General features: G+C 72.8%; 32 protein-coding genes and 2 pseudogenes. 21 read left to right on the top strand and 13 right to left on the bottom strand.

Annotated features, from left to right (window positions below; all coding sequences use genetic code 11):
• Both AC067A_RS35345 and AC067A_RS35350 read left to right on the top strand, forming a co-directional pair.
• The coding region (locus AC067A_RS35345; RefSeq protein WP_479247421.1) for an IS701 family transposase at positions 1-864 on the top strand (864 nt) is incomplete at its 5' end.
• 411 nt (positions 865-1275) lie between these two features.
• A complete protein-coding gene (locus AC067A_RS35350) occupies positions 1276-2691 on the top strand; it encodes a peptidase C39 family protein (RefSeq protein WP_479247422.1) in 1416 nt (471 codons plus the stop codon).
• 900 nt (positions 2692-3591) lie between these two features.
• On the opposite strand, the gene AC067A_RS35355 is transcribed toward AC067A_RS35350, so the two are convergent.
• Together AC067A_RS35355 and AC067A_RS35360 are read right to left on the bottom strand one after the other, a co-directional pair.
• On the bottom strand, positions 3592-3888 hold the full coding sequence (locus AC067A_RS35355; protein WP_479247424.1) for a hypothetical protein: 297 nt from the start codon (positions 3886-3888) through the stop codon (positions 3592-3594).
• Positions 3885-10367 carry an RHS repeat domain-containing protein gene (locus tag AC067A_RS35360; protein WP_479247425.1) on the bottom strand — a complete coding sequence of 2161 codons (6483 nt, stop codon included), beginning with the start codon at positions 10365-10367 and terminating at the stop codon, positions 3885-3887. The genes AC067A_RS35355 and AC067A_RS35360 overlap by 4 nt, the downstream gene beginning before the upstream one ends.
• 379 nt (positions 10368-10746) lie before the next feature.
• Here AC067A_RS35360 and AC067A_RS35365 point away from each other — a divergent pair, with 379 nt between their 5' ends.
• Positions 10747-11811: a phage baseplate protein gene (locus AC067A_RS35365; protein ID WP_479247427.1), complete on the top strand. Its 1065-nt coding sequence runs from the start codon at positions 10747-10749 to the stop codon at positions 11809-11811.
• An 860-nt stretch (positions 11812-12671) separates the two neighbouring features.
• Here AC067A_RS35365 and AC067A_RS35370 read toward each other — a convergent pair.
• Positions 12672-12842, bottom strand: coding sequence for a helix-turn-helix domain-containing protein (locus AC067A_RS35370; RefSeq protein WP_479247428.1), 171 nt, complete (start codon positions 12840-12842; stop codon positions 12672-12674).
• A gap of 263 nt (positions 12843-13105) precedes the next feature.
• On the opposite strand from AC067A_RS35370, the pseudogene AC067A_RS35375 reads away from it, so the two are divergent.
• The 5 genes and pseudogenes from AC067A_RS35375 to AC067A_RS35395 all read left to right on the top strand — a co-directional run.
• Positions 13106-13246, top strand: a pseudogene (locus AC067A_RS35375) (peptidase C39 family protein); the annotation flags it as partial.
• Positions 13247-13321: 75 nt separating this feature from the next.
• Positions 13322-13468: an SCO1431 family membrane protein gene (locus tag AC067A_RS35380; protein WP_479247430.1), complete on the top strand. Its 147-nt coding sequence runs from the start codon at positions 13322-13324 to the stop codon at positions 13466-13468.
• Positions 13469-13673: 205 nt separating this feature from the next.
• Positions 13674-14861: an acyl-CoA dehydrogenase family protein gene (locus AC067A_RS35385; protein WP_479247431.1), complete on the top strand. Its 1188-nt coding sequence runs from the start codon at positions 13674-13676 to the stop codon at positions 14859-14861.
• 782 nt (positions 14862-15643) lie between these two features.
• On the top strand, positions 15644-16780 hold the full coding sequence (locus tag AC067A_RS35390) for an Rv3169 family protein (RefSeq protein ID WP_479247432.1): 1137 nt from the start codon (positions 15644-15646) through the stop codon (positions 16778-16780).
• A 10-nt stretch (positions 16781-16790) separates the two neighbouring features.
• Positions 16791-17879 (top strand): phosphotransferase family protein, encoded by a 1089-nt coding sequence (locus AC067A_RS35395; protein WP_479247433.1) that lies wholly within the window; start codon positions 16791-16793, stop codon positions 17877-17879.
• A 9-nt stretch (positions 17880-17888) separates the two neighbouring features.
• Here the strand turns inward: AC067A_RS35395 and AC067A_RS35400 are convergent, their stop codons facing one another.
• Complete coding sequence (locus AC067A_RS35400) at positions 17889-18257, bottom strand: hypothetical protein (protein ID WP_033207906.1); 369 nt, start codon at positions 18255-18257, stop codon at positions 17889-17891.
• A 225-nt stretch (positions 18258-18482) separates the two neighbouring features.
• Between AC067A_RS35400 and AC067A_RS35405 the strand changes: the two genes are divergently transcribed.
• The 4 genes from AC067A_RS35405 (at position 18483) to fxsA (ending at position 22515) form a co-directional block, all read left to right on the top strand.
• Complete coding sequence (locus tag AC067A_RS35405) at positions 18483-18923, top strand: Lrp/AsnC family transcriptional regulator (protein WP_017242178.1); 441 nt, start codon at positions 18483-18485, stop codon at positions 18921-18923.
• Between the two features lie 67 nt (positions 18924-18990).
• A complete protein-coding gene (locus AC067A_RS35410) occupies positions 18991-20625 on the top strand; it encodes an amidohydrolase (RefSeq protein ID WP_479247435.1) in 1635 nt (544 codons plus the stop codon).
• A 436-nt stretch (positions 20626-21061) separates the two neighbouring features.
• Positions 21062-21838: a polyprenol monophosphomannose synthase gene (locus AC067A_RS35415; protein ID WP_479247436.1), complete on the top strand. Its 777-nt coding sequence runs from the start codon at positions 21062-21064 to the stop codon at positions 21836-21838.
• Between the two features lie 83 nt (positions 21839-21921).
• The gene (gene fxsA, locus AC067A_RS35420; protein ID WP_479247437.1) at positions 21922-22515 is read left to right on the top strand and encodes an FxsA family membrane protein; all 594 of its coding nucleotides are present in this window, start codon (positions 21922-21924) and stop codon (positions 22513-22515) included.
• Positions 22516-22766: 251 nt separating this feature from the next.
• Here the strand turns inward: fxsA and AC067A_RS35425 are convergent, their stop codons facing one another.
• The 4 genes and pseudogenes from AC067A_RS35425 to yczE all read right to left on the bottom strand — a co-directional run.
• Entirely contained in the window at positions 22767-23141 is a 375-nt protein-coding gene (locus AC067A_RS35425; RefSeq protein ID WP_015032218.1) for an RNA polymerase-binding protein RbpA, read from the bottom strand.
• Between the two features lie 255 nt (positions 23142-23396).
• A complete protein-coding gene (locus AC067A_RS35430) occupies positions 23397-24758 on the bottom strand; it encodes an MFS transporter (protein ID WP_479247438.1) in 1362 nt (453 codons plus the stop codon).
• 40 nt (positions 24759-24798) lie between these two features.
• Positions 24799-25563: a glycerophosphodiester phosphodiesterase family protein gene (locus AC067A_RS35435; protein ID WP_479247440.1), complete on the bottom strand. Its 765-nt coding sequence runs from the start codon at positions 25561-25563 to the stop codon at positions 24799-24801.
• Between the two features lie 230 nt (positions 25564-25793).
• Positions 25794-26447, bottom strand: a pseudogene (gene yczE, locus AC067A_RS35440) (membrane protein YczE); the annotation flags it as partial.
• Positions 26448-26511: 64 nt separating this feature from the next.
• Here yczE and AC067A_RS35445 point away from each other — a divergent pair.
• Positions 26512-28011, top strand: coding sequence for an SCO1417 family PLP biosynthesis transcription factor (locus tag AC067A_RS35445; RefSeq protein ID WP_479247442.1), 1500 nt, complete (start codon positions 26512-26514; stop codon positions 28009-28011).
• 113 nt (positions 28012-28124) lie between these two features.
• Here the strand turns inward: AC067A_RS35445 and AC067A_RS35450 are convergent, their stop codons facing one another.
• Together AC067A_RS35450 and AC067A_RS35455 are read right to left on the bottom strand one after the other, a co-directional pair.
• A complete protein-coding gene (locus AC067A_RS35450; RefSeq protein ID WP_479247443.1) occupies positions 28125-29774 on the bottom strand; it encodes a hypothetical protein in 1650 nt (549 codons plus the stop codon).
• A 37-nt stretch (positions 29775-29811) separates the two neighbouring features.
• Positions 29812-30006: a hypothetical protein gene (locus tag AC067A_RS35455; RefSeq protein WP_015032212.1), complete on the bottom strand. Its 195-nt coding sequence runs from the start codon at positions 30004-30006 to the stop codon at positions 29812-29814.
• Positions 30007-30349: 343 nt separating this feature from the next.
• On the opposite strand from AC067A_RS35455, the gene AC067A_RS35460 reads away from it, so the two are divergent.
• From AC067A_RS35460 to AC067A_RS35470, 3 genes are all read left to right on the top strand, one after another.
• The gene (locus AC067A_RS35460) at positions 30350-30742 is read left to right on the top strand and encodes an ankyrin repeat domain-containing protein (protein ID WP_479247444.1); all 393 of its coding nucleotides are present in this window, start codon (positions 30350-30352) and stop codon (positions 30740-30742) included.
• A 255-nt stretch (positions 30743-30997) separates the two neighbouring features.
• Positions 30998-32413 (top strand): HEAT repeat domain-containing protein, encoded by a 1416-nt coding sequence (locus AC067A_RS35465; protein WP_479247446.1) that lies wholly within the window; start codon positions 30998-31000, stop codon positions 32411-32413.
• A 195-nt stretch (positions 32414-32608) separates the two neighbouring features.
• Entirely contained in the window at positions 32609-36208 is a 3600-nt protein-coding gene (locus AC067A_RS35470; protein WP_479247448.1) for a hydantoinase B/oxoprolinase family protein, read from the top strand.
• A 49-nt stretch (positions 36209-36257) separates the two neighbouring features.
• On the opposite strand, the gene AC067A_RS35475 is transcribed toward AC067A_RS35470, so the two are convergent.
• From AC067A_RS35475 to AC067A_RS35485, 3 genes are read right to left on the bottom strand one after another with little or no spacing between them, the layout of a single operon-like run.
• A complete protein-coding gene (locus tag AC067A_RS35475) occupies positions 36258-37121 on the bottom strand; it encodes a 5-oxoprolinase subunit C family protein (RefSeq protein ID WP_479247450.1) in 864 nt (287 codons plus the stop codon).
• Positions 37118-37792, bottom strand: a complete 675-nt coding sequence (locus AC067A_RS35480; RefSeq protein ID WP_479247452.1) for a 5-oxoprolinase subunit B family protein — start codon at positions 37790-37792, stop codon at positions 37118-37120. The genes AC067A_RS35475 and AC067A_RS35480 overlap by 4 nt, the downstream gene beginning before the upstream one ends.
• On the bottom strand, positions 37789-38553 hold the full coding sequence (locus AC067A_RS35485) for a LamB/YcsF family protein (protein WP_479247453.1): 765 nt from the start codon (positions 38551-38553) through the stop codon (positions 37789-37791). Before AC067A_RS35485 ends, AC067A_RS35480 begins: the two co-directional genes overlap by 4 nt.
• A gap of 152 nt (positions 38554-38705) precedes the next feature.
• Here AC067A_RS35485 and AC067A_RS35490 point away from each other — a divergent pair, with 152 nt between their 5' ends.
• From AC067A_RS35490 to AC067A_RS35510, 5 genes are all read left to right on the top strand, one after another.
• The gene (locus tag AC067A_RS35490; protein ID WP_479247454.1) at positions 38706-39440 is read left to right on the top strand and encodes a GntR family transcriptional regulator; all 735 of its coding nucleotides are present in this window, start codon (positions 38706-38708) and stop codon (positions 39438-39440) included.
• 155 nt (positions 39441-39595) lie between these two features.
• A complete protein-coding gene (locus AC067A_RS35495; protein ID WP_479247455.1) occupies positions 39596-41140 on the top strand; it encodes a hypothetical protein in 1545 nt (514 codons plus the stop codon).
• On the top strand, positions 41137-41829 hold the full coding sequence (locus tag AC067A_RS35500) for a hypothetical protein (RefSeq protein ID WP_479247456.1): 693 nt from the start codon (positions 41137-41139) through the stop codon (positions 41827-41829). Before AC067A_RS35495 ends, AC067A_RS35500 begins: the two co-directional genes overlap by 4 nt.
• Positions 41826-42740, top strand: coding sequence for a hypothetical protein (locus AC067A_RS35505; protein WP_479247458.1), 915 nt, complete (start codon positions 41826-41828; stop codon positions 42738-42740). The genes AC067A_RS35500 and AC067A_RS35505 overlap by 4 nt, the downstream gene beginning before the upstream one ends.
• A gap of 60 nt (positions 42741-42800) precedes the next feature.
• Positions 42801-47480 (top strand): hypothetical protein, encoded by a 4680-nt coding sequence (locus AC067A_RS35510; protein WP_479247460.1) that lies wholly within the window; start codon positions 42801-42803, stop codon positions 47478-47480.
• The last annotated feature ends 177 nt before the right edge of the window (positions 47481-47657 follow it).

The raw sequence follows: 47657 nt of genomic DNA on the forward strand, positions 1-47657 counted from the left end.
AACAGCTCGGCATCCGTCAGCCTCGGCGGACGGCCTGTCCGCCGCGTTCCTGCCAGAGAGTCATCGATCTTCACGTACAGTGCAGTCGCGAGGGTTTCGAGATCTGTCGTCACAAACGGATCAACGAGACCCTCGTTTCATGCGCCCGAAGACTTCGGACTTACTCGTCTAGGCCTGCTGGACCGGCTGGCCGCACAGGCCCTGGTGGTGCCGGTGATTGTGGCGGACGCCGGATATGGCCGCAGCGTCTGCTTCCGGCTCGCGCTGGAACAGCGCGGCTGGTCCTACGTCATGGCAGTCGACCTCAAGGAGGTCGCCCGCCCGGCAGAGGCCGAGCCGTTCCAGCCGGCCTACGGCGGTCTGGGACCGCCCGCGCTGCCCCGCTACCGCGAGCCGGCCCGGGCCCTGACCACATTCGTCACTGCGGCCACCGCCTTCGAACAGGTCACCTGGCGGCAGGGCAGCAAGGGTCGGATGACCTCGCGTTTCGCCGTGATCGAAGTCCGGCCGTCGGGGAAGGAAGCCTGCCGCACCGTCCAGGAACAGGCCGGAGGCCGCAGCCGCTGGAACGGTGTCCTGCCGCTGCGGACCCTGCTCGTCGAACAGCCCGAAGACGCTGATGAGCCGACCGGCTACTGGATGACCAACCTGCCCCCCACCACCCCGGTCACCGATCTGGTGAGGTGGGCGAAGATGCGCTGGCGCATCGAACACGACTACCGCGAACTCAAGCACGGCCTGGGCCTGGACCACTTCGAAGGCCGCACCTGGCGCGGCTGGCACCACCACGTCACCCTCGTCACCGCCGCCCAGACCTTCCTCACCCTGCGACGGCTCGACCCAAAAGCACACACGCCGGCCTGACCCTCTACCAGGTCCTCGACACCCTCCAGGACCTCCTGCGGTGCTGGACCGGCACCTGCACCACCTGCCGCCGGCCCCTACCCCGCAACAGAACCAGACGAAGAACCTAACGAAGCACTACTAGGGGGTGTCTTGTCGATCGGCCCGGCATGATCGGCAAGACGCCCCCTGGGCGAGCGGACGACCCCCGCAGGTCAGAGAGGTGCCACCGTCAGTGGTCGAGACCAATATTGGTTCGCGCGACGCGGGTCGAAGTGCTGGCGACGCCCCGCCCGAGCCGGGATAGTGGGCCGCCCGGCAGCTCCGTGCACCGCGGACGCCCGGCCCCGCCCGCAGCTCCGTATGCCCCGAACGTCCGGCCCCGCCCGGCAGCTCCGTACGCTCACCGTTCTCGACTGGGGGTCACCGCTCATGACCAGTTCCACCCCGCGCAGAACCGTCCTCGCCGCGGCTCTCGCGGCCGCCGCGGGAACGGTCGCGGCCGCCGCGCCGGCCGCCGCCTCCGACGGGTCCACGGCCGTCGGCACGGACACGGCACCGGCCGGCACCGAGACCGCGCCGGCCGGCACGGACGGCAGGGGCCACGGCCCGGAGGCCGGGATCGTCGACAACCGCTTCTGGTCCTCCTACACGGACTGGCGGTGCGGCGCCGCCGCCGGCACGAGGGCGGTCGCCGGCCGCCGCCCCGGCCTGGTCCTCGTCACCCCGGCCGGGCGGGTGGAGCACACCGACCCGCACACGGGACGGACCGCCCCGTGGGAGTACGCGACCTGGACCTCCCCCGTCCACTTCTCGGCCGTGCCCGCCACCGAGGTCATCGCCTCCTGGAACGCCCACACGCCGCCCGGCACCTGGCTCCAGGTCGAGCTGTCGGGCGCGTACTCCGACGGGACGGCGACCCCGTGGTACGTACTGGGCCGCTGGGCATCGGGCGACGACGACATCCGGCGCACGTCGGTCGACGACCAGACGGACGGCAAGAGCACCGTGTGGACCGACACGTTCGCGATCGACGACACGACGAGCGGCCTCCGGCTGCTCTCGTACCGCCTCCGTCTGACGCTGTACCGCACGCCGGGCAGCGATCTCACCCCGACGGTGTGGCGGATCGGCGCGATGGCCTCGGACGTCCCCGACCGCTTCACCGTGCCGGCCTCCCCGCCCTGCCTCTCCCGCGAGCTGATCGTGCCGCGCTACTCGCAGAACACCCACGTCGGGCAGTACCCCGAGTACGACAACGGCGGCGAGGCGTGGTGCAGCCCGACGTCCTCCCAGATGATCGTCGAGTACTGGGGCCGCCGCCCCTCCGCCGAGGAACTGGCCTGGGTCGATCCGGCCTTCGCCGACCCCCAGGTCTGCCACGCGGCCCGCTTCACCTACGACCACCAGTACCAGGGCTGCGGCAACTGGCCCTTCAACGCCGCCTACGCCGCCACCTACCCCGACATGAACGCCGTCGTCACCCGCCTCCGCTCCCTCACCGAACTCGAATCCCTCATCCGCGCCGGCATCCCGGCCATAACGTCCCAGTCCTTCCGCAAGGAAGAACTCACCGGCGCCGGCTACGGCACCTCCGGCCACCTCATGACCGTCATCGGCTTCACCCCCGACGGCGACGTCATCGCCAACGACCCCGCATCCCCCAGCAACCCCGCCGTCCGCCGCGTCTACCCCCGCCGCGAATGGGAGAACATCTGGTTGAGGACAAAACGGTACGACGCAAACGGCAAGGTCAGGGGCGGCACGGGCGGTATCTGCTACATCTTCTGGCCGGTCAGGTCAGCACCAAGTCAGCACCGCGCACTGCAGGCGCTCGGCCTGGCGTGAGCATGTGCGGCCCCACGGCCGTCTCGACGACATGACGGCAGCGCTCCTGGCGGTTGCCGGCAGCCGTAGTACGCCGTTGGTGTCCTGGACGAGCGTGTCCCCCGCGAGATGTGTCGATGCCGAGCAGACGCCCACGTCGGACCACCGCCCGCGAAAACCCCTGCACGCCTGGTCCGGGCGGAGGTCAGTTCTGGTCGGGGGCTGTCTTCGGCGCGCAGAACAAGGCACCGACGGCGGCGGCGAGCACGATGACGGTGACCGGCGAGGAGAGAGGCGGACAGGCCGTCCATGAAGGCGGATTCGACTCCATCGGCGAGGGCCTTGCCCTGGGCGCCGCCGGGGCGGTCGGCGGCGAGGCCGGCGGCCGCGGAGTCGTATTGCGGCACCGTCGGCACCGCTGCCATCACCGGCTCCCTCGGACGGGCCAGCAGGGCGTCGCCTCGCGCGCCTCGGTCGCTTCCGGACTTTGGCGACGACGTGTCCCGCTGGGCGGAAGATCGCGCGTCCTCCACGATCCGGAACTCGCTCCGCCTGGCCCACCGGCGTGCATGGCCACCCGCGGCGCCACCGTCAGCGGGTGTCTCTACCCAGGTATCGAGGTACTGCCCCGTTCGTGCTGTACGGCACGGACCGCATGACCCCGAGGAGTACCCGTACCGACTGGGCCACCAGCGCCTCATGATGAGCCCCTCCTGCCCATGTCCGAGTGCTCGCCGTACTTGGCGCGGCACGATCGACGCCTACGGCTCCGGGATCATTCACGCATGCGCTGAATGACTGAGCCTCTTTCACCCTCCAGCACAGGATGAAAGAGGCTCACTGCCCACCATTACCTCGAAACGTGAGGTGGTCCGCCGATTTCTCGGCGGACCACCTCACGTGATGTCGGGAGCGAATCCCCTAGCGGTCTGCTTCGTCCCAGAAGGGGCGCCCCACTCTGACGCGGATCTGCCGGTCCCGATCCACGTGGCTCACCACGACGCCGTCGACGGTGTCCCCCACCTGCGGCAGCGGGGCGGGCTCACCGCTCGCGTCGCGGACGTTGAACGAGGCGATGTCCATGAACACGGTGATTCCGGGTACATCCGCTACGGCGAGGAGGATGCCGAAGGGGTGCTTCGACGCGACGGTTCCGTGGACGCGTGAGCCCACGGGGTAGGTGGTCTTGGCTCGGGACCAGGACGGGTTGTCGCTCACTTATGCCACTTTCTCGGGTACTTGTTGAGCTGGCTCACTACGGTATTGGGTATCTCCAGTTGAGTCAGAGGGCCACCTTCGTACGGTTGCTCGTATTTCTCGAACTTCGCCTTGTAGTCCGCGACGGGGATCCTGATCTCGATGACGCCTTGCTTGTAGTAAGGTGCGTATTTCTCCTCCGCGAGCTTCCGTTCCTTGGCGAAATAGGCCATGCCGTTCGGGAACTGTCCGGGCGTACCGGGGAAGTCTTCCTCGTGGTAGCCGTTTTCGTCCTGGTACTTGCCCAAACCTGTCCCGGGTGCCTTGAAGATCGAAACCGTCTCTTCGGAGTCGTCGTCCCGGTCCTTCTTGTTCTTCCTGGACTTGTCCTTCTTGCTCGATGGCGAGTCGCCGTCCGTGTACTCGCCGTCCTTGACCTTCGCGGCCACGGTCAGGGCCACCGTGACGCAGGCGAAGAAGGCGGACCCGTTGTCGCACTTCTCCCACTCGTCCGCCACCTCGAGCTTCTGGGCGAGCCACTCGAAGGCGTCGGGGATGGGGTCGAAGGGGGGCAGGTTCTCGTTCAGGTAGTTGTCTACGTTGGAGCCGTACTCGGTGAAGCCCTGCGAGGAGCAACCCGGCAACCCGCACCGGTAGTCGGCTGCTGCCGAGTTGTCATTGGTGGTGGTCGGGGCGGGCGAGAGGTCGCCCGGACCGCATTCGTCCCAGCCGTCGCTGCACTGCGTGCCGTCGGGGTTGAGGCGGATGAGGCCGCTGGGGTCGCTGTAGACGACCGGGTTGTTGCCCGAGTACGAATAGGCGTTGAGGTTCTGGGGCTCGTACGGCGTGGCCAGCGGGTCCGCGCTGATGAACCGGCCCAGTGCCGCGTCGTACATGCGGGCGCCCAGGATGGACAGCCCGGCGGTGTCGTCCTCGGGCTTGCCGAGGAAGCCGCGGTCACTGCCGGCGGGCAGCGCCGTGGCACCGCGCTGGGCACCGAAGGGCAGGTGGCGGCGGCGCGACGAAGTGCCCGTCGCCGTGTCGACAGTCAGCTGGGTCGACGCCTGGTCGTCGGACATGATCCAGCTCAGCTTGCTGATGCTTGAGTCCACCGCCGTGCGCGTGGCGACGACCGTGGTGCCGACGCTGTAGAACCGCGTGGCCTTCGGGGTGGCGCCGGCGCTCCGGTGCACCTCGTGGCCCGCGAGGTACAGGACGTTCTCGGCCGCGGACTTGCGGATCAGCAGCTGGCCGCTGGCGTCGTAGACATACCCGGTGTCACCGCCGGGCGTTCCGGTGACGCGGGTGACCTGGTGCAGGGCGTTCCACGCGAAGACCGTCGGCGTCGTCGCACCGGCGAGGGTACGGGTCGTCAGCTGACCGGCGTCGTCGTAGAAGTAGCTGTCCGTACCGGTCGGGGTCTTCACCGTGGACACCGCGTGCGGCCGTGTCGCGCCGGCGGTGTACGTCGACTGGTCGACGGAGTAGCCGGGGTAGACGTAGTCGCGAATGCTGCTGCCGGTCGCCGTCGTGCTGGTGACCTTCTGCAGGTTGCCGATGCCGTCGTAGGTGTAGTCGAGTTGGTAGGGATCCTTGCCGGTGGCCAGGTCGGGGGCGAAGGGGCCGGCGCAGCCGGTCGTCGCCGCCGAGGTCCAGGCCCGGGTCAGGCGGCTCAGCTCGTCGTAGGTGTAGCACTGGTGCTGGCCGGTGACACGGTCGGCCAGATCGATGGTCCGGCCGGCGTTGTCGCGGAGGTAGTCGTCGTTCTGGACGGTGCCCTTCGTGCTGGTGGTCGTGGAGATGTTCTTCAGCCAGCCGGTGCCGGCCGTGTCGTCGTAGGCGTAGCTGCGGCGGGCGGTTGTGCCGGTCGTGCCGTACGACCGCCCGGTCAGCCGGCCGAGACCGTCGAACTCGGTGGAGTCGACGTAGACCGTGTTGTTGAGGCTGCTGGTCAGCTTCTCCAGGTTGCCGAGGCTGTCGAACACCGTGGTGACGGTTTCCTGCGGCAGGGAGCCGACGGCCGGGTACGTCACGCTGGTCTGCTGACCGGCCGCGTTGAAGGTGCTGCCCGTCTTGTAGGTGCCCTCAAGTCCGCTGCCGTCGGTTGGGACCGTCGTCTGCGTCTCCGTGGCGTTGCCGTCGACGTCGTAGGAGTTGACGGCGGTGGTGTACGCGTAGCCTCCCGCGTACGAGATGGAAGAGGCGGGCTTCCCGATGCCGCCCGGCGCCGTGTCGTAGTTGTTGCGGACCAGCACGGACGAACCGTTCTGCACGGTCAGCGGTCGGTTCAGGGCGTCGTACGTGTACGACAGGACGGTGCCGTTGCCGTCCGTGGTCGTGTCGATGTTGCCGTTTGCGTCGTACGTGATGGTGCTGACTTCGCGGGGATCGGTGTCGAGATCCTTGCCGCCGGTGCGCTCGCCGAGCCAGTTGTAGGTGTAGGTGGTGACATTGCCCTTCGAGTCGGTGATCTTCGACAACTGGCCCTTGCGGGTGTAGTCGTAGGAGGTCGTGTACGTGGACGGGCCGAACTCGACGACCTTCGAGACCTGGCCGAACACGTCGTAGTAGGTGTTCCTGCGCTCGTCGGCGGGAGGCACCGTCGTGACGTAGTCGCCGCTGTAGGTGATGCGGGTCTGGCCCTGCGTCTGGGCCTCGCCGTTCACCAGAATCCGCGACTCGGTGGTGCGGCCGGCGAAGTCGATGACCAGATCGGTGTACGAGGGCAGGTCGGCCACGGCCGGCAGGACCATGCCGGAGCCGGCGGCGTTCGCGTTGTAGAAGGCGGCGCTGGTGCCGGTGACGTTGCCGGAGGTGTCGTAGCGAGTCGAGACGACGGTACGCCCGGTACCGGTCGGGGACGGAGTCTGGGCCTCACGCGTGCGGCCCAGGCCGTCGACGTACTCGTACGAGGTCGCGGTCTTCCCGCCCGACTCCAGGAGGGTCCTCGTCGTGGTCTTCGGCGCGACCGTCGTCACCAGGTCGGGGACGCCGGCGCTGTTGTCCGCCACGGCGACCGTATAGTCGTAGGCGATGGACGGCGTGCCACCGGGGTACGCCGCGATCTGCGAGGGCTTGAAGACCTGCGAGACCCGGCCCACCGAGTCGTGCACGATCCTGGTCGTCCGACCGTTGGCGTCCTGGATCCGGTACGGGCCGCCCCACAGGCGCGAGTACCAGGTGGTGCTGGACTGCGGGCCGGGGCCCGCGGTGGTGCCGTCCGGATCGGGACTGGTGACCTTGACGCCGTTCACCGGCCAGGACGTCGCCGGCTGGTACGTGGTCGTGGTGGTCTTCTGCTTGCCGTCGGTGGACGTGATCTGACGGCCCGCGCCGTCGTACGACGCCTTCGTGTAGCGGTAGTTGGTGGCGTCGGAGTACTGGCGGACCTCCGTGACGTTGCCTTCGACCGGCTTGTTGGCCGTGACCGAGGTGGCGTCGTCGTACAGCGTGACAGTGTAGGCGTCCTGGTTGGCCGCCGCGCGGGCCGCGCAGTCCGCGGCGTAGTGCCGGGTCTCGTCGGGCAGGACCATCCAGCGCTGGACCTGGGAATTGGGGAAGTAGTCGGTGTTGTAGGCGCGACCGTAGGTGGTGCAGCGGTTGTCGTCGGTGGCGGACAACCCCCAGTCGTTGGTGCGCAGCGGCAGGCCGTACTTGGTGCTGGCCGCTTCCGTCGTCTCGTACTCGTCCTTGACGACGTGCTCGCGCCAGCCGGAGGAGGTCAGCTCCTGCGTGGTGGTCTTCGAGTCGCGCACGAAGCGGGCGTCCGGCAGACCTTCATACTGAGCCGTGTTGTAGACCCAGTACTCGTGCCAGACGCGCTTGTGGGACTGGCCGGAGCCGTCGCGGTTGCTGGACTCCAGGACCTTGCCGTTCAGCCAGGCCGAGTCGGTGACGGGTGGGCGGCCGCTGTCGCCGTCGTCGATGGTGACACTGCGCTTGGCGGCCGGGTCGGTCTTGGAGGTGCGGTCACCGTCCATGCCGCGGTAGAGCCAGTGGTAGGTGGAGGCCGCGTTCGTCTTGGTGCCGGTGTGCACCTCGACCTGCTGGTAGCCACGCCACTCGGTCCAGGATTCGTCCTCGTCCTTGGTCAGCGGATCGTTCGGGAAGGCCCAGGCCGGCTTGCCCACATAGTCGTACGTGGTCGTCATCACGGGGTCGCCGTCGTTGCCGGGTCCCGCGCCGGGGCCCGGGTCGACGCTGACCTTCGCGACGACGTACTTCTTGAACCAGCCGGTCTTCTCCGTGGTGGAGCCCTCCGGCACCCAGCGCTGCTTGAAGCACGCCTGCGTGTTGTTCGACTCTGTCGGCGGGTTGTCGATGTCGCAGGCGTCCTGGGCGTCGTAGGCGCGGTAGGTGACGTTGGTGAACGCGCCGAGATCGCCGTGGATCTGGGTAACCCGGCGGAAGTTGAGGACGTCACCGCCGAGCTGGTTGTCCCGCCACTCGCCGTTGATGTTGATCGTCGGCAGGGTGATGTCGGGGCCGTCTCCGTAGCCCTTGCGCTGGACGTAGTCGAGCCAGAGGTTGGCGTCGACCACGCCGTCGGGGTTCGGCAGCCCGTACTTCATCTGGTACTGCATCGCCGGGTCCCACGGCGAGGAATCGTTGTTCCGGACGAAGGTCTTGACGTCCCACAGCATCTGCTTGGCGAAGAAGGTGGGGGAGTAGGTCTCACCGGTGATCGTGCGGCAGCCGTTGTCGGCGTTGGTACCGTCGCAGATCAGGTCCGTGGGGACGTCCGGATAGGAGTCCGGGTTGGTGGAGATGGCCGGACACGCTTCAGGTTCCTTCGACAGCGGGTCCGTGTCCGACATGCGCTCCACACAGCGGCCCACGTACCGCAAGTCGACCTTGGTGGGCAGCTGCGCGCCGGGGATCTGGGAGGCCCAGCCGTACTCGATGCGGACCGGGTAGGCGGCGGAGTCGTACGAGCGGGCCTGGTCGGTCAGCAGCACCGAGCGGTAGTGGTTCTGCTCCTTCTCGTAGAAGTAGGCGTTCTCCACCTCGTTGGCGTCGACGACGCGGTCGAGCTGCCAGCGGTAGGCCTGCTGGGAGACTCCGACGCCGCCGTTGTAGCCGGGCTCACCCGCATTGTTGCCGAAGACCGGGACGGTCAGCACGGAGTTGGTGGCGCCGCTTGTGCGCTCGGAGCGGCCCCAGCCGAAGTAGTAGCGCATGCCGTTCTGGGTGGAGATGACCCAGTACTCGTCGTCCGAGCCGTGACCACCCGTCAGATGCTGGACACGCCAGCCCGGGTCGTCCTGTACATGGTAGGAGCCGGTGCCGTTGCCGTCCTGGACCAACGTCGACGTGACGTCGTTGAAATTCATGACGTACATCGCGCCGTCGGGCTCGAGCGTGGAGTTCGGTGAGTCCCAGCACAGGTCGCCGACCCATCCCGTACCGGTGCCGTCGTCCTGGCAGCTCCGGTAGCGGCGCTCGATGAAGCCGATACCGCTCAGGTCCCAGCCCAGACCCGCCCAGTTGGCCTGGGTGTTCTGGGAGGAGGTCATGGCGTCCACGGACTGCGAGTTGTACGACAGCGACAGCGAGGGCGCCTGGCCCATCGGCGGCTTGGGCACCTGGATGGGCAGGTCGTATGTGAACGCGCCCGAGCCCATGGAGACGCTCCACGAGCCGGACGGCTTCAGGGAGGAGGCGCGGTAGTCACCGGCGTCCGACGACGAACCCGACGCCACCGCGTACACCGTCTCGGAGGAGGCGGTGGCGGCGAAGGTACGGGAGGAGTCGAAGGTCGACAGCGACGAGCCGTCCGGGCCGATCAGGGAGGCGCGGGCGTTGGGGTCGCCGTCCGCCTGTACGGTCGCCGTGATCGTGTTGGTTGCGATGTCGTTGGTGATCGGCACCGACCTGGGGTGGTCCGCCGAACAGCCCTTGACCTCGGGCGTGGTCAGCGCGCATGCGGGCAGCGCGACGAGCCGCAGCCGGGAGGCGAAGTCACCGCCGTGGGCGTACTTGAAGTCGGAGTAGTCGATCGAGATGCGTACCGGGCCGGGGGTGCCGGTGCCGTCGCGCCGGGTGACCTGGACGCCGACGCCCGCGCTGCCCGTCTTCGCCAGCTGTGCGCGGTCGAGGACCTTGACGTCGACATCGCCGGGCACGCGGGCGGAGGACGAGCGGGACAGACCGACCGCTGATGCCGGGGCCGGGCTGACCCGTACGGTCGGCTTGCCTCCGCCGGCCGGAACCACCGGAGCCGACGCGCCTGCCGTCAAGCCGGTCAGGGACACCCGGGCCCGCGCCGCCTTGGGCCACTTCGGGCGGTCCGCCTTGGTCCGCGTCGGCTCCGCGGCCTCGTCCTTCGGTATGTCACCCGCCCGCTGAGCGGGGACGTTCGCGGGCGGTGCCGGCTTCGCCGCGGACGCCGATGACACCGCGGCCGTAGCCTCGGCCACCGGGGCCGCTATCAATGAGGCCGCCATGGCCATGGCCAGCGCCCACGGCGTGGCCTTCCCGAGTCTGCGCGTGCGTTGCACGGACCAACCCCAAACAGAGAAAGCCGGGACTCCGTCCCGGCACAACAGCAGATCCAACTGGTCGTGACCGGTGCGGCGCGACGAGGTGACGGCCATTCATCATCCAGACCAGAAGCGCACAATAAGCGACACGGTTGCGGGCCGAACAGCCCCGCAAATCGGATGAGGAACCGGAATTACCGCTTCATGGTCACGTCATGCCGTGACCTCGATCACTTTTGGCGCGAACGTGCAACCATGCGCTGACCTGGCACGACACGCGCTGGTGCGAGGGACTGCAGGAATGGTTCAATCCGGCGTCACACACAGCACGCACGTCGCAGCACGCATGGCACCGCGCACATGCCACAGCGCGCATAAGAGAAAGGTCCCCAGTCAGATGAAGGGCGAGACGTCCGGCCCCAGCCGACGCCAGATACTCCGATGGGCCGGAGGGCTGACGGCCGCCGCCCTCACGGGCCCCCTGGTCCTCACCCAGGCCGGCACCGCGTCCGCGGCCGTGCCCGGCTCCAAGCGCTTCGACCTCACTGACGGCTCCGACGAGTGGTTCCGCGAGATCCTCCTCAGCGAGACCCGCATCCTGCAGTCCTTCGCCTTCGACAACACCAACAAGCACCTGTACACGGCCCAGTTGGTGCAGGCCGGCCGCACGCTCCCCGGCGAGACTCGCGCCTACACCGGCACCGAGCGGTCCAGCAACGGCGACCTGTGTGTCACCCGCCTGGATTGGGGCGGCAACATCATCGGCTGCATGTACCTGAGAGGCTTCGGCCACGGTGTCTCCATCGGAGTCGAGCCCTCCGGCAACAGCGCCTACCTGTGGACCGAGACCGACTCCGTGCCCGACGGCACCAACACGGGCTTCGGCACGAAGGTCGCACGCTTCAAGTTCGCCAACGGGGCCGTGCTGCAGCCCGATTCGTACCAGGTCACGCGTTTCGACCCGGCACCCGGATCGACCAACAACACCGTCGCCATCGACCCGGTCAACAACCGCCTGGTGCACCGGCACCGGATCAGCGGCGCGTTCAAGTACAGCCTGTACGACCTCGCCACCTTCAAGGCGGGCACCTTCACCCCGCTGGCCACCATCAGCCAGCCGTCCGAGCTGACTGGCCCCACCTTCCAGGGCTACACCAGCATGGGCCAGTACCTGTACACCCTCGACGGCACCGCGTACTCCTACGACACCAACGGCAACCGTACGAGCGAGGTCAACAGCTACGTGACCTCCATTGACTGGAACACCGGCCTCGTCGTCGAGCGCCGCCTCACCAAGGCCGGCGAGAGCCTCTTCTACCGAGAGCCGGAAGGCCTGGCCGTCCAGATCCCCGACATCGCCACCCCTTCCGCCGCCCGCCTCCACATCGGCCTCGGCTCCGAGGAATCCCTCACTCAGACTGACAAGAAGGCGAGCTTCTACTACAAGGACCTGCTGGTCTGAGGCCCCTGACCGGGATGGGCCCGCGGCCGAGGCGCGCATGTCCACCCTGCGCGAGCGAGCAGAACCGCTGGATGACCCTGCACTGCGCAGGGCGGGCGGGGGCGCTCGCCCGAGTGTGCCGGAGCACAGTGCGAGGGGGATTGACGGAGAGGTTCGTTCCGCGTTTCCAGGGCCGCACATGGGGCAGCGGGATGCCGGTGCTGCACGTCTACGTGCTCCCCGCCCCGAGGTCGACGATGAGCGGCTGTCACTCGGGCGGGCCTGTGTGCTGCTGGTGGAGGAGTACCCGGTCGATCCTCAGCTCCCGGGCACCGGAGCCGCCGCGGGGCTGCTGAACATGACGGTGGGCATGCCGGCGGACGCCCCGGCCAGCGAGTACGACCAGCCGACGCTCCGGCAGCACGGCGAGGCCCTAGAGTCGGAGCTCGCCGCATCGAGCCATTCACAACTGAGGCGGCTTGCCCCCCAGTGGGCAAGGGCCGAGGCCAGCACCGTAAGCCGACCTCGGCAGAAGATTGACAGCCCCGCGCCCCGGTGTCAGTGCGTCAGTAGGCAGTCGCTACGTGATGAAGTCGATGTCCTCCGAGGTGGGCCTGCCCATGGGTGGGGACAAAGCGCGCTCATCAGCCTCTGAGACGGCCTCCTCGAAGGCTGGCCGGTCGGCGCATGGGGTGGCCTGACCGCCTGCAGATGCGAGGGGCGGCAGGGAGATCCCAGGGACTTTTCGCCAGGTGAGCAGGGAAGGCCCTGACGGCACTGGAAGATAGAAACGTTCTGGGCAGGGCCTATTTCGCCGGCGCTCGATGATGTTCACCGCGAGACCGCCGCGCACGGTTTCCTTGCACTTCGCCTTCATACGATCATTCGGCATCGCTCTTCCAGTCATTGGGAATCTCTGCCGGAGCGAACCGAAGCTGTTGGCCTACGCGAAAGCTCGGCAGTTCCTTCTTGAGGTGGCTCTCGTACACCCAAGAAGTCGGCTTGCCGAGATATTCGGCAAGCGTCTTGACGTCCCACATCGGCTCACGCATAACCATTCCTATGCTTGCTTCGGCTGCTCGCGAGGACGGTAGTGAGTAAAGGTGGCCGCACCAACTGAGTGGTGGCCTGGCCGGCGACGAGGGGCACGGAGTCAGCACCGATCCAGCACGACGCACCCGAACGGACCGGAACGGACGCCAGCACCAAGCCAGCACCAGTACATCTGCGCTCGATTAGCCTCGCGCGGCCCGTGCCTCTGACCTGCATGTTTGTGCAGGAGAGTGCCGCGTGGTAAGCGGCGCCCTCCCATTTGGAGAACATCTGGCTCCGCACCAAGCGGTACAACGTGAGCGGCAAAGTGGTCTCCGGCACAGGAGGGGTCTGCTACCTGTACTTCCCCGATCGGCCCTCGCCCGCTCAGCGCAAGGCTCTCGCGGCCCTCGGGATCTGCTGAGGGGGTGCGGCGGCCGCGGGGGACGTGACCGACGTCTCTACCCCGGGGCCGCCCCCGTGACGCAAGGTGGTCCGCATGACCTCCACCACCGATGCCCGATTCCTCCTCCGCGCCCGGACGGGCGGGCCCCGCGACGACGGCCCGAAGATCCTGGAGCACGTCCTCGGCTGGACGCTGGTCGTCCTGCTCGCCGTGCTCGTCACGAGGGCGGGCCTCATGTGAGGCGGGGGAACGGCCGGCCGTCGCGAGGGGCGGTGCCGCGCGCCGCCAGCCCGGCCTGATCGCCCTGGGTCGGACTGTTTCCGGTGGCGGCCGTGTGATTCGGCGGTGACGGCGTGAGGCCGGGGCGACGAACGGGCATACTCCCCGCGATTCCGGCACCCCGCGCGCGCGTACCGCGCGCCACGGCAGGGAGGAGCGCCCGGCCATGTCCGAGAGCACGGCGGACGGCGTGGAACGCCGATTGCCCAGCGGCGAGGCGCGGGAGCTGCTCGCCCTGGTGCGCGACATCACCCGCAGGGAGATCGCTCCGCACGCCGCGGAGGAGGAGGCCGCCGGGCACTTCCCCCGCGAGTTGTTCGCGCTGCTCTCCCGGTCGGGCCTGCTCGGGCTGCCGTACGACCCGGAGTACGGCGGGGGCGGTCAGCCGTACGAGGTCTACCTCCAGGTCCTGGAGGAGCTCGCCGCGGCCCGGCTCACCGTCGGCCTCGGCGTCAGCGTCCACACGCTCTCCTGCCACGCCCTCGCCGGCTACGGCACCGACGAGCAGCGGGCCGCGCACCTGCCCGCGATGCTGGGGGGCGGCCTCCTGGGCGCGTACTGCCTCTCCGAACCCTCCGCCGGATCGGACGCGGCGGCGCTGCGCACCCGGGCTGTCCGGGAGGGGGGCCGGGAACCGGGCGGCGACTGGGTGATCGAGGGCACCAAGGCGTGGATCACCCACGGCGGGGTCGCGGACTTCTGCACGGTGATGGCCCGGACCGGGGGGCCCGGCGCGCGGGGCATCACCGCGTTCCTGGTGCCGGGGGACGCGCCCGGGCTGACGGCCGCGCCGCCCGAACGGAAGATGGGCATGAAGGGCTCGCCCACGGCCCAGCTCCACTTCGACGGGGTGCGGGTGGCGGACGCACGGCGGATCGGGCGGGAGGGCCAGGGGTTCGCGATCGCGCTCGACGCCCTGGACTCCGGGCGGCTGGGCATCGCCGCCTGTGCGGTGGGGCTCGGCCAGGCGGCCTTGGACGAGGCCGTCGCGTACGCGGGGGAGCGGCGCCAGTTCGGGCGGCCGATCGCCGACTTCCAAGGGCTGCGCTTCCTGCTCGCCGACATGGCGACCCGGGTCGAGGCGGGCCGGGCGCTGTACCTGGAGGCGGCGCGGCGCTGGGACGAGGGCCGGCCCTTCGGCCGGCAAGCGGCGATGGCCAAGCTGTTCTGTACGGACGCCGCCATGCAGGTCACGACGGACGCGGTGCAGGTGCTCGGCGGGTACGGCTACACGGCGGACTTCCCCGTGGAGCGCTACCTGCGCGAGGCCAAGATGCTGCAGATCGTCGAGGGGACCAATCAGATCCAGCGGGTGGTCATCGCACGCCACCTGGTCGGACCAGAGTCCCGCTGACACGGACGGTGCGGTCGGCCCAGACCGGCCCGGCCGCGAGCCTGATCCACTCCTGGTCGTGACGGCCCGGGAGGGTGCGGCCGTGGCTGGCCCAGAGCGACAGCACGGCCTGGTAGATGGGCGGGTCGGCGGGGACCGGTGTGGGCACCGAGATCTGGGTCTGTGCGGGTACGGGGACCGGTGTGGGCACCGAGACCTGCGTCTGCGCGGGTACGGGGACCGGTGTGGGTGCCGGCAGGGGGTCGGGCGCCGGAGCCGGCATCGGTACGGCCGCCGGCGCCCCCGGCACGAGGGTCGGCGTCGGGAGGCCGGGCGCGGCCGGCGGGAGGGGCGCGGACCGGGTCGGCGGAAGGGGCGCGGACCGGGTCCGGGACAGCGGGGTCGGCGCGGCCGGCGGGAGGGGCGCGGACCGGCCCCGGGAGAAGGAGGTGGACCGGGCCGGGGGCAGGGGCGGCGGCGCGGCCGGCGGAAGGGGTGCGGGCGAGGCCGAGGGGAGGGGCGCGGGCCCGGCGGGGGGAAGGGGAGCGCCCGCGGCCTGGGGCGAGTGAGGAACCGATTCTTCACCGCGCGGTTCGGCCTGCCGGTGCCGACCGAAACCGCTGGGAGTCGTGTACAGCGTGGTCATGCCGGGACCAACGCGTTCCGGCGGCGGGGGTCACCGCCGAAGGGATTCGAGAGGCAGTTCGCCGGGTACCCGGTGCACGGCTCTGGCCCCTCGTCCCGCAGCTGACGTACCGTCAGATCTTCTCGCGGAAGCGCGCTCGCAGACCAGGAGGTCAGCCATGTCCGTGCACCGGCACGCCGACGACCGGCCCGTCGCCCTCGACGAGTACCCCGTGCACCAGGCACCGCTCTCGATGAAGCACCACGTCAGCGGCGACCGCAACGCCTACGACCGGTGCATCTTCCACGTCTTCGACCACCAGGGCCGCGCCCTGCTGATCGCCGGACTCGGCGTCTATCCCAACACCGGGGTCGTCGACGCGTACGCCACCCTGCGCACCGGCGACCGGCTGCACGCGGTCCGCGCCTCCGACGCCCTCGGCGACGACCGGATGAACCTGTCCGTCGGCCCGTTGACCATCACCGTCGACGAACCGCTCAAGCGGCTCTCGCTGCGGTGCGAGGCCGACCCCGAGGACCCCGACGGGCTCGCCTTCGACCTCACCTGGACCGGGGACTTCCCCGCCGTGTGGGAGCCCCACCACACCCAGCGCCACGGCGGGCGGCTCACCCTCGAAGGCCGCCGCTTCGTCCAGGCCGGACACTGCGCGGGCACGATCAGGGCCGGAGGGGAGGAGTTCACGGTCACCGCGGGGGAGTGGACCGGCACCCGTGACCGCAGTTGGGGCGTGCGGCCGCTCCCCGGGGAGGAGCCCGGCCGCGCCGTCGAGTTCCGCCCCGACGGGTTCCACTGGCTCTGGATCCCGATGCGGTTCGAGGACCGGTTCGTCATGGTCGTCGCGCAGGAGGACGCCGACGGCTACCGCACCCTCAACGAGGCCCTGCTCGTACGGAACGGCCGCCGGGACACCCAGCTCGGCTGGCCCCGCACCGACATCACGTACCGCCCCGGCACCCGGCACCCCGAACGGGCCGTCGTCCACCTCGCCGACCCCGCCGGGAAGCCCCTGGAGATCGGCGTGGAGATCCTCGCCTCCTCCCCGCTCGCCGTCGGCGCCGGATACCCGCCCGCCACCGACTGGCAGCACGGCAGCTGGCAGGGCAGGGGCTGGAGCGACCGGCGCGTCTACGACCTCTCGGACCCCGCCGCCCACCCCACGGCCGCGTACGGCGTCACCGACCACGCGGCCCGCTTCACCCTCGACGGGCACACCGGCTACGGCATCTTCGAGCACGGCTCCTTCGGTCGCCACGACCCCAGCGGTTTCGCCGACCACACGTCAACAGCGCGCTGAGGAGTGTCACGTGACCACGCCACGCCCCCGTACCAGCACCCGCGACCCCGAGGAGCTCGGCCGCCGGCTCACCGCCTGGCTGGATCGGCACCTGCCCGGGGCGGCGGTCTCCGGCCTCGCCGTTCCCGGTTCCAACGGCATGTCGAGCGAGACCCTGCTGTTCGACCTCGACCACCCGGACGCGCCCGTGCGCGGGTGCGCCCTGCGGCTGGCCGCCGACCCCGCCGCGTACACCGTCTTCCCCGTGTACGACATGGCCCGTCAGCACCGGGTCATGAGGCTGGTCGGCGAGCACACCGACGTCCCCGTGCCGCGCGTGCTCTGGCTGGAAGAAGACCCGGAACCGCTCGGCGCCCCCTTCTTCGTGATGGCCCGCGCCGAGGGCAGGGTGCCGCCGGACGTCATGCCCTACACCTACGAGGGGAACTGGCTGCACGCCGCCGACGACGCCGAACGCGCCCTGCTCGAAGCGGAATCCGTCTCCGTACTCGCCCGGCTGCACGACCAGTTCCCGGTGAAGGAGGCCGAGTTCCTGCTGGGGGAGAGCGCCGGGAGCCCGCTGCGCCGCCATGTGGACGCCCAACGCGCCTACTACGCCTGGGTGGTGGAGGGACTCGCCCCGTCACCGCTCATCGAGTCGGCGTTCGACTGGCTGGAGGCGCACTGGCCGGCCGACGAGGGCGACGCCGTCCTCGGCTGGGGCGACGCGCGGATCGGGAACATCGTCTACGACGGGTTCATCCCCGCGGCCGTCCTCGACTGGGAGATGGCGGCCTGCGTGCCCCGCGAGGTCGACCTCGGCTGGGCGATCTACCTGCACCGCTTCTTCCAGGACCTCACCGTCGGCTTCGGCCAGCCCGGGCTGCCGGAATTCCTGAAGCGCGACGCGGTGGAGCGGCGCTACGCGGAACTGACCGGACACACCCCGCGGGACATGGAGTTCCACACCCTGTACGCGGCGCTGCGGCACGCGATCGTGATGCTCAGGATCGCGTACCGACAGGCCCACTTCGGCGAGGTCGAGGTCCCCTCGGACCCGGACGGGCTGATCCTGCACCACGCCACGCTCGCGGCGATGGTGCGGGGCGACTACTGGTAGCCGACGGCCTCAGGCCGCGCGCCGCATCTGCGGCACCCGGATCGGACGCGAGCCCGGACCGCCGACGTGCGAGAAGGGCTGGGTCCGCCAGTCGAGGCCCTGGGGGAGCGTCAGGAGCAGCGCGGTGTCCTGCTCCTGCGCCTCCAGGGTGTCGTCGGCGGGACGCGCCGCGGAAGCCGAGAGACCCGTGCCCGGGCAGACCGTCAGGACGAAGGGGTTCCACGGCGTGGGGCACAGCGCGTGCTCCGGCAGCACGTCCTCGTCCGCGAGCAGCGCGATGGGCTGCACGCACTCCGGGCAGACGACCCGGAACATCTCAAAGGTGTCGTACGCGTCGAGCTCGTCGGACGTGTCGACCGAATCAACAGGCTCCTGCATGGAGAATCTCCCCCTCGGCTGGGTCGGCCGGATCTGTGCGGCCTCGACCACAGCAAGCACTTCCCATACGGAACTCCGCATAACCGTGAGCGGACACTTCAGGCAGGTGGCAAACCTGTGGCGTTCGTCACATGGCTGTCGCAGGTGCCCCGTCGCTGCCCAAAGCGCCGCATACCGGTCACCCCCGGTCGTGCCCCGCTCCCTCCGGGGCCATAGGGTCACCGCATGGAGGAGCTGGATCGTCAGATCGTCGAGTTGCTCGTCAAGGACGGGCGCATGAGCTACACCGACCTGGGCAAGGCCACGGGCCTGTCCACGTCGGCGGTGCATCAGCGCGTCCGCCGCCTGGAGCAGCGCGGTGTCATCCGCGGCTATGCCGCCGTCGTCGACCCGGAGGCCGTGGGTCTTCCCCTCACCGCTTTCATCTCGGTCAAACCCTTCGACCCCAGTGCCCCCGACGACACCCCCGACCGGCTCGCCGACATCCCCGAGATCGAGGCCTGCCACAGCGTCGCGGGTGACGAGAACTACATCCTCAAGGTGCGGGTCGCCACGCCGCTGGAGCTGGAGCACCTGCTCAGCCGCATCCGCTCCCAGGCCGGCGTCTCCAGTCGCACGACCGTCGTCCTGTCCACCCCGTACGAGGCCAGGCCGCCGCGCATCTGACCGGCCGCCCGGCCCGCCGGGGGACCTGCCGGACAAACCGGGTCCGGTCAGGTCCTAGCCTGGTCGCATGAGTGAGACCGCGTCTGCCATCGAACACCGCACCGTGCTGCTGCGCGGTGGAGAAGTCCACAGCCCCGCCGACCCCTTCGCCACCGCCATGGTGGTGGAGCGCGGGCACGTCGCCTGGGTGGGCTCCGAGGGCGCGGCCGACGCCTTCGCCTCCGGCGTGGACGAGGTGGTCGACCTGGAAGGCGCGCTCGTCACCCCGGCCTTCGTCGACGCGCACGTGCACACCACGGCCACCGGGTTCGCCCTCACCGGGCTCGACCTGTCCTGCGCCGCCTCGCTCGCCGAGGCGGCGGAGCTGATCCGCTCCCACGCCGCCGCCCGTCCCGCGGACCGCACCCTCATCGGCCACGGCTGGGACGCCTCGCGCTGGCCCGAGCGCCGACCGCTCACCCGGTCCGAGCTCGACGAACTCACCGGCGGCCGCCCGCTCTACCTCACCCGGATCGACGTCCACTCGGCCGTCGTCACCACCGCCCTCCTGGACCTCGTGCCCGGCGTCCGTGACCTGGACGGCTTCCACGACGGGCAGCGACCGCTCACCGGCGACGCGCACCACGCCGTGCGCGCCGCCGCGTTCGGCGCCGTCTCCCCGCTCCAGCGGACGGAGGCGCAGCGGGCCGCCCGGAGCCGCGCGGCCTCCCTCGGCATCGGCACCCTGCACGAGTGCGGCGGCCCGCAGATCTCCTCCGAGGACGACTTCACCGGCCTCCTGGACCTGGCCCGCGACGAGGCCGGGCCCCGCGTCGTCGGCTACTGGGCCGACCTCGACGTCGAGCGGACACGCGCCCTGGGAGCGCTGGGCGCGGCGGGCGACCTGTTCGCCGACGGCTCCCTCGGTTCGCACACGGCCTGCCTCCACGAGCCGTACGCCGACCACGCCGACGCAGGCCACACCGGCGCCGCCCACCTGGACGCGGCCGCCGTCGCCCTCCACGTCGTGGCCTGCACCGAGGCCGGACTCCAGGCCGGCTTCCACGCCATCGGGGACGCCGCCGTGACGGCGGTCGTCGAGGGCGTCAGGGCCGCCGCCGAGAAGCTGGGCCTCGCCCGGATCAGGGCGGCCCGGCACCGCGTCGAGCACGTCGAGATGCTCACCCCCGAGACGATCGCCGCCTTCGCCGAGTTGGGCCTCACCGCCTCCGTGCAGCCGGCCTTCGACGCCCTCTGGGGCGGCGAGGACGGCATGTACGCAGACCGTCTCGGCGCCGAGCGCGCCCGCACCCTCAACCCGTACGCGGCACTGCTGCGCGCGGGTGTGCCGCTCGCCTTCGGCTCCGACAGCCCGGTCACCCCGCTCGACCCGTGGGGCACCGTCCGGGCCGCCGCCTTCCACCGCACCCCCGAGCACCGGATCTCCGTCCGGGCCGCCTTCACCGCCCACACCAGGGGCGGTTGGCGGGCGGTCGGCCGGGACGACGCGGGGACGCTCGTCCCCGGCGCGCCCGCCGACTACGCGATCTGGCGCACCGGTGAGCTCCTCGTCCAGGCGCCCGACGACCGGGTGGCCCGCTGGTCCACCGACCCGCGTTCCGGCACGCCCGGTTTGCCCGATCTGTCCCCGGGTGCCGAACTGCCCGTCTGCCTGCGCACGGTCGTGTACGGGCAGACGGTGTTCGTACGACCGAACGAGTGATATGGGGATATTTCGGACCCCTCACCCTCGCTCCGCACGCTTGTCCCCGACCTGCGGATCTTCCCTTCTGGCCTGGCCTTATGTGGAGTCTTCGCAGGTCAAGCGGGTGTTGACAGTCGCCCGTCACCGGCGGGTAGGTTCTCCGCGTCCACCACAGGACGTCCGACCGGTCGAATCCGCCTCGCAGTAGCCGTACGCCGCCCGCGCCTCGGCCGCGAGGGAAGGTTTCTCCGGCGGAAGGTGCGACCCGGGTGGGGCCCGGACGTTCAGTAGACAACGGCTCTCGGTCGACCCGCAGCCAGCGGATCCCAGGTCGGACCGAAGGACGACGGGCCCCGCACCGCACGCCACCCCTTCCCCCACGACCCGTCGCGGCGGAGCGATCCGGGGACCTCGCTATGGTTGGGGTTCTGCGTTCGTCTCCGAAGGGGCAGTAGTGAACGACGGTGGCCAGAGGCGTTACGGCCCGCTCGGCAAGGCCTTGGTGATCATCCCGACGTACAACGAGGCGGAGAACATCAAGCCCGTCGTCGCGAGGGTCCGGGCGGCCGTACCCGAGGCGCACGTCCTCGTGGCCGACGACAACAGCCCCGACGGCACGGGCAAGTTCGCGGACGAGATCGCGGCCGAGGACGACCACGTGCACGTCCTGCACCGCAAGGGCAAGGAAGGGCTCGGCGCCGCCTACCTCGCGGGCTTCCGCTGGGGCATCGAGCACGGCTACGGCGTCCTCGTCGAGATGGACGCGGACGGCTCCCACCAGCCCGAGGAACTGCCGCGACTGCTCACCGCGCTCAAGGGCGCGGACCTGGTGCTGGGCTCCCGCTGGGTGCCCGGCGGCCGGATCGTGAACTGGCCCAAGTCCCGCCAGTTCATCTCGCGCGGCGGCAGCCTCTACTCGCGCGTGATGCTCGACGTGCCGATCCGCGACGTCACTGGCGGCTACCGGGCCTTCCGCAAGGAGACCCTGGAGGGCCTCGGCCTGGACGACGTGGCCTCGGCCGGGTACTGCTTCCAGGTCGACCTGGCCCGCCGCGCGGTCGCCGCCGGCTTCCACGTCGTCGAGGTCCCGATCACCTTCGTGGAGCGCGAGGTCGGCGACTCCAAGATGAGCCGCACCATCGTCGTCGAGGCGCTGTGGCGGGTCACCGGCTGGGGCCTGACGGCCCGCGCGGAGAAGGTCGGCAGGCTGCTCCGCCGCACGTCCTCCTGACCCCCTCGCGACTCCTTCGGACCGGGCGCGGGCTGATCTCTCCTTTACGACGTTCAGGCGGGCCGCCAGGCACACTGGGGACCATGACGACCGGCGCACCGCCTCCCCTCGCCCCCAAGCGCTCACGCGCGCGTACGTTCCTCCCGCTCGGCGTCGCCGCCTGGCTGGTCCTGGAGATCTGGCTGCTGACGGTGGTGGCGAACGCGGCGGGCGGACTGACCGTCCTCGCCCTGCTCGTCGGCGGCGCCGTCCTCGGTGCCGCCGTCATGAAGCGGGCCGGCCGCCGTGCCTTCCGCAACCTCACCTCGACCTTCCAGCAGGCCCAGACCGCGGCGCAGACCGGGGTGGTGCCCCCGGCGCCGGACCGCGCCGCCGCCGAGGACCGCAACGGCTTCCTGATGCTGGGCGGCCTGCTCCTGATGATCCCCGGCCTGATCTCCGACGCGGCCGGTCTGCTCCTGCTGATCCCCCAGGTCCGCTCCGCCCTCGGCCGGACCGCCGAGAAGGCCGTCGAGCGCCGGATGAGCGCGGCTTCTCCCGGCGGCCTCCAGGACGCCTTCCAGCAGGCGCGCATCCACCGGCCCGACGGGAAGGTCGTGCAGGGCGAGGTCATCCGCGAGGACGCGCCCCAGGGCCGCCGCGCGGCGGACGAGCCCCGCCCGCCCCTGCTGCCCTGACCGAGTCGCCGCCGCCTCCGTGGGCACCGCTTCCGGGGGCGCGTGCGAGGGGGCCGGGACCGGCCATCCGGCACCGCTTCCGGGACGCGCAGGCGCGAGGCCGGGCACGGCCGCCCGGCGCCGCTGTCCGGGTGTGGTGACGGGCGAGGCCGGGACGGTCGCCCGGAACCGCGGGGCGGCGCGAAACGCCGCGGGGCCCGGTACACGATGTGTGTACCGGGCCCCGCGGCGTTCGTACTACCGGTCGCCCGCTAGGCGGACTTGCGGCTGTCTCGCGGATGAACGGCGATGTTCATCGCACCGGAGCGAAGGACGGCCAGCCTCTCGGCAAGGACCTCCTCGAGCTCCTCGCGCGTGCGCCGCTCCATGAGCATGTCCCAGTGCGTACGCGCAGGCTTGCCCTTCTTCTCCTCGGGTCCGTCCCCGTCCACCAGAAGTGCCTGGATTCCGCAGACCTTGCATTCCCACTCCGGCGGAATCTCCGCCTCGACCGAGAAGGGCATCTCAAAACGATGTCCCTTCTCGCATGCGTACTCCACCGCCTGGCGCGGGGCCAGATCGATGCCGCGGTCGGTCTCGTAGCTCGTCACCACGAGGCGCGTGCCGCGAAGAGCTCGCTCACTCATGAATCGTGCCTCCCGGGCTTGTCGCCCACAGGACAGGTGTCGCTGTCGTCGTTATCCGGTCAACGTCCGGTCGGCGGTAAAGATTCCCGTGCCGGGTCATGCGTCGCCCGTCGTGCCGCCCCTTGTTGTACCCACCAGTGCCCGTTTTGTCACATCTGACGGCAGATGTGATCCGGTGTCTTCACCAAAGCAGCACGCAGTAACGGTCCGCCTGGCAGGCCAAACGCGTACACTACCGCCCTTTCGATGCCACGTCTAAATACGGTCCGGTATCGGGTTCCCCGCCGCCTCCACCGCACGTCGCACCGGGACCCGGGCGAGCAGCGCGAAGCCGACCACGAAGAAGATCACCAGGGAGATGATGGCATCCCGGTAGCTCCCGGTCAGCTGATACGCGAGACCGAACACGAGCGGACCCAGCCAGCTGAGCCCCCGGTCGCTCATCTCGTAGGCCGAGAAGTACTCCGCCTCCTTGCCGCGCGGCACCAGATGGGAGAAGAGCGAGCGGGACAGGGCCTGGCTGCCGCCCAGGACCAGGCCGATCGCCGCCGCCAGGCAGTAGAAGAACACCGGCGCGTCGGCGGGCAGCAGGTAGCCGGCCACGAGGATCAGCGTCCACACCGCAAGCGAACCCAGAATCGTCCGCTTGGCGCCGTACGACCGGGCGAGTCGCCCCATGCCGAGCGCGCCGGCCACCGCGAGCACCTGGACGAGCAGGACCGCCGTGATGAGCGTCGTCTGGTCGAGGCCCAGCTCCTCCGAACCGAACACGGAGGCCTGCGAGATCACCGTCTGGACGCCGTCGTTGTAGACCAGGTAGGCGAGCAGGAAGGAGAGCGTCAGCGGATGCCGGCGCATGTCCTTCAGGGTCGCCCGGAGCTGGCCCCAGCCGCTGCCCACCGCTCCATGGGTCCGGTGCTCCGGGCCGAGCCGCCGGTCGCGGAGCCGCCGGAGCGGTACGACGGTGAAGGCGCCCCACCACAGACCGGCCGAGGCCAGGCAGATCCGGACCGCCTCGCCCTCGGTCAGGCCGAACGAGTCGTGCCCCGAGTAGAGGACCAGGTTCAGGACCAGGACCAGCGCGCCGGACGTGTAGCCGAAGGCCCAGCCGCGGGACGAGACCGCGTCCCGCTCGTCCGGCTCGGAGATCTGCGGCAGATAGGCGTTGTAGAGCACCATCGAGACGGACAGCGAGGCGTTGGCCACGATCAGCAGGAAGGTGCCCAGGAGATAGCGCTCGCCGTCCAGCAGGAACATCCCCGCCGTGGCCGTCGCCCCCAGGTACGCCGTCGCCGCGAGCAGCGGCTTCTTCCGCCCCGTACGGTCCGCCACCGCGCCCACCAGGGGCATCACCAGGACGGCGACCACGATCGAGGCGGACACGGCGTACGCGAAGAGCGAGCCCGCCCGGACCGGGATCCCCAGCGGGTGCACGAACCCCTCGGCGTCGGCCGCCGCCCGCGCCACCGACGTCAGGTACGGGCCGAGGAACACGGTCAGCACGCTCGTCGAGTACACGGAGCACGCGAAGTCGTAGAAGTACCAGCCCCGCTGCTCGCGCCGCCGTTCGGCGGTGCCGGTGGCGTACTCCTCCGGCTCGGTGGTGTCAGCGGTCACGGCCGCGCCCCCTTGTTCGTCCCCGTGGCCGGGACGCCGCTCAGACCCACGCTCCCCGGTCGGTGAGCACGTCGCGCAGCGTCTCCAGATGATCGGTCATGATGCCATCGACCCCCAGGTCGAGGAGAGAGTTCATCCGGGCGGAATCGTTCACCGTCCACACGTGGACCTGGAGCCCGCGCGCGTGGGCCTCCCGCACGAACCGGCGGTCGACCACCGTGACCCCGGCCTGCCGCTCCGGTACCTGCGCCGCCACCGCCCCGGCGCGCAGCGCCGCCGGGATCCCCCAGGAGCGCAGCCGCAGCCCGACCACCCCGCGGACCCCGAACGAGGTGGCGAGCCGAGGACCGGCCAGACGCTGGGCCCGGGCCACCCGGGACTCGGTGAAGGAGCCCACGCACACCCGGTCCCAGGCGCCGGTCCTGCGGATCAGGTCCACCAGCGGCTCCAGGGCCGACTCGGTCTTGAGGTCCACGTTCCAGCGTGCCCTGGGGAACTCCTCCAGGAGGTCCGCGAAGAGCGGCAGGGGCTCCGCGCCGGCCACCCGGGCCTCCTTCACGGCCGCCCACGGTAGGTCGCCGATCCGGCCCGAGACGTCCGTCACCCGGTCGAGGGTGGCGTCGTGGAAGGCGACGAGCGCCCCGTCGGAGGTCGTGTGCACATCGGTCTCGAAGTAGCGGTAGCCCGCCGCGTCGGCCCGGCGGAAGGCGGCCGCGGTGTTCTCCAGGCCGTTCGCCGTGCCGCCGCGGTGGGCGAACGCGAGGGGGGAGGGGTGGTCGAGGTAAGGGTGGCGTACGCGAGTCACGCGCGCAGTATGGCGCCTTCCGGCGTCCCGGCGGCGACCGCGGTGGGGACGGGACCCGGCCCAGGGGTGGGCGAGACGTCCCCGGAGCCGGACCCCGAGGCGGGCGGGACGCCCTCGGCGCGCCACTCGCGGGCTTCCGCGCCGCCCTCCTCGCGGGCTCCTGCGACGCCCTCCTCGCGGGCTTCCGCGAGGCCCGTGGACGCCCGCTCGCGGGTCCCCGCGCCGTGCTCGGCGTCCGGCTCCGGCACGGCGAACCAGCGCAGGAAGAACTGGGCGAGGGGCCCGATGGCGAGCGCGTACAGCACCGTGCCGACGCCGACCGAGCCGCCGAGCAGGAAGCCGGTGGCGACCACGGCGACCTCGAGCGCGGTCCGCACCAGGCGGATCGACCGCCCGGTCAGCCGGTGCAGACCGGTCATCAGGCCGTCGCGGGGCCCCGGGCCGAACCGGGCCGCGATGTACAGGCCGGTCGCCACGCCGTTCAGCAGGATGCCGAGCGCGAGCAGCGGAACCCGCGCGGCCAGGCCGTGGGCCTCGGGGACCAGCGCCAGGGCGCCGTCCATCGCCAGGCCGATCACGAAGACGTTGGAGACGGTGCCGAGTCCCGGCCGCTGACGGATCGGGATCCACAGCAGCAGCACCAGCGCCCCGACGACGATCGTCACCACACCGATGGTCAGGCCGGACTTCTCGGCAAGGCCCTGGTGGAGCACGCCCCACGGTTCGAGGCCGAGCCCGCTGCGCACGAGCAGCGCCGAGCTGACCCCGTACAGCGTCAGTCCGGCGTACAGCTGGACGAGCCGACGGGTGAGGTGCCGGCCGTGGAGGCCGGAGGCGATGGACAAGGGACTGCCCCCCAGGGTGGTGGTAGTGGACTGGCTCATGACACTCTGTGGCGGGGGATCGGGTGCCAACCATGGCCAATTCGATGAAGGTGGACTGATTTCGATGGCTCAGTGGACTTCGGCAGTGGGTCCTGCCCAGCTCGCCCGGCAGCTTCAGGCGCAGCAGCCGCGGCCCGCCGGTCCGGGCGTGCGCAAGCCGCCCGCCTACCGCGCCCTGGCCGACGGCATCCGCCTGCTCGTCCTGGAGGGCCGCGTACCCGTCGCCGCCCGTCTGCCCGCCGAGCGGGAACTCGCCCTCTCCCTGAACGTCAGCCGGACCACGGTGGCCGCGGCCTACGAGGCCCTGCGCACCGAGGGCTTCCTGGAGTCGCGGCGCGGGGCCGGCAGCTGGACCGCCGTACCCGCCGGGAACCCGCTGCCCGCGCGCGGCCTCGAACCGCTGCCCCCGGAGGCCCTCGGCTCGATGATCGACCTGGGCTGCGCCGCCCTCCCGGCCCCCGAGCCCTGGCTGACCCGGGGCGTCCAGGGGGCGCTGGAGGAGCTGCCGCCGTACGCCCACACGCACGGGGACTACCCGGCCGGGCTGCCCGCGCTGCGGCAGATGCTCGCCGACCGCTACACCGCCCGAGGCATCCCCACCATGCCCGAGCAGATCATGGTCACGACCGGCGCCATGGGGGCCATGGACGCCATCTGCCACCTCTTCGCGGGGCGCGGCGAGCGCATCGCCGTGGAGTCGCCGTCGTACGCCAACATCCTCCAGCTGATGCGGGAGGCCGGTGCCCGGCTCGTGCCGGTCGCCATGTCCGAGGGCCTCGGCAGCTGGGACCTGGGCCGCTGGCGCCAGGTGCTGCGGGACGCCGCGCCCCGCCTCGCGTACGTCGTCGCCGACTTCCACAACCCGACCGGCGCGCTGGCCGACGAGGACCAGCGGCGGCAGCTGGTGGAGGCGGCCCGGTCGGCCGGCACGGTGCTCGTCGTCGACGAGACCATGGCCGAGCTCCGCCTCGACGACGACCTGGAGATGCCGCGGCCGGTCTGCGCCTTCGACCCCGCCGGCTCCACGGTCCTGACCGTCGGCTCCGCCAGCAAGGCCTTCTGGGCCGGCATGCGGATCGGCTGGGTCCGGGCCGCGCCCGACGTGATCCGCTCCCTGGTCGCCGCGCGCGCATACGCGGACCTCGGCACCCCGGTACTGGAGCAGCTGGGCGTGAACTGGCTCATGCGGACCGGTGGTTGGGAGGAGGCCGTGACCCTCCGCCGCGACCAGGCCCGGCAGAACAGGGACGCGCTCGTCGCCGCGGTCCGCCGGGAGCTCCCGGAGTGGGAGTTCTCCGTGCCCGGCGGCGGACTGACCCTGTGGGTCCGCACCGGTGGCCTGTCCGGCTCCCGCCTCGCCGAGGCGGGCGAACGGGTCGGCGTCCGCGTTCCCTCGGGACCGAGGTTCGGCGTCGACGGCGCCTTCGAGGGCTTCGTCCGCCTGCCCTTCACCGTCGGCGGACCGGTCGCGGACGAGGCCGCGGCCCGGCTCGCCGCCGCGGCCCGCCTGGTCGAGTCGGGTGCCGTCGGAGGAGCCGAGTCGCCCCGGTCGTTCGTGGCGTGACACCCGCGTGACGCGGGAGAGGCCGGTACGGACCCCAGGTCCGTGCCGGCCTCTCCGCGGTCGTGCCGGCCTCTCCGCGGTCGTGCCGGCCTCTCCGCGGCCGTGCGGGCCTCTCAGCCCTCCGCGGGGACGGGCGCGTGCAGCGGTGCCGGGCCGGGGTCGGGCTGGGCACGCGGCACGGGGGCGGGCTCGACCTCGACACGGGGGGCCGGTGCCGGGTCGGGAGCGGTGCCGGGGGCCGTGACCACGACCGCCGCCGTCCGGCGCTCCGGGAGCAGGTCGAGGACCGCCTTGCGGTGCGCCTCGCTCGTCTCGTCGTCGTACGGGTCGGGCGTGGCCGGCACCTGGAGGCGCAGGACCGGTCCCGCGCCGAGGCGCACATAGCCACGGCCGGGCGGCGCCTCGGGCGTGGGCGTGGTGTGCGGACCCGCGCCGAGGACGGCGGCGATCTGGTCCGGCGCGGCGGGACCGAGCACGATCCGGGCCCTGGTGTGGGTCCGTACCGCCTCGCTCAGCGTGTCCGTGCTGTCGAACTGCTCGGCCACCACCACCGTGACCTGCGCCGCGCGCCCGTGCCGCAGCGGCACCTGGAGCAGCTCCTGGGGGTCGGGGCGGCCGTCGGCGGCGGCCAGGTGGCCCAGGACGCTCGGCCGGTCGAGCAGGATCCACAGCGGCCGGCGGGTGTCCTCCGGCGTGGGGAGGCCGGCCTGCCGGGCCCGGTTGGCGGCGATCAGCCGCCGCTCGGTCTCGTGCGCGGCCCACTCGAGACTGGCCAGGGAGCCGGCGAGACCGCACTCGACGGCGAGGACGCCGTCGCGGCCGGTGAGACAGGCGTACTCGCCGGTGCCGGCGCCCTCGACGATCAGCACGTCGCCGTGGGGCAGGGCCTGGAGCGCGATCGAGCGCAGCAGGGACGTGGTGCCGCTGCCGGGCTGGCCGACCGCCAGCAGGTGCGGCTCGGTCGAGCGGGGTCCGGTGCGCCAGACCACGGCCGGCGCGTCCTCCGTCCCGTCGGCGGCGACCACGGGGACGGTGCGCTGCACGGCGTCGGCGTCGGTGAAGCCGAGCACGGTCTCGCCGGGCACGGTCACGAAGCGCTGGGCGGCGATGGCGGTGGAGAGGGCGGGCAGCACGCTCATGACGAGCCGGTTGCCCTCCTCGTCCCACTCGAAGCGGTACTCGCGGCCGCGCCCCGACTTGGCGTGCAGCAGCTGCTCGATGCGGGCGCGCGCGGCCGGCTCGCCGTCGGTGAAGTACGGCGGGTACGCGATCCGCAGCCGGGTGATCCGGCCGTCGTCGTCGAAGTCGTACTCGCTGAAGGCGCCGCTCCACTCGCCGCCGTGGGCGAAGAGCGGGGCGGGGTCGTCGGGGACGGAGAAGTACGGCACGAGGGCCTCGTACAGGCCCTTCAGCCGGGCGATCTCGGCCTCGTCGGGCCCGGTCTTGACGACCGGGCGTTCCCGTCCCCTCCACGCGGCCGCGCCCATGAGCGTGACGAGGGCGAGGAGCGGCCCGTACGGCATGAGGGCGATGACCAGGACGCAGGCCGCGACCAGGAGCAGCGTGGGACCACGCCGTTCCTTGGGGGTCGCGGCCCACCTGGCGCGCGCCGTCGCGGCCAGCTTCCGCAGACCACGGGTGACCGTGATCAGTGGATGGAGCACGTCGGTGGCGCTGTCGGCGGCCGTGCGCGCGATCTCTCGACTGCGAGCGATCTGTGCGCTGCCGCTGCTCAGAATGCGGGGGAGTGGTCGCCGGGCCACGAAGTACTCCTGAAGGGGTGGAAGGGACGGAAGGGCGTCAGAACTTGATCCCGCCCAGGAGGCCGGCGAGGCTCTGCCCGCCCGCCGTGATGCTCGGGGCGATGGCGGTGCCCGCGAGGTAGAAGCCGAACAGCGCGCTGACGAGGGCGTGCGAGGCCTTCATCCCGTCCTTCTTGAAGAACAGGAAGCAGATGATGCCGAGCAGGACCACGCCTGAGATGGACAGGATCATTGGTTCTTCTCCTGGTTGAGGGGACAGTCACCATGAGTCCTTCCAAGTTCACAGCAAGTATCTATGTGACTAAAGGTGCATAGGAGTGAAAAACTGGTGATTTCACTTGACCGGCGGACGTCGAGCGCATCCCCGGGTGGCGAAATGTCAGGGGTGCGCTAGAGGGTGTCCGGTCGGTCCGGCCCGGGGTGGGCTGCGGTGATCTTTGCCGTGGACGGGCGCGGTCATGTCACCGAGCGGGCAGTACCCTGTCGATTCACTCGTACGGCGGCGCCTGCCGTGCGCGGGCCGGACAGTGGTCCACGCGGCGGCGTCAACACAGCAGGAGAGGCGGTCCCACCCGATGAGCGAGACTCCGGACCCCGAGGTCATCGAGCTGGCGTCCAAGGTCTTCGACCTCGCGCGCACGGGTGACGCCGACGCCCTCGCCGCGTACGTGGACGCGGGCGCGCCCGCGAACCTCACCAACGACAAGGGCGACTCCCTCGTCATGCTCGCCGCCTACCACGGCCACGCCGCGGCGGTCTCCGCCCTCCTGGAGCGCGGTGCCGACGCCGACCGCGCCAACGACCGCGGCCAGACCCCGCTGGCCGGTGCCGTCTTCAAGGGCGAGGACGCGGTGGTCCGCGCGCTGCTCGCCGGCGGCGCAAATCCGGAAGCCGGGACTCCGTCCGCCGTCGACACCGCCCGCATGTTCGGCAAGACCGAACTCCTGGAGCTCTTCGGATCCCGGTGAACGGGCACTGAACCCCAGGTGAGAGCGGCATCGTAAATGTGGTCGCGGCGGCGAAACGGCTGGGTCATCATGACGTCGGGCCCGGCAAATCGGGCCACCGACGAGAGGCAGAGGAAGATGATCACTGGCAAGCGCAGGACGACGAGCGGCCCGACATGTCGCCGCACGGCCTAGGCATACAGAGATGTACCGCCTGACCCGGGTCATCCCGGTACCCCCCGGTCGTGTCGACAGCTTGATGTGAGGCGTCTCCCCATGTTCGATCCAGTCATAGCGCCGAGCGGCACCTTGCTCGGTCTGCTGCAGCGGGGCCGCGGCGACGGCACCCTGCACGCGCTCGCCGCGCCACGCGCCGAGGCCCTCGCGGCCCTCAACCACTGCGTTCTCGACGACCCCCGCCACGACTGGCAGGTCGAGAACCGCTCCCTCTACTACGCCCGTCTCTACCTGGACCTGCACGGAGGCCTCGACGAGATCCAGGCGCACCTCTTCGGCGCCGAGGACCACCTCGACACCGACGACTCCCGGACCGGGCTCGCGCTCGCCGTCCTCGGACACCTCGCCTCCTACGGACGCCAGGACGCCCTGCTCCTGCTCCGGCGCTACGCCGCGACCGGCAGCAACTGGGCCTGGGCCCTGGACGAGCTGGCGCTCCGCGACGACGACGCCGGACTCCGCGCGCTCGCCCTGCCCGTCCTGGCCCGCTTCCCGGCCGGCCCGGAGGGCGACGCCGACCTGGCCGCCACCGTGCGCGACGCCTACGAGCCGCGCCCCTGGCGCCTGTGGGCCGAGGACCCCCGCGAGGCCGTCGGCGCCCGGGTCAGGGCCGCCCGCGAACAGGGCTCCTTCGACCGCTGGCAGCGCCAGATGACCCCGGCCGGACCCCGCCCCGGCTGGAGCGTCCGAGCCGTCCTCGACTGGGCGCAGGAGGGATACGAGCGCGGTGCCGTCCTCGACGGACCCGCCGCCCGCTGCCTCGCCGCCGTCGCGGGACCCGAGGACCGGCCCGAACTCCTCGCCGCCGCCCGGCACGGCGCCAGGGGAGCGCGCGGCGCCGCCCTGCACCACCTCGCCGCGTCACAGGACCCCGCCGTCCTCGACCTCGTCGAGGCCGCCGCCGACGGAGACTCCGCCGACGTCGCCGAAGCCGCCGTCGCCGCCTACCGGCGCATGTGCGGCGAGGACGCCGTCGCCCGCGCCCGCGCGTGGGTCCGGCGCACCGACGCCCTCGGAGCCGCCGCCGCCGAGGTCCTCGCCTGCCGCGGCACCGCCCAGGACGCCACGCTCGTCCTCGGCGCCCTGCGCGACACCGTCCGCGCCGCGGGGCCGGACGCTCCCGAGCTCGCCGTCCTCGTCGACGGAGCCGGCCGCCTCGGGATCGCCTGCGCGGCCCCCGTGCTGCGCCACGTCTACCGCGAGACCGCCTCCTCCCAGCTGCGCGGCCGCACGGCCCGCGCCCTCGCCGCCACCGACCCCACCTTCGCGACCGGCTTCGCCGTCGAATGCCTCTGGGACTGCGAGGAGACCACCCGCGAGGTCGCGGCCCTGCACGCCGAGACCGGTGACGTCCGCGTCGCCGAGCGATTGCGCCGCCTCGCCGCCGACCCGGCCGAGGAGGCCGAGGTGCAGACCGCGGTGCGCAACCGGATAGGACCGGACCTCCAGGTCTGACCCCCGGCTCCGGCAGGCGACAGGTCCGACCACCCCTCCCGGCCCGACCTCGCGCACCCGAGCCACCGCACCCGGCCCCCGGGGCGGCGCGGCCCACGGCGGAGAACCCGCCGACGTGGCCCCGCCCCCGGGGCCGGCGCCGTCCCCGGGGGCGGAACGCTGCCTCCACGCCGCCCTCGTGGCCACAATGGGGAGATGAGCGGGCGCTGGGAGTTCTGGATCGACCGGGGCGGCACCTTCACCGACGTCGTCGGGAGGCGGCCGGACGGCCGGCTCGTCACCCGCAAGCTGCTCTCCCACGATCCCGCGCGGCGCCAGGACGCCGCCGTCGCCGGAATCCGGCTCCTGCTCGGCATCGAGCCCGGCGAACCCGTACCGGCCGACCGGATCGCCGTCGTCAAGATGGGCACCACGGTCGCCACCAACGCCCTCCTGGAACGCCGCGGCGAGCCGACCGTCCTCCTCGTCACGGAGGGCTTCCGCGACGCCCTCCGCATCGCCTACCAGAACCGGCCCCGGATCTTCGACCGGCGCATCGTGCTCCCCGAGCCCGTCCACGCGCGCGTGATCGAGGTACCCGAGCGGGTCGACGCCCGCGGCGTGCTCATCCGCCCCCTGGACGAGCCGACCGTCGCCGAGGCGCTGGCCGCCGCCCACCGCGAGGGCTTCCGCGCCGCCGCCGTGGTCCTCCTGCACGGCTACCGCCACCCCGAGCACGAGATCCGCGTCGCGGCCGCCGCCCGCGCCGCGGGCTTCACCCAGGTCAGCTGTTCGCACGAGGTCAGCCCGCTCATCAAACTGATCCCGCGCGGGGACACCACCGCCGTCGACGCCTACCTCTCCCCGATCCTGCGCCGCTACGTCGACGAGGTCGCCCGCGAGCTCGCGGGCATCCGGCTCATGTTCATGCAGTCCAACGGCGGCCTGCGCGAGGCGGCGCACTTCCGCGGCAAGGACGCCGTCCTGTCCGGCCCCGCCGGTGGCGTCGTCGGCATGGTCCGCACCTCGGCCGCGGCGGGGTACGACCGGGTCATCGGCTTCGACATGGGCGGCACCTCCACCGACGTGTCGCACTACGCCGGGGCGTTCGAGCGCGAACTCGGCACCCAGGTCGCCGGGGTGCGGATGCGGGCCCCGATGATGAGCATCCACACCGTCGCCGCCGGCGGCGGCTCGGTCCTCCACTACGACGGCCGCCGCTTCCGGGTCGGACCCGACTCGGCGGGCGCCGTCCCCGGCCCCGCCTGCTACCGCCGCGGCGGACCGCTCACCGTCACCGACGCCAACGTCATGCTCGGCCGCGTGCAACCCGCCCACTTCCCCGCCGTGTTCGGCGACACCGGCGACCTCCCCCTGGACGCCGAGGCCGTACGGCGACGGTTCACCGCCCTCGCGACGGACATCGGCGACGGCCGCACCCCGGAGGAGGTCGCCGCGGGCTTCCTGGACATCGCCGTCCTCAACATGGCCAACGCCGTCAAGAAGATCTCCGTCCAGCGCGGCCACGACGTCACCCGGTACGCCCTCACCAGCTTCGGCGGCGCGGGCGGCCAGCACGCCTGCGCCGTCGCCGACGCCCTCGGCATCGACACGGTCCTGGTGCCCCCGCTCGCCGGGGTGCTCTCCGCCTACGGGATCGGGCTCGCCGACGCCACCGCCATGCGGGAGCGGTCCGTCGAGGCCGAGCTCGACGCCCCCGGGACCCACGCGCGCGTGACGGCGCTCTGCGACGAACTCGCGGACCGGACCCGGGAGGAGCTGCGTACCGACGGAGTGCCCGACGAGGCGATCGACACCCACGCGCGCGTGCTCCTGCGGTACGCCGGCACGGACGCGGGCCTCCCGGTCGACCTCGCCACCCCCGAGGCGATGAAAACCGCGTTCACGGCGCTTCACCGGACGCGGTACGCCTTCACCGTCGACCGGCCGCTCGTCGTGGAGGCCGTCTCCGTGGAAGCCGTCGGCACCGCCGGTCCGCACGGCCCCGCCGTCGTCGACACCACGGACCGGACCGGCCCCCTCGAACCCCGCACCACCGTACGGATGCACAGCGGCGGCACCGTCCACGACGCCCCGCTGCACCGGCGCGAGGACCTGCGGCCGGGCGACGGCGTGGACGGACCCGCCCTGCTCACCGAGGCCGACGCCACGACCGCCGTCGACACCGGCTGGCGGGCCACCGCGACCGACGGCGGCCACCTCCTGCTGCGCCGCGTCGCCGCCCGGCCCGCCCGCGTGGCGGCCGGCACGGACGTCGACCCCGTCCTCCTGGAGGTCTTCGACAACCTGTTCATGGCCATCGCCGAGCAGATGGGCGTCCGCCTGGAGAACACCGCCCAGTCCGTCAACATCAAGGAACGCCTCGACTTCTCCTGCGCCCTCTTCGACGCCGGGGGCAACCTCGTCGCCAACGCGCCCCACATCCCCGTCCACCTGGGTTCCATGGGCGAGTCCATCAAGGAGGTCCTGCGGCGGCGCGGCGACGACCTGCGCCCCGGCGACGTGTACGCCGTCAACGACCCGTACCACGGCGGCACGCACCTGCCCGACATCACCGTCGTGACCCCGGTGTTCGGAGACACGGGCGGCGAGCTCCGCTTCCTGGTCGCCTCCCGCGGCCACCACGCCGAGATCGGCGGCATCACACCCGGCTCGATGCCCGCCTTCAGCAGGACCGTCGACGAGGAGGGCGTCCTCTTCGACAACTGGCTGCTCGTCCGGGACGGCCGCCTGCGCGAGGCCGAGACCCGCGCCCTGCTCACCGGCGCCCGCCACCCCTCCCGGGACCCCGACACCAACCTCGCCGACCTGCGCGCCCAGATCGCCGCCAACGAGAAGGGCGTCGAGGAACTGCGCCGAACGGTCGCCGAGTTCGGCCTCGACGTGGTCGAGGCCTACATGCGACACGTCCGTGCCAACGCCGAGGAGTCCGTGCGCCGCATCGTCGCGCGCCTCCACGACGGCACGTACCGCTACGAGACCGACGGCGGCGCCGTCATCCAGGTCGCCGTCCGCGTCGACCGCGAACGGCGCTCCGCCGTCCTCGACTTCGCCGGCACCTCGCCCCAGCTGCCGGGCAACGCCAACGCGCCCACCGCCGTCGTCATGGCCGCCGTCCTGTACGTCTTCCGCACGCTCGTCGACGACGACATCCCGCTCAACAGCGGCTGCCTGGAACCCCTGGAGATCCGCGTCCCGCCCGGCTCGATGCTCGCGCCCGTCCACCCGGCGGCCACCGTCGCCGGGAACGTGGAGACGTCCCAGGCCCTCACGGGGGCCCTGTACGCCGCCCTCGGCATCCAGGCGGAGGGCTCCGGCACCATGAACAACGTCACCTTCGGCAACGCGACCACGCAGTACTACGAGACGGTCGCGAGCGGCTCCGGCGCCGGGGACGGCTTCGACGGCGCCGACGCCGTGCAGACCCACATGACCAACTCCCGGCTCACCGACCCCGAGGTCCTCGAATGGCGCCACCCCGTCAGGGTCGACGCCTTCTCCGTACGGGAGGACAGCGGCGGGCGCGGCCGCTGGCACGGCGGCCACGGCGTCGAGCGCCGCATCCGCTTCCTGGAGCCGATGACGGTGGCCCTCCTCACCGGCCACCGCAGGGTCCCGCCCTACGGGATGGCCGGCGGCGAGCCCGGAGCCCTGGGCGAGAACCTCGTGGAACGCGCCGACGGAACGGTCGAGCACCTCCCCGGTGCCGCCACCACCGAGGTCGGTCCCGACGACGTCCTGGTCCTCCGCACCCCCGGTGGCGGAGGCTACGGCCGCCCGGCGGCGGACGCGTGAGGCGGAGCTTTCCCGCACCGCACCTCGCCGCACCTCGCCTCGCCTCGCCTCACCGCACCGGAACGAACCGCACCGCCGTCCCCGGTACCGCCTGCGCCACCGCGCCCAGATCGGCCTCCCGGACCACCCCGACCACCGGATAGCCCCCGGTGGTCGGGTGGTCCGCGAGGAAGAGCACCGGGCGCCCGTCCGGCGGGACCTGCACCGCGCCGAGGACCATGCCCTCGCTTGCCAGCTCACCCCGCACGACCCGTCCCAGAGCCGGGCCGTCGAGCCGCAGCCCGATGCGGTTGCTCGCCGGGGACACCCGGTACGCGCGCGTGGCCAGGGTGCGGAGTGCCTCGGCCGTGAACCAGTCGTCACGGGGCCCGAACCGGATCCGCAGGACCAGTTCGTCCGGCGGGCCCGGCCACGGGGGAGCGTCGACCCGGTGCCGTGCGGCCGGGTCCGCTCCCAGCGGCAGCACCGTTCCCTCCGCGGGCCGCTCAGGACCGAGCCCGGACAGCAGGTCGGTGGAGCGGCTGCCGAGCACCGGCTCGACGTCGATCCCGCCGCCGAACGCCACGTACGAGCGCACTCCCCGGACGGCCGCGCCGATCTCCACGACGGCGTCAGCCGTCACCCGGAACGCCGTTCCCCATGCCGCCGGACGCCCGTCCACCCGGACCGGGCACGGCGCCCCGCCCACCGCGACGGTCACCGCGCAACGGGGCCGCAGCGCGCAGCCGTCGACGGTGGTCTCCAGGACCGCCGCCGCCTCCGCGTTGCCGACGAGCCGGTTGAGGAGCCGTACGGCCGCCGGGTCGAGCGCGCCCGACCGGGGCACGCCGAGATGCGCGTACCCGGTGCGGCCGAGGTCCTGCACGGTGGTCAGGGCCCCGGCCCGGACCACGGCGACGGCACGGTCGGTCATCGCCCGCCCTCCGCCGCCACGCGCGCGGTGGCCCCGGCCGTGACGTCCACCGCCGTGAACCGGACCCGGGTGCCGGGGGTGAGGAGCGCCGCGGGTTCCCGGGCGACGTCCCAGAGGACGGCGTCCGTGGTGCCGATCAGCTGCCAGCCGCCGGGGGAGGAGCGCGGATAGACGCCGGTGTACGGCCCCGCCAGCGCGACCGAGCCCGCCGGGACCGCGGTACGCGGAGTGGCCCGCCGCGGCACCTCGTACCGCTCGTCGAGCCCGGTCAGGTAGCCGAAGCCGGGCGCGAACCCGCAGAAGGCGACCCGGAAGTCCGTCCCCGTGTGGATCCGCACCGCCTCGTCGACGGACACCCCCCACAGCGCCGCCACCTCCGCCAGGTCGGGCCCGTCATAGCGGACCGGCACCTCCACCGTCCCGCCCCCGCGCGCGTGGAGCGGCCCCACCTCCCAGCCCTGCAGCTCGGCCGCGAGCCGGTCCGGGTCCGCCACCCCGTCGAGCAGCACGGTCCGCGCGGCCGGCACGATCTCGCGTACGGCGGGCAGCGCGCCGGCCTCCCGCCGACGCAGCAGCTCGGCGTGGAAGGCCTCCGTCTCCGCTCCGCCGCCCAGCTCCACCAGGAGCGCCCGCTCGCCCACCCGGAGCACCCGGGGGCCCACGGCGCTCACGCGAAGGCCTCCACCCGTACGCCGGAGGCCTCCAGGCGTGCGCGGACCCGCCGGGCGAGGCCGACCGCGCCCGGGGTGTCCCCGTGCAGGCACAGCGACCGGGCCCGGACGGCCACCCGGCTGCCGCAGTGCGCCGTGACGACCCCGAGCCGGGCCATGGACACCGACCGCTCCACGACCTCGGCCGGATCGGTGACGACGGCTCCCTCCTGCCCCCGTGGCAGCAGGGAGCCGTCCGCCCGGTAGGCCCGGTCGCCGAACGCCTCGGGGACGACGGGCAGACCGGCCTCCGACGCGGCCTCGTGCAGCCGCGACCCCGGCAGGCTCAGGACGGGCAGCGTCCGGTCGGCGAGCAGCACGCCCTCGACGACCGCCGCGGCCTGCTCCTCGTCCCCGACCACCCGGTTGTACAGGGCGCCGTGCGGCTTCACGTACGCCACCCGCGAGCCCGCGGCCCGCGCGAACACCTCCAGGGCGCCGATCTGGTACGCCACCTCGGCGGCCAGCTCGGCCGCCGGGACGTCCATGGAGCGCCGCCCGAAGCCGGCCAGGTCGCGGTAGGACACCTGGGCCCCGATCCGTACCCCGCGCGCGGCCGCCAGCTCGCACACCCGCCGCATGGTGGCCGCGTCTCCGGCGTGGAAGCCGCAGGCCACGTTGGCGCTGGTGACGACGGACAGGAGCTGCTCGTCCTCGGTCAGCGTCCAGCGGCCGAAGCCCTCGCCGAGGTCGGCGTTGAGGTCGATCGAGGCCGGGGTCATGTCCCGCGTCCCTTCGGAGAGGAGGTCAGGTGGAGGAGGTCGGGCACCGGTCAACGTAGAGGATCGTTCAACGATCCAACAAGAGGGATGTTGTCGCCCTCCCGTTTCTGGGGTTGACTCGGCCGCGTACGCGAGGAAGGGAATGGGGCGGCGTGGACGTGAGGGAAGCGGTCGGAGCCGGGGGCCTGGCGGACGACCGCGCGCTGCTCGGACGAACGAGCACGGCGGAGCGGGTCGCTGACATCCTGCGGACCCGGATCGCGGAGGGCTACTTCCCGCCCGGCACGCGGCTCTCCGAGGACGGCATCGCCGGCGCCCTGGGCGTGTCCCGCAACACGCTCAGAGAGGCCTTCCGGCTCCTCACCCACGAGCGGCTGCTCGTCCACGAACTCAACCGGGGCGTCTTCGTACGGGTCCTCGCCGTCGGTGACGTGGACGACATCTACCGCACCCGCGCGCTCGTCGAGTGCGCCGTCGTGCGGGGCCTCGGGCAGCCGCCGTTCTCCCTCGACGGCCTCGTCGCCACCGTCGCCGAGGGCGAGGCCGCCGCCCGCGCCGACGACTGGCAGGGCGTCTCCACCGCCAACATCCACTTCCACCGGGAACTCGTCGCCCTCGCCGGCAGCGCCCGCACCGACGAACTCATGCGGAGCGTCCTCGCCGAACTCCGCCTCGCGCTCCACGTCGTCGACGACCCGCAGGCCCTGCACGAGCCCTACCTGGTAAGGAACCGGGAGATCCTCGACGCCCTCCGGGCCGGTGAGCGGACCACCGCCGAACGGCTCCTCGCCCGCTACCTCGACGACTCCCGCACACGCGTCACGGGCGCGTACGCCCGCGCCGTCGACGCCCAGGCGAGCCCACCCGGCAGACCTGGCGTGGCGTGACGTGACGTGATCGACAGTCAGTCCGTGACCTGATCGACAGGCCCTCCGCGCCCGGATCGACAGGCCTTCCGGGACCCGGTCGGGCGGCCTCCCGGAGCCCGGTCGCATCTGCGCCGTTTCGACCGTTGTCAGGTCGAGGACCTAATCTGTCCACCGTGACTTCGCCTGCCTCGACGGACCTCGTTCCGCCCCAGCTCAGCGCGGGGCCGCGGCCCGCGCAGGGCCCGGCCGCCGACGAAGGGCTCGCGCGGCGCCTCCGCGCGCTCGCGTGCACCGCCCCGCTGCACGACCTCGACGCGCGCAAGGCCAACCTGGCCGGCGAGTACACGGTCTACGCGATGGCCGAGGTGGCCCTCGCCGCGATCGACCTGATCACGCTGAACATGGACTTCGACACCGGCGCCGACCACGAGCAGATAGTGGCCCGGCTGCTGCCCCGCGTCGCCGCCCAGGCACCCACCCGCCCCGCCGCCGAGCACGAGCGCGTGGCCCGCTGGGTCCTGGAGAACCTCATCAACGTCGGCAGCGTCGACCGCGGCTTCCGCGCCGTCTACGGCACCTTCGGCACCGACGGCGTCTACGTCCGCAGGGACTACGACTTCAAACTCATCGAGGAGGTCCCGGGGTACGGCGGCGGCGTCTACCTCCGCACCACCGACGAAGCGGTCAACGTCCTCGTCGGCGCCCTCGACACCGACGTCACCAGCGCCCAGATCGCCGCCGAGGTGAAGCTGGAGGTCCTCATCAACCGGGGCCGCCTCGCCGACGCCCAGCTCGCCGCCGAGCAGGCGCGCTACCGGACCGTGCAGTACGCCGAGGTCCTCCGCAAGACCCTGGAGGCCACCCGGCGCAACGTGCGCGCGGTGGACTGGCTCAACACCGTCCCCGACATGATCGCCGAGGCGCTCGACCACGTGGCCGACCGCTACCGCCACGAGAACGCGATCCTCACCAACATCCGCAGGGCCCGTGACGAGGCCGAGGCCGCCTCCGACGCGAAGACGGCCGAGCACAAGCGGCGCGCCGCCGAGCTCGTCGACATAGTGAAGGACTGCATCCGGCGCCACACCCAGCTCCAGTCGCGCCTCCTGGAAGCGGGGCCCCTCTTCCGCGCCGAACAGGACCGCCAGGCCTTCGCCGCCCCGGCCATGTACACCGGACTCGACCTGTACGGGCAGCTCGTCGCCCCCGTGCTGCCGCTCCCCGTCGAGCAGGCCACCCGGGTCACCGACGCCTTCTTCGCCCACGGCACCGGACTGCGCACCCCCGCCTCCGTCCGCCTCGGCGACCTCGTCGACCTGCTGCTCACCCCGCCCGTGGAGCGCGAGCACCTCGGCGCGGAGATGCCCGAGCCCGACCTCATCGCCACCCCCGACGACTCCCGTTTCAGCGAGGAGCAGCTCGCGAGCGCCCAGCGCCTGCTCGACCTGGAGCACGACGCCCCGCGGCGCCTCTCCGGCCTGCTCGCCGAAGCCCGGCGCCTCGACCCCGACCTGCCGTACCTCGTCGCCCTCCTCGCCGTCCACGCCGCCAGCCCCCCGGTCGGCACGGCCTACCGGCAGGGCGAGGAGCGGCTCCTCTTCGCCGTCGACGACGGCACCCCCCTCGACGACCCCGAGTTCGGCGGTGCCGACCTCATCGTCGGTACGGCCCTGCTCGACGCGGCGGGCATGGCCGCCGACCGCTCGGAGGCCTCGTGACCCTCGCCCCGCAGGCCCCCGAGCCCGCCGCCCTGCCCGCGTCCACCGCGGCCCTCGCCGAGCAGGCCTCCGCCCCGGCCCCCGCCGAGCAGGCGTCCGCCCCCGCCTTCGTACCGGCGGCCCGGACGGACCAGGCCGACCCCGCCGCACCGCCGACCGCTCCCGCACCGCCGACCGCTCCCGCGCCGGAGCCCGGCTCCGCGCCGGCCGCCGGGCCTGCCCACGCGCCCGCCGCCGACTCCGTACGGGAACCGATCGCCGAGCCGGACCCTGCCCCCGGGCAGGCCCCCGACCCCGAGCCGGACCCCGACCGTGCACCGGTCGCCGACCGTGCACCGGAACGGGACCAGGAGCCCGACGCGGCCAACGACGCCGACGCCGACCCCGATACCGACGCCGACCCCGGTACCGACGCCGATACCGCCGACGCTGCCGCCGACCGGACCGAGCGGTCGCGGGGTACCCGGCCCCGATTCGGGACCGTGTCGATGCCGCCCCGGGCGCCGCAGTCGCGGCGCCGGGAGATGCCGTCCGTACGGGCCGTGCGGCTCATGGACGTGCCGCCCGCGCCCGTCGACCGCCAGGCCACCGCGGCCCCGGCGGCCGTCACCCCCGTCCCGCTGCCCGTGCCGCGCCCCGGCACCGGAGCCGTACCGACCGAGAGCCGTACCGAGGAGCCCCAGCCGTGAGCGAAACCCGCGCCGAGTACGCCGACGCGTGGAGCGAGCAGGAGCCCGCGCAGGCCCACGCCCCCTCCTCCACCGGTGCCACCGCGTCCGCCGTCACGCCCGCGGACGCCGCCGACGCGGCCCGGCTCGTCTCCTTCGGGCTCCAGCCGAAGCTGCTCCCGGCCCGTGACGCCGAGTACACCGAGCTGCTCCGCCGCTATCGCGAGGACCCCGCCTTCGCGCGCCTCGCCGACGCCGTCGCCACCGGCCTGGGCCTCGTCGTCCTGGAGGTCTCCCCGCGCGCGGGGATGGCCGTCACCGCCGGCGAGGACTCCGTCTTCGCCGTCCGCATGGGCGACTACGCGCGTCGCGCGTCCACGGACTCGGCCGACCGGTTCCTGCACGGCCTGGCCCACCTCGCCGTCGCCGCGATGGCGTTCCCCCGCCCGGAGGACCTCGCCGACGACGCGTACATCGGCCGCCTCACCGTCAACGGCGTCGACGCCTTCGTGCGCCAGGCCTGTCTGCGCCTGGAGCAGCGCGCCGAGGAGGAGGGCGAGAACACCGACCCGGCGTCCGACGCCCCCGGCCTGGAGGCCGCCTGGCGGATCTACGCCCGGCGCAGCGCCACCGGCGCCACCAAGGACGCCCGCAGACTCGCCGGATCCACCACCGGCATCGTCGGCAAGGCGGCCGCGTTCCTCACCGACTCCGGCTTCCTCCAGCGCACCGGCGACGAGGGCGGCGGCTCCTACCGCACCACCGCCCGCTACCAGCTCCAGGTCCGCGACATGGCCGGCTCCGCCGCCATGGCCGAGCTCCTCGAGCTCGGCGTCGTCCCCGTCAGCGACGGCTCCGCGACCCTCCTCCCGCCGCCCGAGGGCGACGACCTGGAGCTCGCCGCCGACGCCGGCCTGCCCTTCCACGCGTAACGCCCCGCGCAACCGACCTTCCTGAGCACGACGAGCACGAGAGCACGAGAGTCCCTCGCCATGTACGAGCTGTCCCGGGTCCGCCTCTACTCCATCGGCCCCGCCGGTGCGCGCTACGCCGACACCGTCCTGGACCTGCGCGGAGTCGGCGCGCCCGTGCCCCACCCCGCCCCGACCCAGGCGGAGTTCTTCGAGGATGAGCCGGTCGGCCCGCCGCGCCGGCCGGCCCCCGCGGGCGTGCTGTTCCTGGAGAACGGCGGCGGCAAGTCCGTCCTCCTCAAGCTGATCTTCTCGGTGATGCTCCCCGGCCACCGCAACACCCTGGGCGGCGCCAGCTCCGGCGTGCTGCGCAAGTTCCTCCTCGCCGACGACTGCGGACACGTCGCCCTGGAGTGGCAGCACACCCTCACCGGTGAACTCGTCGTCGTCGGCAAGGCCAGCGAATGGCGCGGCCGCCAGGTCTCCAACGACCCGCGGAAGTTCGCCGAGGCCTGGTACTCGTTCCGTCCCGGCCCCGGGCTCAGCCTGGACAACCTGCCCGTCGCCGAGGCGACCTCGGTCCGGCCGCCCGTCGAAGGCGCCTCCGGGGCGACCGGCCGCCGCCGCACCATGAAGGGCTTCCGCGACGCCCTCACCGAGGCCGGCAAGGCGTACCCGCACCTGGAGGTGGTCTGGGAGGAGATCCACGACCGCTGGAACGAGCACCTCGGCGACCTCGGCCTCGACCCCGAACTCTTCCGCTACCAGCGCGAGATGAACGCCGACGAGGGCGAGGCCGCCGGCCTCTTCGCGGTCAAGAAGGACTCCGACTTCACCGACCTGCTCCTGCGCGCCGTCACCGACACCCGGGACACCGACGGACTCGCGGACCTCGTCGGCGGCTTCGGCAACAAGCTGGGCCGGCGCGCCGAACTGACCGCCGAACGCGACTTCACCGCGGGCTCCGTGGACCTGCTCGGCCGGATCGTCGAGGCCGCCGGCACCCGCTCCCACGCGCGCGACGTCCATGCGGGCGCCGAGCGGCGCACCCGCACGCTCGCCCGCCGTCTCTCCGCCCGCGCCGCCGAGGAGCGGGGCCGCGGCGCCGAACTGGCCCAGCAGGTCACCTCCGCCGCCCACGCCGTCGACGAGGCCGAGACCGCCCGCGGGCGCAGCTCCCTCATCGCCGCGGAACTGGCCTACCGGCACGCCTCCCTGGCCCTGACGGCGGCCGAGAAGGGCGCGGCCTCCCAGCGTCGTGAACTCACCGACGCCCGCACCCTGCACTCCGCCTGGCAGGCGGCCGAGGCGGTGCTCCGCCACCGCGCCGCCTCGGACCGCTCCGCGCGCGTGGCCGTCGCCATCCGCGAGGCCGAGCGGGACGCCGCCCCGGCCCTCGCGGCCCGCGCCGAGGCCGCCGCCGATCTCGTACGCGCCCTCGCCGCCGCCGCGGAGGAGGGCGAGCGCCGCGCCGCGGAGGAGGAGGAACGCTCCACCGCCCTCCAGGAGGTCGGCGAGACCGCCCACCGCGACGCCACATCCGCCGCCACCGAGGCCCAGCGGGCCCGCAGCGAGGCCGGCCACCTGCGCCAGCGCCTCGCCGAGGTCGAGCAGGAGACCGCCGAGGCCGTACGGGCCGGCTGGCTCGACGACTCCGCGCCCGACGCCGACCCCGCGCGCGCCGCGCTCGCCGCGAGCGACGCGGAGAAGACCGCGGTCGCCGCCTGGGACACCGCCCGCGAGGCCGCCCGCACGACCGCCGACCGCGCCCGCGAGGCCGCCGGTGCCGAATCCCGCGCCGAACTCGCCGCCGCCCGCGCCGCCGACGCGGCCGAGGCGGCCGAGAACGCCTACGACGCCGAGCGCCGCGCCGCCGAGTCCCTCGCCGCCGAGGGGCGGCTCGCCGAACTCCTCAGCCTCCCGGCCACCGGCTCGCCGCTCCCCGGCCGGCGCGCCGCCGCCACCTCCGGCGCCGACGACGACGCCTCCGTGGAGGACACCGGCCCCGCCACCGCGTCCCAGGACCCGCTCACCGTCACCGAGTTCGACCGGTACGCCGACGAGCTCCGCACCATGCTCGACCAGGCCGTCACCTCCGCCGAGCGGCAGCTCTTCGACATGCGCACCGCCGCTGCCGACGACTCCCGCATCCTCGGCGCGCTCGGCGACGGCGGGCTGCTGCCGCCCGGGCCCGACGTCCTCGCCACCGTCGAGTACCTCGGCGAGCACGGCATCCCCGCCCTCCCCGGCTGGCGCTACCTCGCCCAGGCCGTGGACCCCGCCGACCACGCCCGCGTCCTCGCCGCCCGCCCCGAACTCGTCGACGGCGTGGTGATCACCGACCCCGTCTCGTACGGACGCGCCCGCGAGGTCCTCGGCACCGCGGCCCTGCTGCCCCGCTCCGCCGTCGCCGTCGGCACCGCCGCCGCCCTGCTCGCCCCCGTACCGGCGCGGGAGTCGGCCGACGACACCGGCGTCTTCCTCGTCCCGCCGAACCCGGCCATGCACGACGAGCACGCCGCCGACGAGGAGCGGCACGCCCTGCGCGCCCGCGCGGCCGCCCGCGACGAGGAGATCCGCACCCTCGCCGCCCGTCTCGCCGGCGACCGCGCCCTCGCCGCCCGCCTCGGTGCCTGGCGCGCCGACTGCCCGCCCGGGATGCTCGCCGAACTCGCGGCCGTCGCCGCGACCGCCCGCGAGACCGCCGAAGCCGCCGCCGCGACCCTCGACGAGGCCCGCGCCGCGCGCGCGGAGGCCGACGAGACCGCCGCCGAAGCCGCCCAGGTCAGGGACGAGCGCCAGGAGGCGGCCCAGCGCGCCCGCCGCGTCGCCGACGCCCTCGCGGGCCTTGCCTTCCGTCTGCGGGAGCGCTCCGCCTGGCAGGCCAAGCTCCGTGAACTCGCCGACGACGCGGCCGAGTCCGAGGCCCGCGCCCAGACGTGCCTGGAGCGCGCCCGGGCCGCCGACGAGGACCGTCGCGCGGCCCAGCGGACCGCCGACGACGCCCACCGCACCGCTCGCGCCCTGCGCGCCGAACGCGCCGAGATCGCGGGCGCTCCCGACACCCTCCCCGAGGAGGCCCCGACCGCGCCCCGCACCGCGCTCCCCACCCTGCGCGAGGCCTACCGGGCCGCGTCCCAGTTGTACGAGAAGGTCGGCGTCGGCGCCGACCTGCGCGCCGAGCAGGCCCGCGCCGAGAGCGACGAGTCCGCCGCCCTCGCCGAGCTCGACCGGCTCACCAACAAGGTCCGCACCCGCGCCGAACAGCTCCTGGAGTCCACCGACGGCGCCGACGGACCCTCCCGGCAGGCCGCGGCCGCACGCGCCGAGTCCCTGGTGCAGATGCTGGAGACGCGGGCCTCCGAGGCGAGCGAGAAGCTCGGCCGGCTCCGCGGCGAGGCCGAGCGCCTGGCCCCGGAGGACGGCGAGGCGCACACCGAGCTGCCCGAGGAGCTGGTCCCCGCCGACGCCGAGCGGGCGCAGGCCCTGCTGCGTACCGCGACCGCCGAACTCGCCGCCCGCACCGTCGCCCTGGAGACGGCGCGCGCCGCCCACAGCCGCCTGCTCCGTGACCACCGGGCCGCCGAGGACGCGGCGGGCGGCTTCGACGAGACCGCCGCCCTCCTGCGGGACCTGCTCCGCGACCACGCGGACGAGGAGCAGGACGCGCCCGAGCCGTACCGCGGCACCCTGGAGGAGGCCCGTACGGTGGCGACCGAGGCGCGCCGCTCGCTGCGCGGCCTCACCGCCGAGCTGTCCGCCGCCGACGCCGCCGTGCGCGAGGCGAGCGACGTCCTCGTCCGGCACGCCAACTCCACCCGCTACGAGCAGGTCCGCACGCCGGCCCGCCAGCAGATCCGCGAACTGCCGGCGTCCGCGCTGCCCGAGCACGCCGCCAAGTGGGCCGAGGCGTTCGCGCCCCGGCTGCGGGTCCTCACCGACGAGCTGGAGCAGCTGGAGCGCAACCGCGACTCGATCGTGGACCGGCTCCGCGGCCTCGTGGAGTCCTCGCTCGCGACCCTCCGCTCCGCCCAGCGGCTCTCCCGGCTGCCTGAGGGCCTCGGCGAGTGGTCCGGCCAGGAGTTCCTGCGGATCCGCTTCGAGGAGCCCGACCAGGCCACCCTCGCGGAGCGGCTCGGCGAGGTCGTCGACGAGGCCACCCGGGCCGCCGTCAAGAAGAACTCCGACCTGCGCCGCGACGGCATGTCCCTGCTGCTCAGGGGCGTGCAGGCGGCCCTCGAACCCAAGGGCGTCTCCGTCGAGATCCTCAAGCCGGACGCGGTGCTGCGCGCCGAGCGGGTGCCCGTCGGGCAGATGGGCGACGTCTTCTCCGGCGGGCAGCTGCTCACGGCCGCCATCGCCCTGTACTGCACGATGGCGGCGCTCCGCTCCAACGACCGGGGCCGCGACAAGCACCGCCACGCGGGCACGCTCTTCCTGGACAACCCGATCGGCCGCGCCAACGCCACGTACCTGCTCGAACTCCAGCGGGCCGTGTCGGACGCGCTCGGCGTCCAGCTCCTCTACACGACGGGCCTGTTCGACACGACGGCGCTGGCCGAGTTCCCGCTGGTCATCCGACTGCGCAACGACGCCGACCTGCGGGCCGGCCTCAAGTACATCAGCGTGGAGGAGCACCTGCGTCCGGGCCTGCCGCAGTCCGGCACGGAGGGTGAGACCATTCACGGCGAGATCACGGCCACCCGCATGTTCCGCCGCCACCAGTCCGACGGCCCGACCCCGCCCCCGGCCACGTCCTGAGCCGAGACGACCGAGCGGCCCGGCCGCCGGCCGGACGAGGCCCGCTACCGAGGGGGGACGACCGGGCGGCCCCGCCCCCCCCCGGGGGGGGGGGGGCCCCGGCGGCACAGCGTCAGGAGCCCCCGCCGGCGCAGGGGGCCGCGGGCCGGAGGGGCGGGAGAGCCCCCGGGCGCCCCC

The sequence above is a fragment of the Streptomyces sp. NPDC043176 genome (assembly GCF_056436715.1).

Coding starts and splice junctions, on each gene's coding strand:
- AC067A_RS35350 (WP_479247422.1), top strand. CDS start 1,276: ATGACCAGTTCCACCCCGCGCAGAACCGTCCTCGCCGCGGCTCTCGCG.
- AC067A_RS35365 (WP_479247427.1), top strand. CDS start 10,747: ATGAAGGGCGAGACGTCCGGCCCCAGCCGACGCCAGATACTCCGATGG.
- AC067A_RS35370 (WP_479247428.1), bottom strand. CDS start 12,842: ATGCGTGAGCCGATGTGGGACGTCAAGACGCTTGCCGAATATCTCGGC.
- AC067A_RS35380 (WP_479247430.1), top strand. CDS start 13,322: ATGACCTCCACCACCGATGCCCGATTCCTCCTCCGCGCCCGGACGGGC.
- AC067A_RS35385 (WP_479247431.1), top strand. CDS start 13,674: ATGTCCGAGAGCACGGCGGACGGCGTGGAACGCCGATTGCCCAGCGGC.
- AC067A_RS35390 (WP_479247432.1), top strand. CDS start 15,644: ATGTCCGTGCACCGGCACGCCGACGACCGGCCCGTCGCCCTCGACGAG.
- AC067A_RS35400 (WP_033207906.1), bottom strand. CDS start 18,257: ATGCAGGAGCCTGTTGATTCGGTCGACACGTCCGACGAGCTCGACGCG.
- AC067A_RS35405 (WP_017242178.1), top strand. CDS start 18,483: ATGGAGGAGCTGGATCGTCAGATCGTCGAGTTGCTCGTCAAGGACGGG.
- AC067A_RS35410 (WP_479247435.1), top strand. CDS start 18,991: ATGAGTGAGACCGCGTCTGCCATCGAACACCGCACCGTGCTGCTGCGC.
- fxsA (WP_479247437.1), top strand. CDS start 21,922: ATGACGACCGGCGCACCGCCTCCCCTCGCCCCCAAGCGCTCACGCGCG.
- AC067A_RS35425 (WP_015032218.1), bottom strand. CDS start 23,141: ATGAGTGAGCGAGCTCTTCGCGGCACGCGCCTCGTGGTGACGAGCTAC.
- AC067A_RS35445 (WP_479247442.1), top strand. CDS start 26,512: ATGGCTCAGTGGACTTCGGCAGTGGGTCCTGCCCAGCTCGCCCGGCAG.
- AC067A_RS35455 (WP_015032212.1), bottom strand. CDS start 30,006: ATGATCCTGTCCATCTCAGGCGTGGTCCTGCTCGGCATCATCTGCTTC.
- AC067A_RS35460 (WP_479247444.1), top strand. CDS start 30,350: ATGAGCGAGACTCCGGACCCCGAGGTCATCGAGCTGGCGTCCAAGGTC.
- AC067A_RS35465 (WP_479247446.1), top strand. CDS start 30,998: ATGTTCGATCCAGTCATAGCGCCGAGCGGCACCTTGCTCGGTCTGCTG.
- AC067A_RS35470 (WP_479247448.1), top strand. CDS start 32,609: ATGAGCGGGCGCTGGGAGTTCTGGATCGACCGGGGCGGCACCTTCACC.
- AC067A_RS35475 (WP_479247450.1), bottom strand. CDS start 37,121: ATGACCGACCGTGCCGTCGCCGTGGTCCGGGCCGGGGCCCTGACCACC.
- AC067A_RS35485 (WP_479247453.1), bottom strand. CDS start 38,553: ATGACCCCGGCCTCGATCGACCTCAACGCCGACCTCGGCGAGGGCTTC.
- AC067A_RS35510 (WP_479247460.1), top strand. CDS start 42,801: ATGTACGAGCTGTCCCGGGTCCGCCTCTACTCCATCGGCCCCGCCGGT.